The following is a 53,531-nucleotide window of genomic DNA, read 5'->3' as shown; positions in this document are numbered from 1 at the left end:
GGACGAGCCGGCGGCCGCGAACAGGGACAACAGAATGAGAAGCAAACGTCGCATCAAGTCCGCCGATTTCTGCCGGCCCGATCCGGCCGGCAGTCGCTCGCCCATCGCATCATCAGCTGTATGGGCTGAACGGCACCGGCTTCGGCGCATCCTTCGACTGCCACAGCACGTCGAAGCCCTGCTTCTCGTTGACCGAGCCGATGAACACGCCGCGCGAGGCGTAGTTGTTCTCGCCGGTCATCTGGATCTTGTAGCCGGATGGACAATCGAAGCTGAGCCCTGCGAACGCCTTTCGCACCTCCGGTACGTCGAACGAATTGGCCTTGGCGGCCGCCATCGCCCACAGATGCACGGCGTCGTAGGCCGAGACCATCGGGTCGATCGCAACGTCGGCCTTGAACGGCACGTTCTTCGCCTTGACGTAGTCCGCCCACTGCTTGAGGAACTTGGCGTTGGCGGCGCCCTTGGCGTTCTGCAGATAGGCCCAGCAGTTGAGATGGCCAACCAGCGGCTCGGTATTGAGGCCTTCGAGATCGGCTTCCACCATGTCGAGGCCAAGCACCGGCACGTCGGTCGCCTTGATGCCCTGATTGGCGAACTCGCGCAGAAAATCCGGGATCGACGAGCCGACCACCGTCAGCACCACGATCGGCTTGCCGCCGCCCTGATCGGCGAAAGCGCGGATCTGATTGACCAGCGTCTGGAAGTTGGAGAAGCCAAGCGGGACGTATTCCTCCTTCCACGCGCTCTCCGGGATACCCTTCGACTTCCAGTACCCCTTGAGCTGCTTGTTGATGGTTCGCGGCCAGACGTAGTCCGAGCCGAGCATGAAGAAGCGCTTGGCGCTGACACCGTCCTCGCTCATCAGGTAGTCGACCGCGGGCAGCACGGAGCTGGCTGGCGGCGAATTGACGTAGACGACGTTCTTGGAATTCTCGTCGCCCTCGAAGTGCAACGGATAGAACAGCAGGCCGTTGGCCTGTTCGACCACCGGCAGTACCGACTTGCGGGACACCGAAGTCCAACAGCCGAACAGCGCCGCGACCTTGTCCTGCTCCAGCATCTGTTTGCCGATCTGCGCATAGAGCGGCCAGTCCGAGGCGGGATCGGACACCGCAACTTCGATGGTGCGGCCGTTGACGCCGCCCTTGGCGTTGATCTCGTCGGCAGCCATGCGCACGACGTGATTGAGCCGACCTTCGATGTTCGCCATCGTGCCGGATGAGGAGAACAGACAACCAAGCTTCACGGTGCCGGCGGCCTGTGCGGAGCGGATGATCGAAGGCGCGCCGAGTGGCGACGTCAGCGCTGCCGCTGCAAGTCCGGTGGTCTGAAGAAACGAACGCCGCGTAAACCTGCTCATGTGCCAACCTCTGTGGTGGAAGTGGCGCGAGTGTTTGTCCGCGGGCGGCGAAGCGGCAACTCCAAATAACCTGCAATGCTGCTCAATCAGTCGGCAAAAATGCTTCTCCGACACGCTTGATGTCAATTTTGCCATTTTGGATCGCCGGCGTTTCGCTGTAGTCTTTTCGGCATCATCACGGCGTCGCAACTCGACACGGTCGGCGCCGCTAATGATAATCGCCGCGGGTGACTGCACGGGCGTGTTGCGCCGGGCGGGCGGTTTTCGTTCTGCAGCTACGCAACGATGAAAGCGTGAGCCCATGCGCCACTCGCAGCACACCGACACCGAGATCCTGTATCTGTTGCACGAGGCTGAAACCGGTATTTCGATACCGGAAATCTGCCGGACGGCCCACATTTCCGAACGAACGTTTTATAGATGGCGCAAGCGCTACGGCAGCCTGACGCCACCGGCGCTCTTGGCCATGAAGGAATTGCAGTCCGAGAACCGGCGGCTGCGTACGCTGCTGAGCAGGCTGTCGGAAAGCGCCGACACAACAGTCCGTACAACATCCGAAACTCCGCGGGCACCGGTCCGTCCCGACTGCGGGTTCGCGCCGCGGCCCGCTCCCTTCGACGTACCCGATCGGGCCCGCGGCGCAACGCTCGGCCGTTTCGCGTTCGTGCGCGGCACGCGCTGAGCCAGGAGGTCAGGTTGGCCGATGGCGTTCGGCGGCAATCGCCGACAGACGCGCGACATGCATGGCGTTCACTGGTGCGGCTGGAAGACGAGACGATCACCCGAGGATCCGAGCGCGACAAGCCCTGCGTCCGGCTGGACAGCAACAATTCGAGCAGATTTGTGCGCGCTGGCTGGAGCCGCCACTCGAGCAGCCGCTCCGCTTCGACCTGCGCCCATTCTCGGAAGACCTGGAGCAGGCGTGGCAGCGTTCACTTGCCTATCTGCACTCGATCGAAGGAGGCAGCCTGCCGCTCGCGCCCGCGGTAATAGGAAGGTTCTGAAGGCCGCGTTGAAGCCTGCATCATAACGGCGCGGCTTGGGAGCCGGTTCTCGCCGCCCTTGATCGGCGCTTGCAACACCTTGGCTCAATGTAAACCGGAGCAGAGCCAGCCCGGATTGGCGCGCGGAGCAGCGAGTTACAACGGCTACGCTAAGGATTCGAAAGCGGTCTGATCGCCATCGACAACGCCAAGGATTCGATTACGCGGATCGGCCGAATTGTGTTGGAGCGGGTGAAGGGAATCGAACCCTCGTATTCAGCTTGGAAGGGTTTTGGCGACTGAAGGCGATCAAGGCTCATTCGGACAAAACCGCCCTAAACGTCAGCATTGAACCATTTATGCTTTTTGCCGCTGTCCGAATGCGGAGGGCGGCATCATGAGTGCGCCCGGCCGCCTCGAACACCAGAGCGACGAACACCGCGCCGACCGCGGTCACCTGCACGTCGTCGAGCGCGATGATGGCGCCTATCAGGTTGGGCTGATCGATGAGCTGGCGACGGGGCCGTTTCCCTCGCGCCGGTGTGCCGAGGCTTTGGCTGCCACGGCAAGACCACGCGCTCCTCCCTGAAGAATAGAAACGCCGCCATCCCGGCGAAGGATGGCGGCTGATTTCTCAGGCGATGGTGCCGTTGACGAGACGGAACCGTTCAGTTGCAGCGACGAACACCGACCAAGGACATCCGTGATGCTTTCCCATCATATGCAGCCAAGTGGCCACGATGACAAGCCCCACGACCGAAATCTCGATCTGGTCGACCGAGGTCCAGGCTTCGATCCTGGCAGTCCGATCCCTACGAGACGTGCCGAAGTTCGGGCGGCCGTCATGAGCGGCGCCATCAAGGCTGAAGACCGCATGGTCGCCGAAGCCGTGCTGTCGCGGATGCAACCTGACCGGAACCGCAACTGGCACACCGTTCGCCCGTTCACGACCGGCGAGATAGCCGCCGCAACTCACCTAAAACCGCGACAGGTCGAACTCTCGATGGCGAGGCTCCGGAAGGCATTTTCATGGTGGCGCGGACGCCGGACCGAAGGCGGCAACGTTTACCGGATGGGGCCAGACGGGGTGATGGTTGGTAGTTCGCTACCACACTCCCGCGCGTTTACGCGTGACGCCAAGAAGGTAGCCAAGGAAGAGGCTATCAGTAAGGAACCAACCTCCAACAGTCTTAGTGAGGATAGAGGAACCGATGACGTTCCTCTCGCTGATCTGCTGAAGCGCTGGCGTGTGGCCCTGCCCGAGGAAATCGTGCTGTTCGGTCTAGGGCTGGGCCTACCAAGGCGTCTGGTCCTAGCGGCGGCGGATCGCTTCGTGGAGTACTACACCGCACATCCGGAGCGCATGCGAGGCGATCCGACGCAGATGTTCTGCTCGCAAATCTGGCTGCCGCGCGACGCGGCACGCTTCGTAGCGAAGCATGGCGTCATCGTCGATCAGGTCCACGTCAGAAGCGATCTTGCCGTGGTTTCCAATGACGACGAAAAGACCGCGCCTGGACCCTCAACAGTCCCGCTGCCGAGCGAAAAGCAGACGCGGGGCTTAATCGATCGCTTCACACAGGCGACGCCTCTGCGGAAGCCGTGGGAGTTTGTGGACACACGGCCGTCGGATGCAGGCTGGTTCGACCTGCGCGATCAAGGTGGGGAAGACCCCTTCGGGACATTCAACAACGGTGATGGCGGCTTCGGCGATGTCAGGAGCTTCGACTTCGGCGTCCCCGATGACGACGATCTAGGAGATCGCGGTCGTGGCTGGCAGCGATCCTGCACATGGGAAACAACCGTGGAGACTGCGTCGTGAAGCCGTCGGACGTGATGTCGTCGTCGCCAGCCTTTGCCGCATTGGGCGCGTCCGCGCGGTCGGCGCTTCGCGCGATTTTAGAAGAGGTCGACGTGCCCGGCGCGACGGTGGAGTTGAGCACGGCGTATTTCCTCGAAGCCGGATTGTCGTTGACCGCCGTACGGAGCGGTGTTGCCGACCTGGCAGCGCTGGAGTTCATCACGGTCACGGGCCGCGCGACCTCGGTCAGGAAGTTCGCTCTGTCCGACGGATGGCGCGGAATTTCCGATCGAGCTGAAGCTGAGCGTCGCCTTGCGGCGGCTAGAGCGGCCAAGGCGGCGCAGCGGCCGTCGCGGCGGCGTCCTGCAACAGTCGCGGCAAAACCATCCACCATTGATGCCGGCAATGGTCGTCTGCCGGAGGGCGTGCGGCGGTCGACGTGGCCGAACATGCCTTGGGAGAGCGCGCCATGATCGGAGCGCGCGAAAATGTGCAGCACGTCGAGCGCGGCAATAGACAGGCGCGACGGGCGCGACGATCGAGGGTTGCGAGATTTGGACGCGGTCGGAAGACGCTCCACACTGCGCTTCTGGATGTGGGCGAAATCGGCCTGCATCCGTACTCCGACGTCATGCGCAGTGCGGCGAACTTTTGGAGGGCGAGCGGTCCCTCGTCGACGACCTGCTTCCTTTGCGAGGCCGCATCACCGCACCCTGCGGCGTTCATGTTCGCCTGGTGCGGCGAGATACCGAAGCAGGCGGCAGTGAGCGGTTTGTGTCGCCGATGTTGGAACGACGCTGATGCAGTCGCGATCGATGAAGCGGCCACGCGTGTGCTTCAGCAGATTTCGGCCGGAGGACGTTTCCTTGATCCGCGATCGGTGCAGCCATGAAGACCGTGCGCGCGGTCGACGTCGCGGACGCCGAGCCGACCAGCCTTCGCGGACCTGGGCGGCGCACGCCGGACACGCGGGCGACGATCTTCATTAGAGATACGCTGCTGGTCGAGGCCGCGTTGTTGTTTCATCGCGGCGTGTCGAACAGTGCAGCCGCCGCCGCAATACACCGCCGGTTGGCGTTGTATCGCGCGGGTGGCTGGCGTCGGCATCGCGCCGACGAACAACTTCCGACGGCTTTGGTCGGAAAAATCGAGGAGTTACTTTGGCATCTGCTGAAGCAGCACGACGCTTTGCCTTCAGAGCGCGAGTGAGGGCGTCCCTGATTGTAGAAGGCCAGATACTTGGCAATTGACGCTCGCGCCTCGGACACGCTGTCGTAGGCGCGGAGATATACTTCTTCGTATTTGACCGTGCGCCAGAGCCGCTCGACAAACACGTTGTCGCGCCAGGCGCCCTTGCCGTCCATGCTGATGGCGATCTTCGCGTCCAGCAGCACATCGGTGAACTCGAGGCTGGTGAACTGGCTGCCCTGATCCGTGTTGAAAATCTCGGGCCTGCCGTGCTTCGCCAACGCCTCCTGGACCGCTTCGACGCAGAAGGCCGCCTCCATTGTGATCGAGACGCGATGGGCCAGGACCCGTCGGCTGAACACATCGACGACCGCCGCGAGATAGACGAAGCCACGCCGCATCGGAATGTAGGTGATGTCCATTGCCCACGCATGGTCGGGCCGCTCGATCTTCAATCCGCGCAACAGGTACGGGTAGATCTTGTGACCCGGAGCCGGCTTGCTCGTGTTCGGGCGACGATAGACCGCCTCGATCCCCATGCGCTTCATCAGCGTCGCGATGTGGCGGCGACCGGCGTATACGCCCTCCCGCCGCAGCAACGATCGCAGCATACGCGCTCCCGCGAAGGGATAATCGAGATGCAGCTCATCGAGCCGACGCATCAAGGCAAGGTCCTCGGCCGAAACTGGCCGAGGTTCATAGTAGACCGTGCTGCGAGCCAGCTTCAGGACCTTCGCCTGGCGCACGATAGAAAGATCATGATCGCGGTCGATCATCGCTTTGCGCTCAGCAGGCCCGCCTTGGTGAGCGCGCCGGACAAAAAATCGTTTTCCAACGCCAGCTCGCCGATCTTGGCATGTAACGCCTTCAAATCGACCGGCGTCTCGGCCGATGTCTTGTCATGCCCAAACACGCCGGCGGCGCCTTCCAGGAGCTGGTTTTTCCAGATCGTGATCTGGTTCGGATGAACATCAAACAGTTGCGCCAGCTCCGCCAGTGTCTTGTCGCCTTTGACCGCAGCCAAAGCAACCTTCGCCTTGAATGCCGGAGAATGCGTCCGGCGGCTCTTCTTCGTCATCTTCGCTCCTGATTCGCAGCAAGAATCCTCGCCGCTGTCAGGCAGAAAATCCACTCAAGCTACTGTCCGAATTTGCGAGCTATGGCTGATTTTGGGTGACGCGGCCTGATCAGGCGGCGTGGCTTTCAGTGTTCGGAATGACTTCGATTCCGTCGATGAACTTTACACCGGCGATGACTTTCGGCAACTGGTTCGTGCTCTTCAATCGCCGCCAGGTCTTCGATGCGGCGTCGATGAGCTTGAACACCATCAGCTTCGCAGTTTGTTGCGACAGCGATCCCTTGGTCCGCACCGTTCGGTGGCGCACCGTGGCGAAGACGCTCTCGATCGGGTTCGAGCTGCGTAGGTGGATCCAGTGCTCAGCAGGGAAGTCGAAGAAGGCGAGCAGCGCATGGCGATCCTTGATCAGGCACTCCACCGCACGTCCGTATTTGACGTGGTATTTCTCGACGAAGACGTCGATCGCGGTTTCAGCTTCGGCCCGGTGTGGGGCCAGATAGATGTTCCGCAGGTCGTTCTTCATGGGGCCCTGCACGGATTTGGCGACCTTGTCGAGTACGTTGCTCACTTTATGGCACCAGCATCGTTGGTGCCGCGTGCCGGGAAAGGCCTCGTCCAGTGCCTTCCAGAAGCCGAGGGCGCCGTCGCCGATGGCGAGTTGCGGGGCAATCCGTAACCCGCGTTGCCGCAGGTCGATCAGGAGTTCGCGCCAGCTCTGCGCGCTCTCGCGCACGCCGACCTGGAAGCCGATCAGCTCCTTCTTGCCTTCCGGCGTGGTGCCAATCAGCACCAGCATGCATTCGCTGTGATCTTCCATGCGGGCCTGCAGGTACACGCCATCGGCCCAGATGTAGACATAGCGACGCGCCGACAGATCGCGTCTCTGCCAGCGTTCGTACTCGACCTGCCAATCGGCCTTCAGGCCGGCGATCACCGAAGGCGACAGGTTCGGCGCATCCTTGCCGAGCAGCGCCGAGAGCGCCTCCTGGAAGTCGCCGGTCGAGATGCCGCGCAAATAGAGGACCGGGATCAAGGCATCCAGGCTCTTCGTCCGCCGCGCCCATAGCGGCAGGATTGCCGAACTGAAGCGGAGGCGGTCGCCTGGCCCGCTCGCTCCGCGGTCGCGGACCTTGGGACGAGCGACCTCCACCGGACCGATGCCGGTCGCAATCTCGCGCACCGGACCGTGCCCATGTCGGACCAGGCGCGCTCGACCGTCGGGCAGCGTCAGATTGGCCGTGCTGGCCAGAAACGCGCCAACCTCGATCTCGATCGCCCTGGCAAGCAGGTCCCGCGCGCCGGCACGAACGATATCGGTCAGTGGATCATCAACCGCGGACGGCTGACGGAAAGCAAGAACATTGGTAGTCTCGGTCATGGCGTATCGCTCTCCTCGAGAGGTTCTGGCAGGCTCGTCACCCGCCTCGATACGCCGCCTTCCTCACACCGTCATCACCCAGATTCCGCCATAGCTCCGAATTTGCGGGGCCAGCTCTGAGGAACCGTCGCTGGATGCCAAACGTGCAGCGCCCAAGCGGAAATTGAATGTCGCACGGTTCCTCAAGGATGCGCGAGAGGCTGGCGAGCGTGGTACAGTGAGCGTCGAAATCGTCTATGCCGAAGGCACACGGATCATCGTCACGGCATCGAACCAACATGAAGCGAGCGTCGAACCGGCGGAGACGTCTGCCCAGCTGTTGAAACTTATCCGATGACCAAGTTGCCACGCACCGCCCAGCCCTTGCCCCGATATGTCGAGCGGAAATCTACCAAGGCCGGATGGGGCTACTTTTGGCACCTGCCGACATGGGCCAAGAAGGCCGGTTGTCCCATTCATAACGAACCGCTTGGCCTCGACTACGATGTTGCCGTTAAGCGCGCCGAAACGATCCTATTACCCGGAATCAGAGCTGAGTGATACGGCGGCCTTTGAAACGGCGTTGACGGACCTTTTTCTTGGTCCAGACGAAGGGCTCGGCTCTGTCGTTGTATGCGTTGACGTAGGCATCGATGTGTTCCTGAAGCTGCTTGAGGCTCGTGAAGGAGGTGCCGCTGAGCGACTGCCCCTGCAAGATGGAAAACCATACTTCGACCTGATTGAGCCATGACGCACTTGTCGGCGTGAAATGAAATTGCACGTTGGGGTGGGCCTTGAGCCAGTCCTCGTTCTTTTTATGGGTGTTGAGGTTGTCGAGGATGACGTGAAGCTTGCGGTTCGGAAAAGTCGCGGTGACGCTGTTCATGAAATCGAGAAACTCGACGCGGCGCCGGCGTTTTGAATGGGTCGCGATGATCTTTCCGGTGGCGACTTCGAGCGCCGCAAACAATGTTGTGGTGCCATGCCGCTTGTAATCGTGGCTTTGGCCGGTTAAGGCGCGGCCATTGGGCAACTTCAGATAACCCTGCGCTCGCTCCAAAGCCTGGATCGAGGGCTTCTCGTCCACGCACAGCACAATGGCCTTCGCCGGCGGCGCGACATAGAGGCCGACAACATCGGCGGCTTTGGCCGTAAAGTTCGGGTCGTTGCTCTCGCACCAGGACTTGCGAGCCACCAGGTCAATCTTGTGGCTGCGCAGGAACCGCCAGACATATTGGACATCGACATCGCCCAGCGCCTCGGCCAGCAGGGGGCCGGTCCAGCGCGCAAACCCTTGCGGTGGCGGCTTATCCAGCAGCTTCAGAATCCGCTTGTCGGTCGTCTTCGTATAGATCGGCTGCTTGCCAGGCCGCGGCTTGTCTTGCAGCCCTTCAAGGCCATGGTCGGCATAGCGATGCCGCCAAAGGCTGACAATCCGCGGCTGGACCCCAACTTCCTTGGCGATCGACCGGGTGCTGCGCCCATCCGCCGCCAACAGAACTATCCGCGCCCGCTTCAAATCGCGCTGCAACGTCACCGGTGAGCGACAGCACGCCTCAAGCACCTTGCGATCTTTCCTCGAAAGGTGGACTTCTCTTGCTTCGGGTATCATCCCGACCTTGAATCACGACTCACGTTCCAAGAAAAGTGGGCACTATTGCCAGCCTTCGATGCGTGGCGCTCGGGTGACCGCGCCATTGTATCCACGCAGCTGCCCATCGTGGCGCAGATCGGATCGCTGGATTGGGTGTTCGCTGAATATCGCGCCGACCGCCGCTATACCAAACTGGACGGGAAGACGAAGCGCAACCACGAGCACGGCTTCAAGCTTGTCGGCGGCTACGTCCTCAAAGATGGCACGCGACTTGGCGCTCGCCGCGCTGCGCTGATCGACACAAGTGTCACCGACGCACTCTATGAGGCTCTGCTCATCGTGAAGGATGACGATGGCAAAGTAATCGGTGAGCGGCGCACGACGATCAACCATGCAATGAAGAGTTGTCGCCGAGCATGGAATGATTGCACACGGCGCAATCCCGGCAAGCTGCCGCTGGTCAATCCGTTCGCCCAGATGGGCCTTCGTTCGTCTGATCGCGAAACGCCGACCGCGACCTATGATCAGCTCCAAGTATTCCGCGCTAAGGCGAAAGAGCTTGGCCTGCCATCGCTGGCGACCGCCACACTGATCGCCTGGGAATGGTTACAGCGCGAGACGGACATCTTCGCCACGTTCGATGTCGGGCATTATCGACCTAAAGATCGCCCGGACATGGTGCGTGTGATCGATGAAAAGACCAAATCGGAAAGCTGGTTACCGCTGTTCGACGATGCGCGCACGCCGCTCTATCCCGAGCTGATGACGGAGCTAGCCCGTCCTATTCGTGAGAGTGCGGCTTTTGGGCCCGATTGATGCGGCCGCACATCTTGTCTGACGAGGCGCACAGGATTGCCTTCGGCTTTTCGCCGCCTGACGACCGGTACTTTGCAACGCGCTTGAGGGATGGGTTGGGCGAACGGGGGCGGACGCCCCGCCGGTCAAGGACCGAGCGGCAGCAGCGCGCCGGGCAAGCCGCAGATCAGGTCGGCTTCGGGACATGCCGCGGCAAACGCAAGGCGAATGCGGCTCGTGGTCTCGACGACACGGGCGGCGATTTTCAAGAGCCGAAGACGCAGCGTCGCGAACTCGGCAGCGGCCAATTCCCGGGCTTTGGGAATGGCGTCGCGCACGGTCAGCATCAGCCAATAAGCGGCCGTATGGAGCACGAGACGGACCTGGTTGGCGAGCGCCGAACGGCAGCTGGTGCGATCGGAGGCGAGCTGCGTCTTATGCAGCTTGATCAGATTCTCGGCTTGGCCGCGCGCGCAATACAGGCTGTCGTAGATCCACTCGGCCGAGCCGACATCGAGGCTGGTGACGACGAAGCGGATGTCGAGGCCGAGCATCGTCGCCTCAATACGGGCGACAGTGCGCCGTTCGCGATCCCAGGACTTTGCCTTGTGGCGCGTCTCGGTATAGCCACGCAGAACCGGCAGGTTCTCGATGGCGCGTCGCGTGCGGATGTCGTCGGCGACCTCGTCGACTTTTCTGGCGAGAGGCTTGGTGCCGGACAGACCGAAGATGTAGTCGATGCCGTTGGTCTCGCACCACGCCATGGCCTCCGGCCGGGCATAGTGCCCGTCGCCACGGAACGTAATTTGCGTGTTGTGCCATCGCGTCCGGATATGCCGTACCAGGCGGCGCAGATGGGCACGCACCTCGACGCCGCCCGGCGTCTTGCCGGGCCGCAGCACGACGGCCACGGGCCGGCTCTTCTCCGTGTCGTAGACGTGGATCGGCAGGAAGCAGCGTTCGTCATAATGAGCGTTGAACAGCGAGAGCTGCTGATGGCCGTGGACGACGTCGCAGGTATCATCGATGTCGAGCGTGACGGATGCCGGCTCGCGCGGGTAGCTATCCATCCATGCGTCGACCAAAGTGTAGGTCAGCCGGATCACGTCGCGCAGGCGCGGAGCATTCTCCAGCCGCGACAGCGTCGGCTGGGAACACAAATCCCGGCCCGTGTCCGGTAGGCGACCGCAGGCCAGCTTGAATGCCGGATCGGACCTCAGATGATCGAGGTCGTCGGCGTCCTCGTAGCCGCAGCAGATCGCGAACATGCGAGCGCGGAACATATCGACCAGGCTGTGCACGACCCGCGTCGGATCGCGCCGATCCGGGAACACCCGGGCCAGATTGTTGGCCAAACCGAGACGCCGCTCGGCCATCGCCAGAAGCATCACGCCCCCGTTCGAGGTTAGGCGCCCACCATCGAAGGCAGCTGTGACTTTCTTGGCGTGAACGGCTGGAAACGAGAAGGGCGGAATCGTATCGTCGGTCATGGCGGGCGTGGCGTTCGCGGTTGGAGGTGATGGGGTTGGCTTCGCAACCGAATCCTACGCCGCATCAGCGCTTTACCCCTCAGGCGCACTCTTACGAATAAGACGGGTTAAGTTGAAGAAAGATTGAGTGACTCCCGATCATTTCTGTGCCGAAACGTGGAGTCGCGGTCGTGCCGCGTCCAAAGAAACCGGCGCGAGCGGCCTATTAGACGCGGTAGGTGCTCAGCCTCCGAAACGAGACTATCAAGCATGAAGAGATCGAGCGCGAGGCAGAGGTTTTATTTGTGTTGAATTCTTGCTTCTCGATAGTGGTCTGAAATCGTATCATCGGTCATGGCGGGCGTGGCGTTCGCGGTTGAAGGTGATGGGGTGGCTTCGCAACCGAATCCTACGCCGCATCAGCGCTTTACACCACGCTCGCCAGCCTCTCAGGCGCCCTCTCGCGAATAAGACGGGCTAGATGCCATCAAGCGCGAGCGCATAGGCGGCTTGATGCTGCGGCGGGACTGGGGCGAGCGCGGACCATGGCCGACTTGGCCCAAGCCAGACATGCCGGACTTCACGCACATGAGCCGGAAGGTGAAGGAAGTGATTCGGGCCGCCGAGCTGCCGGACGAGTTATCGTTCGCATCATTCCGGCACGGAGGTCTTACCGAAACCGGCGATGCCGAACTGACTGATCGCGAGATATTGGCCCAGAGCAGGCACACCACGGTTAAAGTGTTGCCGAAGTACGTCAAGCGCACCACGAAACAGATCGTCGCCGGGACTAAGAAGCGTCGAGCCACCAGAACAAAGGACGGACACTTGTCCGAATGAGCGGCAGCCGCCTTGTCCGAACGGAAAACTGGAGATGTGCGAAGTGCTTGATTTTGTTGGAGCGGGTGAAGGGAATCGAACCCTCGTATTCAGCTTGGAAGGCTGCTGCTCTACCATTGAGCTACACCCGCGTCGGCCGATCCCCTAACACGGCCGGGCGGCGGTCTCAACTGCCGAGGAGGTCGCTTTCTCGGCTCTCACGGGCTTCGCGGACCGCCCCGGTTCCTCCGGACCCGCCGCCCTTAACAGCAGCGGCAAGGCTGTCTATATTGATGTTTCCCGAAACCAACGAAAGGAGGTGATCCAGTGTCTTATCTCAAGCGCTGTCACCTCGCTGGGATCGCCCGCTGAGCTTTGAGTAAAGGCTTGGCATCGGGGCGTTCTCAGCCCTGGACCAGCGAGCAAGAAATCGGGCGCGACGGGGCCTCCCCGCCGCGCCTTTTCCTTGCGATTTCCTTCAAACTGGAAGCCGGCCAGCCGGCGCGAAGCCGCTCGCGCGGCGCGACGGCGGCGATCAGCATGCCGAGGCACCGAGCCCACGACTTGCACGGTGCGGCTCGCCGCCATGCAGCACCGTGAAGAGGCTCGTCAGAAGGCACGGGACGGACAGCCTTGCCCGTCCGGCTCATCATTGCGAGCAGGAACGGCATCGCCGCGATCGACAATTGCAGGACGTTCATATGAACGACCGGTTCGCCGAAAGCCTTCAGAAGCCGCAGATGTTGAGCGCGCGCGGCCGTTTGCCGCGCCGGCTTTCCACGATCCGCTCGCCGCCGTTCTCGGCCGAGCTGCCGTAATAGCGGTGATGACCGGCCTGGTCGTGCAGATCGGCCGGCTCCGACTGTCCCGCCCGCCGCGCGTCGCAGATGATCTGTAAGCGACGGTCGCGTCCCACTCGCAAAGGTTTGGCGTGGGGATTGCAGTCTGTTGATCAACGTGTTTGCAAATCGTTGGCGGGGGGTATGGAGGCGGCAACGACGGAGAATTACGAGGTGCGGCCGAACGACCAGGGCAGGAGCTCGTCGATCCGGGACTGCGGGTGACCGGTTGCGATCGCTTTGAGCGTCGCTTTCATCCAGACGTAGGGCTCCACGCTGTTGATTTTGCAGGTGGCGATGAGCGAAGCTATGCGCGCCCATGAACGACCACCTTCGTCGTGACCAGCAAATAAACTATTTTTACGCGTCAGAGTCAGCGGCCTGATTTGATTTTCGACGGGATTGGTGTCCATCTCAACGCAACCATCGTCGAGAAACAAGGTGAGGCCATCCCAATGGTTCAGGAGATAGGCGATCGCCTTGCCCATCTCGCTGCCCGGCGACAGGCGAGCGGCTTGCTCGCGCAGAAACCTCTCGAGTTCAGCGACGAGCGGCCGTGATCGCTCGTTACGGGTCGTTTGCCGAGCCGGGGCGTCGGCGCCACGGATCTCCTTCTCGATCGCATAGAGTGCGGCGATGCGCGCGAGAACGGCTTCGGCGATGGGTGAGCCGGCTTTCGGAGTCGCTGCGATGATCTTGCGCCTTGAGTGGGACCAACATGCGGCCAGCCGCAGCGGCACGCCGCCTTTGCGCTTGGGCCGTGCGAGCCGATGATAGCCCTGGTATCCGTCGACCTGAAGGATGCCGTCGAAGCCCTCGAGGATGCGCTCAGCATGGTCACCACCGCGTCCTGGCGCGTAGTGGTAGACCACGATTGGTGGATCAGCGCCGCCGTGGCCGCGATCGTCGCGCAGGACAGCCCACAGATAGCCGGTCTTCGTTCGGCCCCGGCCCGGATCGAGCACAGGCGCCCTGGTCTCGTCTATGAACAAGCGGCCCGATTGCTTCATCACGACGCTCATGCGCTCGACCAGCGGCGCGAGGTGGAAGGCGACCGTTCCCATCCAGTCTGCCAGAACGGCGCGATCGATGAAGATGCCATGCCGAGCCAGAACCTGCGACTGACGATAGAGTGGCATGTGCTCGCTGAACTTGGCGACCGCCACCTGCGCCAGCAGCGCCTCGGTGGGGATGCCACCCTCCACGAGATGGGCGGGCGCCGGCGCCTGAGCAACACCGGTGCAGCCCTTTGCGCAGGCGTAGCGCGGTCGCACCGTCTCGATCACACGATACTGGGCGGCCATGACATCGAGACGGCGGGAGCGATCCTCGCCGATCTGGACCATCCGGCCGCAGCCGCAGGGACACTCGAGGTTCTCGGGTTCGATCACCTGCTCGATGCGCGGCAGGTGCGCGGGAAAGGCACGGGCAGCGCGCCTGGTCCGGCGGCTGGACGGCGCCGTGCCGGCGCGGCGCGCACGATCGTCCTGGCGTTCCTGGACTTCGGCGATGGCAATCTCGATGTCCTCGAGAACCAGTTGCATCTGATCGGGATTGAACTTCTCCGAGCGTTTACCGAAACGTGCGCGCTCGTACTCCTTCACGAGCAGTTCGAGGCGTTCGACGCTCTCTTTGGACGCAGCCAGTTCACTCTCGACATGAAGGCGCGCCGAGCATTCATCGTCTGCGCGACGACGCTCGGCTTCAATCATCGCTTCCTGCGCGCGGAAGAGCGCGCGCAAATCGGCGGGCAGCGCTGCAAGACGGGCGGGATCAATGGGGGACGGCGGCACATGAGGGTGTCAGTAACTCGGTGTAAGATGGTTTCTGTGAGTTTACCTTTGACAGGAGACTCACATGGCTACGGATTTTTCACCTGAGATTTTGGACCAGCTTCTTGCCGGGGGCAGCCTCAAGCCAGAAGACTTAGCCGGCGAAGACGGGCTTTTCAGACGACTGAAGAAGGCGCTTCTGGAGCGCGCACTGGGTGCGGAGCTGACCCACCACCTTGGCTATGAGAAGGGCGACCCGGCGGGCCGCGGGTCGGGCAACAGCCGCAACGGCACAAGCAGCAAAGCGCTGTTGACGGACGACGGCGAGATCGAGATCGAGGTGCCGCGCGACCGCGCCGGCACGTTCGAACCGGTGATCGTCGCGAAGGGCCAGACCCGCTTCGACGGCTTCGACGAGAAGATCATCAGTCTCTACGGGCGGGGCATGACGGTACGGGAGATCCAGGGCCATCTGGCCGAGCTCTACGGCACCGAGGTGTCCCCCGATCTGATCAGCAAGGTCACCGACGCGATTCTCGACGAGGTCCGCGAATGGCAGAGCCGGCCGCTGGAAGCGATCTATCCGGTGGTCTTCTTCGACGCGCTCAGGGTCAAGATTCGCGATGAGGGGATGGTCAAGAACAAGGCAGTCTACGTCGTGCTGGGCATCACTGCATCGGGCGAGAAAGACGTGCTCGGGCTTTGGATCGAGCAAACCGAAGGCGCCAAATTCTGGCTCAAGGTCATGAACGATCTGAGGAACCGCGGCGTCGCCGACATCCTGATCGCCGTCGTCGACGGTCTGAAGGGCTTTCCCGAGGCGATCAACAGCGTCTTTCCCAAGGCGATGGTCCAGACCTGCATCGTGCATTTGATCCGCAACAGCCTATCCTTCGTGTCCTGGAAGGATCGCAAGGCGATCCTTCCCTCGATCAAGGCGATCTATCATGCCGAGAATGCCGACGCCGCTCTGCTCAGGCTCGAGGACTTCGAAGCCGAGTGGGGCAAGCGCTATCCCGCGATCGGGGCGGCCTGGCGCCGGGCGTGGGAGCACGTCATTCCGTTCTTCGCCTTCGCGCCGGAGATACGCAAAATGATCTATACCACCAACGCGGTCGAGGCGCTGAACCGTTCGCTGCGCAAGATCATCAAAACACGCGGCAGCTTCCCCAACGACGAGGCGGCGATGAAGCTGCTTTACCTCGCCATCAGAAATGCCGGCATCCATTGGCGACGACCGGTTGCATGGACGGCCGCAATGGGCCAGTTTGCCATCCAGTTCGGCGAGCGCTTTGCAGGCTCAGCGGACTGACCCCATGGGGTCAGTCCGCTGACCCCGCAAACCCCTCACAGAGACGCTCTTACACAAAACTTCTGACACTCCCCGGCACATCCGCAAGCTATCATCCCAAAGCCCCGCGCGAAACAGGTTGTCGGGTCTGAGTCAGTTCGCCGCAGCTGGCGTCGCGACAATCCGTTCGCCCACTCGCTTTCGAACTGCACGCGCGTCAGATGCATGACGCCGTCGCTGATCTGCGGCCACTCGAAACGACCATCGCGGCCAAGGCGCTTGTAGACCAAAACGAGGCCCGTGCCGTCCCATAGCAAAATCTTCAGCCGGTCGGCGCGCTTCGAACGAAAAACCACGATCAGGCCCGAATGCGGATCGAGCCCAAGCGTGTTTTGCACAAGACCGGCCAGCGCGTCGTGCCCGCACCGGAAGTCAACAGGACGCACAGCAAGCACAATCCGCAGTCCCTGCGCCGGAATGATCATGCGCCGCGCTCGATCGCAGTCACGATCTCCGCGATCCGCACCGCCGACACGTCCGCATCCAGGCGGACCGAAACCTTGCCAATCGTAATCTCGACGGGCCCCTCGCTCTTGCCTGACGCCACTGGATCGCTCAGCTCGATCGACACGAAATCCGCCGCGTCGTCCGTGACCAATGCGAGCCGGCCAGCACGCGCCAATCTGCGCCACGTCGTCAACTGCTGGGCCTTCACACCATAACGCCGTGCGACATCACATACCCGGGCGTCGGGCTTCATGCTCTCGAAAACAGCGCGCCCCTTGATCTCCGCAGACCATAACCGGCCTCCAGAACGCGTCCGGCGCGTAAGCTTCCCCACAAAGCCATCAGCTTCGGCTTCCTCCCCCGATTGTTCCATCGCCTTCAGTCTCCTCTCGGCTCTCTGACAAGCCAAGGATCGCAGAGCGAAAGCCGAAGCGAAACCAGTCAATCAAATGGGAGAAAAGCTCCGCTTACGATGATCTTGATGGTATGACCCGACATTGCGGCCTCCAGCAAAAGCCTGTTGTTTATGGTCCATCAGTCGCGACCCGCTCCGGCGGCGTTCACATGGCAGGTCCGCAATCGGGTTTCAGAACCGTTTCGCCGCTCGCCGGGCACGCAATATTCGTCTCGGGATTGTCGGGACGGGCTGCTGTGCTACGTCCTTGGGACCTGTGCAAAAAAAAGAGGTGAAGATGCTCTACGCGATCCTGGCCTACCACGTGGAAGACGAGATCTTGTCCTGGACGCCGGAGCAGGACGCCGCAGTCGTAGCCAAAGTCATCGAGGTTCAGGCGCCCCTCCGGGCAAGCGGACAGTTTGGACCGGCGGCCCGCCTGGATGAGACCCGAAAGGCCCGCACCTTGCGCGGCCCCGGCGCGGGAATAGTGCTGGACGGGCCGTTTGCCGAGACCAAGGAACAGCTTCTGGGCTTCCACCTGATGCAATGCGCCACCGAGGATGAGGCAATCGCGGCGGCGCGGAAGCTGCGTGCGGTCAATCCGACGGCGGTCTACGAAATCCGGCCGGTCAAGCTTTACGTGCCGGCCGATGGGTTCGGGGCGACAGAGGGGTGAGCTAGTACCCACTTTTCTTGGAACGTGAGTCGTGATTCAAGGTCGGGATGATACCCGAAGCAAGAGAAGTCCACCTTTCGAGGAAAGATCGCAAGGTGCTTGAGGCGTGCTGTCGCTCACCGGTGACGTTGCAGCGCGATTTGAAGCGGGCGCGGATAGTTCTGTTGGCGGCGGATGGGCGCAGCACCCGGTCGATCGCCAAGGAAGTTGGGGTCCAGCCGCGGATTGTCAGCCTTTGGCGGCATCGCTATGCCGACCATGGCCTTGAAGGGCTGCAAGACAAGCCGCGGCCTGGCAAGCAGCCGATCTATACGAAGACGACCGACAAGCGGATTCTGAAGCTGCTGGATAAGCCGCCACCGCAAGGGTTTGCGCGCTGGACCGGCCCCCTGCTGGCCGAGGCGCTGGGCGATGTCGATGTCCAATATGTCTGGCGGTTCCTGCGCAGCCACAAGATTGACCTGGTGGCTCGCAAGTCCTGGTGCGAGAGCAACGACCCGAACTTTACGGCCAAAGCCGCCGATGTTGTCGGCCTCTATGTCGCGCCGCCGGCGAAGGCCATTGTGCTGTGCGTGGACGAGAAGCCCTCGATCCAGGCTTTGGAGCGAGCGCAGGGTTATCTGAAGTTGCCCAATGGCCGCGCCTTGACCGGCCAAAGCCACGATTACAAGCGGCATGGCACCACAACATTGTTTGCGGCGCTCGAAGTCGCCACCGGAAAGATCATCGCGACCCATTCAAAACGCCGGCGCCGCGTCGAGTTTCTCGATTTCATGAACAGCGTCACCGCGGCTTTTCCGAACCGCAAGCTTCACGTCATCCTCGACAACCTCAACACCCATAAAAAGAACGAGGACTGGCTCAAGGCCCACCCCAACGTGCAATTTCATTTCACGCCGACAAGTGCGTCATGGCTCAATCAGGTCGAAGTATGGTTTTCCATCTTGCAGGGGCAGTCGCTCAGCGGCACCTCCTTCACGAGCCTCAAGCAGCTTCAGGAACACATCGATGCCTACGTCAACGCATACAACGACAGAGCCGAGCCCTTCGTCTGGACCAAGAAAAAGGTCCGTCAACGCCGTTTCAAAGGCCGCCGTATCACTCAGCTCTGATTCCGGGTACTAGGCGCCCGGCCCGGTCCGCGCATTGTAGAAACGCTGGATCACGATTCCGCCGAAGGCGATGAACCACAAGAAGGGCGCGACGTGCGGCGCGAACGCCGCAACGATCGTGCCCGGGATGAACACCAGCAGCGGAAACAGCGCGGCCATGATTTCCTGGCGCCAGCCGCCCAGGATCCTCCACCACAGCCAGGCGTTGAGGCCCGCGATCGCGGTCAAATGCAAGCCGTAGAGCACGGCGACGGCGCTGCTCCTGCCATAATTGGTGTAGAGCCCGTTGGTGACCGGCAGCAGCACGATCGAGAGCAGAAAGAACAGGTTGAGGATCACGTCGCCGCGGCTGCCGACCGGCTGGCGCGCCAGCCGCCGGTGATGGCTGATCCAGAACACGCCGGCGATGATGAAGCTGAGCGCAAAGCCTATCAGCTTGCCCGAATAGACCCGGGCGAGGTCGTTCCAGTCCGGCGCGCTGGTGAACACGGCGGCCTTGGGCAGATCATAGGCGAGAAGCGTCATGCCGACACCGAAAATGGTGTTGCTGAGCGATTCCAGCCGTCGCATCTCGAACTGGTCGGGCTTGAGCTCGGTCATCTCGGGCATGGGGTACGCTGGAACTGGGGGCCGTCTTCCCCCTAAATCCTAATTCCGGTTCCGTCCAGCCGCATTGCGATTCGCGCCGGGATCGCCGACTCTCATCCTTTCACCGGGGCGATTCGTGGCGACATATCTGGACACGCTCAATGCGGAGCAGCGCCGCGCCGTCGAGCATGGCGTGGCCGAGGGCTCGACCGTGGGCGCTCCCCTGCTCGTCATCGCTGGCGCGGGCTCCGGCAAGACCAACACGCTGGCCCACCGCGTCGCGCATCTGATCGTCGCAGGCAGCGATCCCCGCCGCATCCTGCTGATGACGTTTTCGCGCCGTGCGGCGGCGGAAATGGCCGGCCGCGTCGAGCGCATCTCCCGAAAGGTGCTCGGCGAGAGCAACGCCGCGATCATGCGCGATGCGCTCACCTGGGCCGGCACCTTCCACGGCATCGGCGCGCGGCTCTTGCGCGAATATGCCGAGCGGATCGGCCTCGATTCCGCCTTCACCATCCACGACCGCGAGGACTCTGCCGATCTGATGAACCTGGTCCGGCACGAGCGCGGACTGTCGAAGACCGCGAGCCGCTTTCCCGCCAAGGGCACCTGCCTCTCGATCTACTCCCGCTGCGTCAACGCCGAGATGGAGATCGAGAAGGTGCTGGGGGTGCACTATCCCTGGTGCAGCGGCTGGGCAGCCGAGCTGAAGGGCCTGTTCGCCGCTTACGTCGAGGCCAAGCAGGCCCAGCACGTGCTCGATTACGACGATCTGCTGCTCTACTGGTCGCAGATGATGAGCGATGCGCTGATCGCGGAAGAGATCGGCGGCCGCTTCGATCACGTGCTGGTCGACGAATATCAGGACACCAACCGTCTGCAATCCTCGATCCTGCTGGCGCTCAAGCCTGACGGGCGCGGCCTCACCGTGGTCGGCGATGACGCGCAGTCGATCTATTCGTTCCGCGCCGCCACCGTGAGCAACATCCTGGACTTTCCGCAAAGCTTCTCGCCCCGCGCCGAGATGATCACGCTCGACCGCAATTACCGTTCGACGCAGGCGGTGCTGGCGGCGGCGAACGGCGTCATCGGCCTCGCCCGCGAGCGCTTCACGAAAAATCTCTGGACCGAGCGCGCCTCCGGACAGAAGCCGCAGCTCGTCACCGTGCACGACGAGGCCGACCAGGCGCGCTACATCGTCGAGGCGGTGCTGGCGAACCGGGAGCAAGGCGCGTTGCTCAAGCACCAGGCGGTGATGTTCCGCACCTCCTCGCATTCGGGTCCGCTGGAGATCGAGCTCACGCGCCGCAACATCCCCTTCGTCAAGTTCGGCGGGCTGAAATTCCTCGACGCCGCGCATGTCAAGGACGTGCTGGCGCTGTTGCGCTTTGCCGAAAATCCGCGCGACCGCGTCGCCGGCTTTCGCATCCTGCATCTGTTGCCGGGCATCGGCCCCGCGACCGCACAACGCGTGCTCGACCAGATCGCGGAGAGCACCGATCCACTTGCCGCGCTCGGCCGGCTCCCGGTGCCGGCGCGCACCGGCGACGACTGGACCGACTTCGTCCGCACGGTCGAAAATCTGCGCTATTCGGAATGGCCTGTTGATCTCGAGCGCGTGCGGCTCTGGTACGAGCCGCATCTCGATCGCATCCACGAGGATTCCGAGACGCGCCGCGCCGATCTGATGCAGCTCGAGCAGATCGCGAGCGGCTATCCCTCGCGCGAGAAATTCCTGACCGAGCTCACGCTCGATCCGCCGGATGCGACCAGCGACAAATCCGGACCGCCGCTGCGCGACGAAGACTACCTGATCCTCTCCACCATCCACTCCGCCAAGGGCCAGGAGTGGAAATCGGTGTTCGTGCTCAACGTCGTCGACGGCTGCATGCCGTCCGATCTCGGCGCCGGCACCAGCGCCGAGATCGAGGAAGAGCGCCGCCTGCTCTATGTCGCGATGACCCGCGCCAAGGACGATCTGCACCTCGTCGTTCCCCAGCGCTTCTTCACCCACGGTCAGGCCGCCAAGGGCGATCGCCACGTCTACGCCTCGCGCACCCGCTTCATCCCGGAAACCCTGGTCTACCTGTTCGAGCGCACCGCCTGGCCGAAGGCCGCCGCAGGTGCGGCCCGCAGCTCTGCGCATGGGCCGAAAATCGACATCGGGGCGAAGATGCGGGGGATGTGGCGATAGACGCCAGCGGCCGACGGCGACCCCTGTCAGGATAGCTGGAACAACAGAGGTCCGACATGAAAGCCGTCGTCGTCGAGCAATACGCGCCCATCGATCAGATCGAGCTGAAGGACGTCCCGCCCCCGCCCATGGAGCCCGGACAGTTGCGGATCCGGGTCGAGGCCGCAGGGATCGGCTTTGTCGATGGCCTGAAAATCCAGGGCCTCTATCAGACCAAGGATCCCCTGCCCTTCATTCCCGGGACCGAGTTCGCAGGGATCGTGGACGAAGCTCCCGGCAGGCCGGGTGGCTATCAGCCCGGCACGCGCGTGATGGGCATGACGCGCTCGGGCGCGCTGGCCGAAGAGATCGTCGTCAGGCCCGAAGCGCTGTATCCCTTGCCGGACGGCGTTGCGGCCGAAGTCGCGGCCTCCTTTCGTGCCAATTACCTGACCGCGCTTTATGCGCTCAGTGCACGCGCCTCGCTCTGCGCTGGCGAGCAGCTTCTGGTGCTGGGCGCAGCCGGCGGCACGGGAATCGCTGCAGTCCAGATTGGCAAGCTGCTCGGCGCGCGCGTGATCGCAGCGGCCTCGACACCGGACAAGCGCGCGTTCGCGCAGGCACACGGCGCCGACGCCGCGATCGACTACACGCAGGCCGGCTGGCGCGACACGCTGAAGGAGTTGACTGGAGGGCACGGCGCCGACGTGATCTTCGACCCGGTCGGCGGCGACATCTCGGTGCAGGCCTTCCGCTCCATCGCCTGGCGCGGGCGCCATCTCGTGGTCGGGTTTGCCGCCGGCGCGATCCCCGCGCTGCCCTTCAATCTGCCACTGTTGAAAGGTGGCGCCCTGCTCGGTGTGGACCTTGCGCAGATTCCAACACGCGAGCCCGAGACACAGAAGCGCCTGATGTCGGACCTGACGGGCTGGCTGGCCGAGGGCAAGCTGAAGCCCGTGGTCGGCCAGGTCTTCGCGCTGGACGATTTCCGGGAAGCGTTCAGGACCATGCAGACGCGCGGAGCTCTCGGCAAGATGGTCGTGCGCATCTCGAAATAGGACCGAAGATCGACATCAGTGTGCAGATGCCCGTGATGCGGTGGGTAACTACGCGTCGAGCCGGTCGAACTGGACCTTGCCTGCCTTCATCACCAGCGGAATGTGCTCGCCCTGGCCGAGCAGGCAGCCGACGTCGCGCAGCGGGTTGCCGTCGACCACCAGCAGGTCCGCGATCGCTTCCGGCGCGATGCGGCCGAGCCTGCCGTCCATGCCGAGCACCTCGGCGCCGATCACTGTCGCGCTGGCGATGACCGCGCGGGGCCCCAGGATTTCGGCGCGGATGCGGAATTCGTCGCTCTGGAGGCGCTGCGACGGACCGAGCAGATCGCTGCCGAACCCCATCTTCACGCCGGCGTCGCGATAGATCGCAAGCGAGCGCAGGCCCGCGTCGCGGACGTCGGCGATCTTGGCGACGCTCTCCGCCGGCAGGCCAAATTGCGCGCCCTCATTGGCCAATGCCTCATAGGTGACCAGCGTCGGCACCACATAGGCGCCCTCCTCGGCCATCAGGCGCGCGGTCGGCGCATCGACGAGATTGCCGTGCTCGATGGTGCGCACGCCGCAGCGAACCGCGCGCTCGATCGCGGCCGCGGTGTAGGCGTGGGCAAGCACGTAGGTCTGGCGGCCGCGCGCCTCCTCGACGATGGCGCGGATCTCGTCCTCGGAGTAGCCAAAGGCGCCGACCGGATCGGTCGGCGAGGCGACACCGCCGGAGGCCATGATCTTGATCTGGTCAGCACCCATCTGGAGCTCTTCGCGTGCGGCCTTGCGCACGCCGTCGACGCCGTCGGCGACGCGCGCCAGCGCACCGACACGCACGCAGCACGGACATGGCGCGTCGCTGGCGAGGTAATCCGAGCGCGCCCGCATGTCGCCGTGGCCGCCGGTCTGGCTGAGCGCGCGGCCGGAGACGAACAGTCGCGGACCGTCGGTCAGGCCGGTCTCGATCGCCTGCTTCAACGCATGGTCGGCGCCGCCGGCATCGCGCACCGTGGTGAAGCCCCGCCGCAGCATGCCGCGCAGCAGCAGCGTCGAGCGCAGCGTCACCAGCACGTTGGGCATGTGCACCTGCTGCGCCAGGTTGAGCTCCACGGCGATCGCATGCACGTGCAGGTCGATCAGGCCGGGCATCAGCGTCTTGCCCTTGAGATCGACGGTGCGATCGGCGCTGGCCTTGATCGGACGGTCCGAGACCTCCTTGATCAGGCCGTCTTCGACCAGTACGTCATGACCTGCCAGCAACTCGACCTGGAGCGGATCGAGCAGCGCGGCGTTCTTGAAGAGGATGCTGGGCATCGCGATGTCCTGTCAGAGAGAGGCCGGCGCAAGCAGCGCCGGCAATGTGAGCTGGGCAAAGGGAAGGCATGCGGCGATATCGTCCTCGCCGTACCAGCCTGCCTCGTGAAGCAGGTTGAGCGTGCCGAGCGTCCGCCCGCGCCAGCGCACGGGCATGTTGAGCACGCTCTCGCAACCGAGCGAGGCGATCAGCGCGTGGTCGGAGAAGACGTCGCGCAGATCGTCCAGCGTGCGGCCGATATAGGCCTCGCCGCGGTCGAGAACGGCCTCGGTCCAGGGGCCCGGCGCAAGGCGCTTGCGTCCGCCGGCCGGATACGGGCCGGGAAGATTGGAATAGACCCGCGCAGCTTCGCCGCTGTCGCCGTCGTAGGCCAGGATCGTGAACAGCTTGTGCCCGATCGCCGACTTGACGGCTTCGTCCAGCGCCGCGAACATCGCGTCTGCCGACCCGCCAGAAGCGCCGCGAAATTGGCAAGCAGCGTTCCGGTCGTGCCGGCCGGCGCCGTGGCTTCGACGACCGGCTGCGGCAGGACATGGCCCGCGCGCGCAAAGCCCGCCTCGATCCTGTCGAGGACGGCTTCGGCTTCCTTCTCCCGGCCCCGGCTTTCGAGCCAACGCGGCGATTCCGGCAGCGACTTGCGCCACCACAGCAGCATGACGACCGGCACCGCCGTGATGACCAGCACGATGCGCCAGCCGTTGTCATAGGCGGGGACGATGAAGTAGCCGAGCAAGGCCGCGGCGACGAAGCCGAAGGAGAAGAAGCCGGCCAACGCGCCGGTGAAGCTGCCGCGGTAGCGACGCGCGACGAATTCCGCGAGATAAGGCGCGATGATCGCGCTCTCCGCGCCGGTGCCCATGCCGGCGACGACGCGGGCGGCGAAGAAGGACGGCCAGGTGTCCACCGCCGCGCTGACGATGGATGCGATACAGTAGAGCGCCAGTGCCGACATCATCACGGCACGGCGGCCGATCAGGTCGCCCAGCGTGCCGGCGAACAAGGCGCCGAACAGAAAGCCGATATAGGTGCTGCTGCCGAGCACGCCGATCTGCACGCTCGACAGATTCCACGCCGTGCGCAGCACCGGCAGGATGAAGGCCAGCACCGCCGCGTCCATCGCGTCGAACATGTAGCCGAGCCCGCCCATCAGCAGCAGATGCTTGTGGAAGCGTGCGAACGGAAGGCGCTCGATGCGCGCCGATATCATCGACATGAAAAGTCCCCTCTGATGTCACGGGCCCGGCGCGCCGCTCAGGAAGGAACCATAGACAAAGTGACATTATCGTCATAATTTATAATCATGATCTACTATATCACCGTAGTGAATGTTCGTGTCGTTTCGCGCGCTTGATCTCAACCTCCTGAAAGTCTTCGAGGCGCTGATGACCGAGGGCAGCGTCACGCGCGCCGCGAGCGCGCTGCGGATGACCCAACCCGCGGTCAGCAACGCGCTGGCGCGGCTGCGCGACGCGCTGGGCGATCCCCTCTTCGTGCGCGCCGGCACGGGAATCCGTCCTACCCAGCGCGCAGCCGCGCTGTGGGAGCCGATCGGCGAAGCGCTGGAAACCGTGCGCGGCGCGCTCGACGAGCAGGTGTTCGATCCCGCCCGCGCGCAGACCGAGTTTAGCCTGTCGATGTCGGACTACGTCGCCTCGCTGGTGATGCCGAACCTTCTCACCCATCTCGGCGCGATCGCGCCGAAGGCGCGCGTCCACACTATCCCCAACACCGTCATCGAGATCGCCGACCAGCTCGAGGACAACAGGGTCGACTGCGTGCTCAGCGTCTATGTCAACGAGGCGCAGCAGCCCGCCGCCATCCGCTCGCGCTCGCTGTGGACCGTCGACTACGCCTGCTTCATGCGGCGCGGGCATCCCCTCGCCGCCCGAAAGCGGCTGAGCACCCGGACATTCCTGAATGCGGGACATGTCGACGTGAGCCTCGCGGGCAAGACGATGCCGTCCTACGATCTCTTTCTCGCCTCGCGCGGGCTGTCGCGCAATCTGGTGGCGACCGTCAATCACTACAGCGCCGCCTACGAGGTCGTGCGCCAGTCCGACCTGATCGCGGTGCTGCCGAGCGATCTGCGCTCGCAATCAAGGCATGCACCATTGCTGCACGCCATGCCGTTGCCACTCAAGGCGCCGCCGCGCATCGTCAGCCTGTTCTGGCACCAGCGCAACGACACCGTGCCGGCGCAGCGCTGGCTGCGCGAGACCCTGGTCGCGATGTTCGCCAGATCCGATTGAGCGGGCGTGGTGAAAAAACCGGAAACCCAGCCTTTCCCGGAGCGGCCTTGTTGAGCCGGCGGCCACGACCTAGCTCCACATCGAAACCACCCCGTCCTGGCGGCTGACGCCGCTCCCCACAGAGACCTGATCGATGACCGCACCGCTTGAATTCGGACTGGATACCTTTGGCGACGTCACGAGAGATGCGTCCGGCGCCATGCTCCCGCATGCGCAGGTGATCCGCAACGTCGTCGACGAAGCGGTGCTGGCCGACGAGCTCGGGCTTGACTTCATCGGGCTCGGCGAGCACCACCGCACCGATTTCGCGATCTCCTCGCCGGAGACCGTACTGGCCGCGATCGCATCGCGTACCAAACGCATCCATCTAGGCTCTGCCGTAACGGTGCTGTCTTCGGACGATCCCATTCGCGTGTTCCAGCGCTTTGCCACGCTGGATGCGCTCTCGAACGGGCGCGCCGAGGTGATCCTCGGCCGCGGTTCGTTCACCGAGTCCTTTCCGCTGTTCGGCTTCGACCTGCGCAAATATGAAGAGCTGTTCGAGGAGAAGCTCGATTTGTTCGCCGCGCTCTTGTCGCAGCAGCCGGTGACTTGGGAAGGCAAGCTCCGTCCACCGCTGCGGGACCAGCTGGTCTACCCGCCGGTCGAGAACGGCACGCTCAAGACCTGGATCGGCGTCGGCGGCAGCCCGCAATCGGTGGTGCGGGCCGCGCATTACGATCTGCCCCTGATGCTCGCGATCATCGGCGGCGATCCTGCGCGCTTTGCGCCTTACGTCGATCTCTATCACCGCGCCTTCAGGGAGTTCGGCCGCCCGTCGAAGCCGATCGGCGTGCATTCGCCGGGCTACGTCGCCGAGACCGATGCGCAGGCGCGCGAGGAGCTGTGGCCCGACTACAAGGCCATGCGCGACCGCATCGGCAAGGAGCGCGGCTGGCCGCCGATGGGCCGCGACGAGTTCGTCAGCGAGGCCGAGCATGGTTCGCTCTATGTCGGCTCGCCGGAAACGGTGGCGCGGAAGATCGCGAAGACCGCGAAGGCGCTCGGCATTTCACGGTTTCAGTTGAAGTACTCGGCAGGACCTTTGCCGCACGAGAAGCTGATGCGGAGCATCGAGCTTTATGGGCGGAAAGTGGTGCCGATGGTGCGGGAGATGATGGGGTAGCGACTTGAGGCGGCTTCAGTCCGTCTTCGCCCTACGGGCTTCGCCGGACACCACGCTTTGCCCTTCGGACCTCACGTGGCTGCGCCACGCGGAGCCCGAAGGGCGAAGCGTGGTGGGGGAGGCAGGACTCGAACCTGCGAAGCCATGAGGCGGCTGATTTACAGTCAGCTCCCTTTGCCACTCGGGACACTCCCCCGCTCGATGGCAGCACAATCGGGCCGGACCTTGCCGGCGACCGAAGTCGGCCATGGAACGTGAAGGCCGCGACAACCCGGATCGGGGCGCGACCGGGCGCGTTTATGGGCGATGCGGTGGGGCAAAGTCAACCGAGGCGGACGGCTAAAATCGCCCTCGCCGCCACCGAAATTGCCATATTCCGGAACCCATGACAGAAGCGAGCCCATGAAGGATCGAAAATTCGGCCCCAAGGGGGCTCGCGGCGGGGCTAAGCCCTTCAACCGGCCCGGAAAAACGGCCGGCCGGTCGGCGTGGCGCGACCGTGATTCGCAAGGCGACGGCCCCGTCATCCTCTATGGCTGGCACACCGTCACCATGGCGCTGGCCAACCCCCAGCGCCGGATCCGCAAACTGACGCTGACCGAGAACGCCGCAAGGCGCCTTGCGGACGAGAACATCGAGACCCGCGTAGCGCCGGAGATCGTGCGGCCCCAGGAGATCGACCGGCTGCTGTCGCCCGACGCCGTGCACCAGGGCCTCTTGGCCGAGGCCGATCCCCTGCCCTCGCCGGATATCGAGACCCTGACGCAGGAAGGCATGGTGCTGGTGCTCGACCAGATCACCGACCCCCACAATGTCGGCGCCATCCTGCGCTCGGCCGCAGCGTTCGCGGTGAAGGCGATCGTGACCACCGCGCGGCACAGTCCGGAAGCGACCGGCGTGCTGGCCAAGGCCGCCTCCGGCGCGCTCGAGCTGGTCCCGATGGTCACGGTACAGAACCTCTCCCGCGCGCTGACGGCGCTGAACGAGCACGGCTTCCAGACCGTCGGCCTCGACAGCGAAGGCAGCGAGGATATCAGCGATGTCGCGCTACGCGAGCCGCTCGCACTCGTGCTCGGCGCCGAAGGCAAGGGCCTCAGGCAATTGACCCGCGAGACCTGCAGCGTCGTGGCGCGGCTCGACATGCCCGGCGAGATCAAGAGCCTCAACGTCTCGAACGCCGCCGTGCTCGCGCTCTATGTGGGCGCGAGCCGGCTCGGCCTCATGAAGCGCTAAAGCATGATCCGGAAAAGTGCGCAGCGGTTTTCCGGAAAGATCATGCTTAAACAACAATCTAAAGCGCGATGACGATTCATCCGAATCGCATCGCGCTTTGGCACAACAAAACGCCCGCCCGCATCGCGCGGACGGGCGTCTCGTTGGGCTTTAGCCGATCAGAGATCAGTGATAGCGGCGCGTCGCGCGGTGACCGCCATAGTAATGCGGCGCGTGGCGATGAGCGTAGCCATAGCGCGGACCGTGGCCGTAGTGCACACGCGGCAGATATCCGTAGCGGGGGCCGTAGCCATAACGATACGGACGGTAGTACGGGCGGCGATAGGGGTAAGCGGCCGGCGGCGCGACCGCAGCGGCACGATAGCCGTAGCCATAGCCGTAATTGGCGGGCGCAACGACCGCGTCCTCACGGTAGGTCGGATACGGCGCGAACGCGCCCGGACCGGTATAGGTCGGGCCCTGGTTCACGTAGTAATACTGCGTGGTCGGCTCGACGAGACGCTCATAGGCGCCATAACCGTAGCCGTACCCATAGCCGCCGCAGCCGGTGTTGCAGCCGGAATAGACCGGCGCAACCGGCGCGCACGTGGTGAAGCCGCAGGCGGCGGCGGGCGCGGTGGCGGCGAACGTCACGGCTGCTGCCGCGACCAGTCCCGAAATCATCTGACGCATTACTCTCTCCTGTTGATTCCGTTTTTTTGGATTGTCACGTTTCTCAACCCGGCGGCCTGCCGGGTAGCTCTGTACGCGGCCGCGGCCGAGGGGGCCGAGGACGATCGTTGATCTCGGGCGCGTAGATCACCGCCGGCGGATCGACCGGCGGGTCCATCTGCGCCGGCAGCGGCGCGGACGAGGCGCCCCAGCTCTCGTGGTAGCTCTCGGCGGGCTTGGGTAATTTGCGGTTGGCAGGCGGCTCGACCTCGAGCCGGCCGTAGCCCGGCCGCAGGCCCAGCGTCGGATAATAGTGGCCGAGATGGTCGGGTTGACGCTCGGCGATATAGCGTCCGCCATAGATCGTGGGCTGCACCTGCTGGTTCTTGCCGAGGCCCCAGGTGCCTTCGACCACGGCATAGGAGGCGTCGATGTTGTTGATGATGATCGGCACCCCAGGGCGGCCGGGAACGACGATATCGAAGCCCTCGCCGGCAAACGCCGTCGCAGGCAGTCCGATCAGAAAGGCGGCGAGCGCCACGGCGCGCATGAGGAGACCCCGATTATCCGGCGACAACCTAACCGATCGCCACGCAGAGAGAGTTAAGGCCTGCTCACCAATTTCCGGTAAGCCTAATGTGTAAGGGTTGCGCGCCGCTCAAATGCTGCAAAGCAAGCTAGCGAAGTGTTAACGCGCAGGGCTCCGCCGCCGGAACAGCGCCGCCGTGCTCACATCCGTTTGACTGTTCAGCTGCGAAAATCCACGGTTGCATCGGAACGTCCTGCGCCGTCGGCGTTTAGCCCCCATCAACGAAATGGGAGTGAACAGCCATGAACATCAAGCTTCTCGGGGCGACAGCGATTGCAGCGACCATGCTGGCAGGCTCCGCCATGGCGCAGGCGGTCGTCACCAATCCCGGCCGCTGCGCGGCGCAATTCCCCAACGCCAACTGCCAGAACCTCGGCCCGGGAAACCCGTACACCGATAGCGGCTATCGTCAGCGCCGCGCGTCCTATCGTCAGACCAATAGCGGCGACTGGAATAACGACTGGAACAGGAGCCGCACTGGCTTCTGGCCTACCGACGTCGCAGCGGGCGTCGCCGGCGCCGCGATCGGCACCGCTGGCGCGATCGCCACCGCCCCATTCCGCGCCTGGGACAATTCCTACGCCTATGACAATTCGTGGGACCGCGGCTGGAACAATCGTGGATGGGACACCCGCACCTACGCCCAGCGCAACGGCTTCGTCTGTACGCCCGGTACCTGGTTCAAGGGCGAAGACGGCCGCCCGCACATCTGCCAGTAGGTCAACGAGCGTGAGCGCGATGGATCAGGCGGCCTTCGGGCCGCCTGTTTCGTGCCTGCACCAATCATCGCGGGTTCTGGCACTTTCCAACCAAGTCTGATATTGCGACGCCCGGGCGGACAACCGGCACAGATGCCGGGCCCCGCTCTGCATTCAAGCGTCGCCGGCTTAGCTCAGCGGTAGAGCAGCGGTTTTGTAAACCGAAGGTCGGGGGTTCAATCCCCTCAGCCGGCACCAGCTCTCGACGCAGTTTCAGTCCGCCAGCGCGCTGCTATTCGAGCCGCTATCGGGCTTCGCATTCGGCAATTGATCCAGCCGCCAGAGCCCGAGGCTCTTGTCGCGCCAGCCACCACCGCCCTCCTCGCAACGCTCGTTGATCAGCGCGTCCGGCGCGGGCCAGTCGAACGGCGCCTTCTCCATGTTGAGCGCCCGCCAGTCGCCGTCCTCGCAATCGCGGTTGCCGTCCCATTCGGGAAAGGTGGTGACCAGCAGCAAGCGCGCCCCGCTGATCCGGAATTGCGCGAGGGCGCGATCGATGTTCGCAAAGCTCAGATGCACCAGGCAGTCCCGGCAGAGAATCAGATCCGCAAGCGGCAATGCATCGCGCGTGATGTCGGCGACGAGAAACCGGCCCGGCGAGGCACCGCCTGCGACACGCCGGCGGTTGGCCTCGATCAGCGACGGCACGATGTCGATGCCGGTGTAATCGACATCGAGCTCGAGCCGGCCAATCCACCCGGCATCGCCGCAGGGCGCATCCAGCAGCGAGCGCACGCGGAGCCGTTGCAGCAGTGCAGGAAGCGCCTCGCAGACCGCGCTGGTCGCGGGATCCTCCGAGCCGAGGCCGGATACCGAAGTGGCCGCGCCCCAAAGGTTGGTGCGCTCAATGCGCTCGAACCGCGCGGCGAGATCGAGACCCGCGAAATTCTCACGGTCGGCGAGGAAACGTTGGTGGGCGAGCACGGGAGGACGATTGGGGATCATCGGACGAGCCTCGAGCCAAGTCGTGAGCCAGTGTACAGGCGATGCGTCGCCGCCGAAATCGCCTGCCTTACCCTCAGGCCGGCTTCTGCCACTCCATGACGTGGAAGAAGGGCACGCGGCGATGACGGGCGACCTGCTCGGGACTGCCGCCTGTCGGCTGCGGCTCGACGAAGAGACGCAACTGCAGACCGTGATCGAGCAACAGAGTCATGTAGGTGCTGAGCGGACGGTGCCAGTTCTGGACGGATGCCGTGCCAGGCGGCCCAGATCGGACGCTCGTCCATGTAGTGATCGATGGCGAAGCGCATCTCGCCCTCGCTGTCGCGTGTCCAGCCGTCCGGCTGGCCGGCGGTGTTAAAGCTCGTCAGGTTGGCAATCAGCAGCGTACCGCCCGGACGCAGCGCCGCCACCATCCTTGCGATCGCAGTATCGAGATCGGGCATGTCGATCAGGCTGAGATAGCTGACGACCAGATCGAAGCTCGCATCGACCTCCATCATCTCGGCGCGGCCGAGCCGATAGTCGCCGTCCGGGTCCAGCTCGCGGGCGCGCGCGAGCAACGCCTCGGTCGGATCGATACCGGTGGTGCGGATGCCGGCCCGCTGCATGATGCGGCAGAAGCGCCCTTCCCCGCAGCCGACGTCGAGCGCATTGCGGAAGCCGCGCCCTTCGATGCGCTCCTTCATCGGCGCGTCCAACACGAAACGGCGACCATAGTCGCCATCTTGCCCCTGCTCGACGATCCAGGCGGCCGCGGACGCGGCCCAGCCGTCGCTGACATCCTCGTTCATAGGCAGACCTTCAGGAGTGGATGTTGGCCGCGCGCATCGCAGGCGCCGCTACTGACCATAATCTGGATCAGAGTTCAACATGAGGTAGCGTGCGTGTACGATGCGCTCCACCACGGTCAAAGAGAAAGCCAGGATCGCCGCGGTGCGGTTACGGCTGTCGTCATGACGGCCGTGCTGTTCGCGATCGCAACGGGTTTTCTGCTGGCACGACAGGTCGATGAAATGCCGGACCGGAACCAAAGACGTGCGTCACTCGTTCTTGACCCATGCGGATCAGGGAAGAAAACCGAAACATCATTCTGCTGGTGACAGTGATGCTGTGCTGTGGCGCCGTGGCCGGCACATTGATACTGTTCGAACCGGAGCTGGTGCCGGCCCCTGAAAAGCGCGTCGCCGAGAGAGCCGTGATCGACGTCGCCCGGACATCGATCCAGGCTCCAGTCCGGGTGGTCGGTGCGCCGTTCGAGCCCAACGTCAATCCCCGCGAGCGGTAGCGCTCACCGCGGCGATGCCTCCCTGCCCTCCGCGGACAGGGCGTGGGCACGCGCCAATTCTTCCGCAAATGCGATCACCTCCGCCCGCTTGTCGGGCGGCAGCGACAGGAACGCGCGGATGAGCCTCAGCCCCTCCGCTTCGTCCGACCGTTCTTCTCCCGCGACCATTCTTTCAATGTCGGGCGATCGGGAAAAATATGCAATCCCTTTCGAACCTTCTTGATTCGATGCAGCCGCTTTGCTGGAATGATCGTGGCTGAGGTGGATCATGAAATGGATCAGGGAGCGCGACGCACTGATCGCGCAGACACTGGCCTTCGTCCAATCGGTGACCGGCAGGAAGGATGACCTCCTGCAGCCGGATGCGTCCGCGGTTGGCTCGCCCGTCGCGGTCGAGATCGTCGCCATGGAGGCGGTGGCCGTCGAGGTCGAGCCGCCGCAAGTTCCGCTTCCGCCCCGGCCCGCACCTCTCATGGCGCGGGCAAGCGGCGATTTCCGCACCGAGATGCAGGCTCGCCTTGCCAATTTCCGGAAGCATCAGGAGCGCTTCGAGCGCGAGCGTGAGGAATACTGTACGGCGACCCTGACCAGATTGCGTGCCGCCATCCGCGACGCCGGCCCTCCAGCAAAAAAATAGCGCCCGGTCAAAGGCCTACAGCCAGGACCAGACCAGCCAGAGATTGGCCGCGCAGGCGCCGAGCAGCGCCAGCGTGAGCGTCAGGAGCATGTGCCCGCAGGATGTCTTCAGGTCGCTCGTCATGGCGGAAAACATCCGCTGATTCCGGCCGACGAGTCCCAGGGATTCTTTTTTCCGGGATTCAGGACTCGTTAAGGACTCAAGGGCCGGCGGTGGCCGATCACGATCTGGCGGCGGGCGGAACCTGACCGGGCAAGCTCGTTAACCCGGTTTCTTGGAGCGGGAAAAATGCCCTACGCCCTGTTCTGCAACGATGCCCAGATCAGCAAGGCCTATCCCAGCGAGTCCGACGTCTGGAAGCTCGCGCAGCGAAGCGGTCTCGTCGTGGACGTGGTTGCGGACGACGAGCGGCCGGGACCGCGCCGGGTGCTTGACAACGGCTACGAGATCGCCTCGTGCCAGGCAGCACACGGCGAGGACCCCGCCAAGAACAAGGCTGAGGCCGACCAGCAGACGAGGATGGAGCTTGAGCTGAATTCCTGAGTTCCGGCACGAAACCGGAGCGGAGGCTCAGGGCGTCGCGGCCGCCAGCGAAGCCTGCTCGCCGGGCATGGCCACGCAGGCCTTGCGGCGATGCAGCCCACGGATGGCGCCGGTAACCTTCATTACCTTGCCCGACGGACAGGAAGCGTCCTTGACGAAGGCCACCTCATAAGGTGCCAGCATCAGAGGCTCGGATTTGAGGATTGTCTGTGCAGAGCACGGCAGGAGGGAGAAGCATGAGAGCACCACTGCCGACACCAAGATACGCATGTCCGTCGTCCCACCAGCCCGATAAATGTCATATAACGCGTTCCGGAGCGCGAGTTCCGTAGATCGCAAAAATTATTTTTGCTTTACCCCTGGCCCCATCGGCGTGAGAAGGCGCGCCAGCCACCATTTGCAAGCAAATGACGCGCCAGATAGTTCATGAAAAGCAAACAATCGGCTGACAAACCGGCAAATCAAAGGCCGGCGGAGCCGGCCTTTGTCGGGTCTTCAATCGCCACTGGCAGTCAGTAGCGGGAGCCTGCCGGACCGCCCCAGCCGAAGCGGTAGTTCACCCCGACCTTGACGGTATGCTCGTCCTCCCGGCCGCGAGCACCGACGATGTCGGCCGGGCCGGAGGTAAAGGTGGTGCTGCCGAAATTGTAGTACTGGTACTCGGCCTTGGCCGACCAGCTCGGCGCGAACATGTATTCGAGGCCGGCGCCGACAGTATAGCCGTCCTTGTTGTTGCCGGTGGTGGTGAAGGCCTGCGGCACCCCGGCGATGTTCACGCCAAGGCCGTTATTACGCCAGGCATAACCACCCTTGGCGTATAGCAGCGTCGGTCCCCAGGTGTAGCCGATGCGACCGGTCACCGACCCGATCTGGTCGGTGTTGGAGGTCACCTGCGTGCCCAGCGGGAAGGTGGCACCGTTGTTGTTGGTCGGCAGCCAGGAATACTGCGCTTCGATACCCACCACCCAGTTGGGCGCGAACTGGTAGTCGAAGCCGCCCTGCACGCCGCCCATGAAGCGAGCGTCGCTGGATTGGAAGCTGCTGTCGCCGGCAAACGCGCCGCCGACATGGCCGCCGATGTAGAAACCGGTCCAGTTGTAAATGATCTGCGGCGGCGTATAGGCCGGAGCCTTCGTGTAGGTGCGCGGCTGAATGTCCGCGGCGGCGGCCGGCGCGGCCAGTGCAAGCACCGCGGCTGCACCCAGCAAAATCGATTTCATGATCATCCCCGTTCTTTCATAACGACACTCAGGAAACAACGTGGCGTGAATTGGGTTGCTTCGCGACGATGCCGGAACGTTGATCGTTCGTCACTGTGACGGGGTGGCAACAACGCGATTTTGTTCCGTCACACCACCCTGAGTTAACTGTTTTTGTCGCGTGCACAAGGCCCGGCGCAACGATTTGTCTCAAGAGGAAATCACCCCGTTCAAAGCTCGCCGAAATGTGATCCAGCGGCTCCGGCTGCGTCTGTCTAACATCAGGCAATGAAGGCGGGCTTTGCGCTACCGCGTCATCTTTTCCAGTTCCGGAAAGGGTGCGTAAACCGCACCGGCGCAGAGATCGCTGGTCCTGTCGACCACGCGGTCCGCCCGGCCGTTGACGAAGATCACGGCCCGTTCGCGCATGGCCTTGTAGCTGCCATCGGTCTCGCGCGGGGTGAAGTGCAGGCAGCTCACATAGAACTGCCGGCCGCCGACCTCGCGCTGCACCGGTTCGGCCATGCTGGCGTCGCGCACGCCGACCGGATTGTTCAGATAGGTCCGCATCAGAGCCAGCGTGTCGCTCCGGAAATTGTCGGGAAACGGCTGCGGCCCGCCGGCCTGGGTCCCGCCCATCAGCGTTGGACGGTCACCGTCGCTGCCGAAACAGGCCGCAAGCGCCAAGGGCAATGCCAATATCACCGCACATCTCGCCAACCGCCCCACAGGCCCCGCTCTCCGCTCGATCAGATCAGGAGACGTTCTAGCTCCAAGCCTGCACGAAGGGAATTCGCTTGCCGCGGCGCAAGCAGCGCACCGGCCCGCCGGCGGCACCTCGGGCTTTCGCACGAGAACACCGCGAACGGACCGGGCCTGAAGTCCGCGCGCGGCGGCGGGGCAATGCCAGGGATGCCGCCGCGCGGGATCAGCCGTCAGTTGCGCTGGTCTGATGCCGCCGGCTTGGTCACGTCCGGCTGCGCCTTCTGCGACTCCTTGGCCGTGACCTGCTTGTGACCATGGCGATCCTTGCGCACGGTCTTGTGCTCGCCGGTGGTGACCGCGGCGTTCGCGTTCATCGCCTTCGACTTGGGATCCACCTTGGCGTCGGTGGCCTTGACGTCCGCCGGCTTGAGATCAGCCTTGGTGTCGGCCTTGGCGTCGGCCTTGACGCCGGCGTCCGATTTCGCGGCGGTGGTCGGCGCCTTGGTCTGGCTCTGGTCCGCCTTGATCACCGGGGCAGTCGTGGCGGTCTTTCCGGCCTCGGCAGCGAAGGCCGGGGCTGCGATCACGGACGCTGCGAGCAAGGCTGCGGAGATGGTCTTCAACATGGTGGTCTCCTCTTGGAAGGATCTCGAGGCGGCGCCCTCTCGCCCACCCTTCGATCGTAGGTGGCAGCCTAGGCGGGGCACATTGAACCCAGTCTGAAGCCCCCTGCAGGCTTCCGTTCATCTCGATGACAAGTTTGTCATCAGCGACCGGGCGAATAGGAATAGATCGTGCGAAGCGGGAATGTTTTTGCGCGACGGGTGTTCGGTCTTTGGGCAATCGTGTAGGATCGCCACGTTCCATACGGGAGAATTTAGATGCGCAAACTCTCAATGCTTGTTGTGCCGGGCCTCGTCGCCATGACGCTGGCGGCGGCGCCGGTACTGTCGAGCGCCTATGCCGCGGGCAGCGACGAGCCGTCCTCGCCGCCGAAGTCGGATAGCTCGTCCAAAAAGGGCAAGAAGAAGAGCTCTTCCGTCAGCGATCCCAAGTTCCTTGCGGCCTATCGCACCGCCTACGCCGCGATCTACGACAATCACGACTACACGGGCGCGATCGGCCAGTTGAAGTCGCTCAAGCGCGACGACGTCGCCGACGTCGCCAATCTGATCGGCTACTCCTATCGCAAGCTCGGCGACTACCAGTCGTCGAAGGTCTATTACGAGCTCGCGCTGAAGGACGATCCGAACCATGTCCGCACCTGGCAGTATTACGGCCTCTGGCAGCTCGAACAGGGCAACCGCGAACAGGCGCAGTATCATCTGAACAAGATCGCCTCGCTTGCCGGCACCGACAGCTCGGAGTATCGCTCGCTTGCCGCAGCGCTCGACAAGCCGACCGGCGCGACGCTGGTCTACTGAGACATCGCAAGCTTGAACGAAGTCGACGGGCACAACCTTTCGGGTTGTGCCCGCTCCGCTTTCTCGGCTAGCCTCCGCCACCAATCTTCCCTGCAGATTGGTGTGCAATGGACACGTGGCTGCGATCCGCGATCGACTACATCGGCTCCTGGATCGAATTCCAACTGACGACAATCCAGCAGCCCGGCGTCATCGTCGCATTCGCCCATCGCGGCGAGGTCGTCGCCGAGCATGCGTTCGGCCTTGCCAATCTCGATACCGGCGAGAAGCTCACCCCACGCCACCGCTTCCGCATCGCCTCGCACTCCAAGAGCTTCACCTCGGCCGGAATCATGAAGCTGCGCGAGCAGCGCAAGATCCGGCTCGACGATCCCGTGGGCGATTATGTCGGCGGCCTGCATCCGCGCGTCGCCGAGACGACGATCGCGCAAGTGCTGTCGCACAGCGCGGGATTGACGCGCGACGGCGCCGACTCCGGCCAGTTCATCGACAGCCGCCCCTATCTCGGCACGAAAGAATTGCTCGCGGAATTGAAGCTGCCGACCGCAATCGAACCCGGCACCCGCTTCAAATACTCCAATCACGGCTTTGGGCTGATCGGCCTCGTGATCGAAGCGGTGACCAGGGAGCCCTACCCGGTCTGGATCAAGCGCGAGATCATCGAACCTGCGGGCTTGCGCGAAACCGAGCCGAATGCACCGCTTGCCAAGGGCACGCCGTTCGCGTGCGGTCATACGCGCATCGTCCCGCTGGGCGAACGCTGCGTGATCCCCGGCGACAATCCCGCACATGCGATGGCATCCGCCGCAGGCTTCGTCGCCACCGCCGCCGACACCGCCCGCTTCTTCGCGCAGCTCGCACCCAACGCGAGGAAGAGCGTGCTGTCGGTCGCGAGCCGCCGCGAGATGACGCGGCACCATTGGCGCATCCCGCAGAGCTTCGAGACCTACTACGGCTTGGGCGTCAATGCCGGCAAGACCGACGGCTGGGACTGGTTCGGCCATGGCGGCGGATTCCAGGGCTACATCTCCCGAACCTGCTCCATTCCCGCTTGTGAGCTTTCGATCAGCATCCTCAGCAACTCCATCGACGGCGCGGCCCCGTTCTGGATGGATGGCGCGATGCAGATCCTGCGCACCTTCAAGACCCGCGGCGCACCCGACCGCCGCGTGCGCGACTGGACCGGTCGATGGTGGACGATCTGGGGCGCGACCGATCTCGTCCCCGCGGGCAACCGCGTGCTCGTCGCCAATCCGCAGTTCAGCAATCCCTTCATGGATGCCGCCGAGATCGAAGTCACCGGCCGCGACACCGGCAGGCTCGCCTGGGCGGCCGGCTATTCCAGCCATGGCGAGCCGGTGCGCCGGATCCGTGACAAGCGCGGCAAGATCAGCGACATCTGGATCGCCGGCGCGAACGTGAAGCCGGCCAAAGTCGTCGCGCGAGAGATCGCGCGCAGATACAAGCCGCGCCGACGCCGGCCTCTAGTTAGAGCATGACCCAATTGGAAAGCCGCCACACGTTTTTGCGGATCCTGCTCTATTCCCTGATCATCGCCTCGACCTCGCTGCGGAACGCCTGCCGCGATCCGTCGCGCGAGTAGAACATGTGGCCGCCGGGATAGACGACGAACTTCACGCGTTGCGTCACGAAGGCCGGCAGCTGGTCGAGCACCCGCTTCGTTCCGAAATAGGGCGTGGCGAGGTCGAACAGCCCGTGCCCGACCAGGACGTTCAGCTTCGCATCTGTGGCGAGGATCTGGCGCAGCTCGGACACCGATTGCGGCGGGTTGATGCCACGGCCGAAGTCCCAGTTGCCTTCCACGGCGCCGTTCAGGACTTCGTAGGAGCCGTCGGGCCGCCAGTTGAGCTTGCGCGTCAGCACGTCGACCGCTGCGCTCGTCAGCGGCGCCTGCAGCGAATCGCCGGAGGGATCGCCGAAGCGTGAGCTGCTGGAATCCGGATAGGGATCGAAGCCACGCACGGAGGCGTCGTAGCGCCCCGTCACCTTGCCGTTCTTGCGGTCGAACTCGCGACGGAATTCACCGACATCGAAGCGGCCGGCGAGCCTGCGGCTCACCGCCTGGTCGATGCCGGTGAGCTCGGCGACCTTGTAGGCGAGGCGATTGGTGGCTTCCTTGTCCGCCTCGCCCTTGACGAGGTCGGTCAGGAATTCGCCGCGCGCGTAAGCCTCGACGTCGGCGAGGTCGGCGCGCTTGACCGGTCCCTTGGCCTCGCGCGCCACCGCGACATAGCTCGGCAGTGTCGCGACATATTGCAGGAGGCTGGTGCCGGTGAACTCGCGGAAATCCAGCAACGGCGACACCATGATCAGTCCTCTGACGCCGACACCGTGCTGAAGCTGCAACTGGCGCACGACCTTCGGGCCGCGAATGCCGCCATAGCTTTCGCCGGCGACGTATTTCGGCGAGGTCAGCCGATCATGTTTCTCCAGCCAGCGGCGGATCACGAGTGCGATCGAATTGGCGTCACCGTCGACGGAGTAGAAGGATTTTCGGGCGTCCTCGCTGCTGGCGACAAATCGGCTGTAGCCGGTGCTGACGGGATCGATGAAGACGAGATCGGTGAAGTCGAGCCAGGTCTCCGCGTTCGGCTTCACCTCGGGCGAGGCCGAGGGCGACAATGCTTCGCCATCGAGCGGCAGACGCCAGGGACCGGCCGCGCCGAACTGAAGCCACGCCGAGGACGCGCCGGGGCCGCCATTGAACAGGAACGTCACGGGGCGCGTGGCGCGGTCGGCACCATCCAGTTCGTAGGACGTGTAGGCGATGTCGGCCAGCGGCTCGCCCTTGCCGTCGAACACGCGGATAGAGCCGGCGGTCGCGGCGAAATTGAGGGTTCGGCCGGGCAGATCGAGCGTCTGCTTCGTGGTCGAATCCGGCGGGAGACGGTGCAGCTCGGCCGCCGACGGCGACGCCTGCGACGCGTTCTGCGGACCGCCGCGACTACCTTTCTGCCCGGACGGAGCAGCTGTCTCCGGGCGCGGCTTCGGCGGATCGTCGGCGCGCGCAAATCCAGCAAGCGCGAAAGCCGAGACCGCCAGCACCAGGACCGTTCGACGGAGCACCGGCAAATTCGTGACCATGATCGTTCTCCCTGCCCGGCTGTGACAGCCGGTGAGGACAGAAAGGTTAGCCCGGAATTGCGACGCTTTGGGGAATCCTTGGTCTGGCGGGGGCCTGAACAGGTTCGCAGAGGGTCAAATCACCTGGAGCGACAGTCTCCGTCAGCTTTGGAGGGCGGTCCTCCTCGACAATGCAGGCCCACCTCGTATAGACGAGCCCGGCGGAACTTACTCGAGCCAGCGGCACCTGCCCGGGAAGCCATGACAAAGCCCTCGCGATACGACCGGATCGCCTTCGTCGCCAGCCCAAGCAGCGAGGCGCAGGCCGCCTTCGGCCAGCTCACCAGGGATTATGGCAATTGCGACCCGAAGGATGCCGACATCGTCGTCGCGCTCGGCGGCGACGGGTTGATGCTCCAGACGCTGCACCAGAACATGCACACGGGAAAACCGATCTACGGCATGCACCGCGGCACGGTCGGCTTCCTGATGAACGAGTACTCGACGCACGATCTGCGGGCGCGGCTCGAGGCCGCGCATGAATCCGAGATCAACCCGCTCCTGATGCGCGCGACCGACATGCATGACCGGGTGCATCTGCACCACGCCATCAACGAGGTCGCCCTGTTCCGGCAGACCTACCAGGCGGCGCGCCTGAGGATACTGATCGACGAGCGCGAACGCATGTCCGAGCTGATCGCCGACGGCATCATGGTGGCGACGCCGGCGGGCTCCACCGCCTACAATCTCTCCGCCCAGGGACCGATCCTGCCGATCAACGCCGCGCTGCTGGCACTGACACCGATCAGCGCCTTCCGTCCGCGCCGCTGGCGCGGCGCGCTGCTGCCCAACACGGCCTATGTCGTGATCGAGGTGCTGGAGGGCGAGAAGCGTCCCGTCGCGGCGGTCGCCGACCACGACGAGGTCCGCGACGTCCGCCGCGTCGAGGTGCTCTCCGACAGGACGATCTCGATGCGGATGCTGTTCGATCCCGGCCACAGCCTCGAAGAGCGTATCCTGCGCGAGCAGTTCGGCTACTGAGCCCCGGTCGCAACGCTTCGTTAACTCCCGGCGCGATATGGTTAACGAAGGTTGACCGCTTTGGCCCGGGCGTCATGTTTCGCATCGACTTCAACAAGCTGCGCTTCCTCGTCTGCGACGACAATCCGCACATGCGCCGCATCCTGCGGACGCTGCTGCATTCCTTCGGCGCGCGCGAGGTCTATGAAGCCGAGGACGGCGCCACGGCCCTCGAAATGTACAGCCATTACGTGCCCGACATCGTCATCACCGACTGGGCCATGCCGATCTTCGACGGGCTCGAGCTTGCGCAGATGATCCGGCAGCCCGAATCGAAGGGCAACCCCTACGCGCCGATCATCATGCTGACCGGCCACTCCGAGAAGCGTCGCGTCACGGTCGCGCGCGATGCCGGCGTCACCGAATTCCTGGCCAAGCCGATCTCGGCCAAGGGCCTCTATCAGCGCATCCTCAACGTGGTCGCCAATCCCCGCCCCTTCATCAAGACCAAGACCTATTTCGGGCCGGACCGGCGCCGCAACACCAACTCCGCCTATATGGGACCCGAACGCCGCGTCGGCGAAAAGCACGAGGTGCTGCAGCAGCCCTCGCTGCTCGACAAGGCCCGCTCCTCCATCTAGTACCCACTTTTCTTGGAACGTGAGTCGTGATTCAAGGTCGGGATGATACCCGAAGCAAGAGAAGTCCACCTTTCGAGGAAAGATCGCAAGGTGCTTGAGGCGTGCTGTCGCTCACCGGTGACGTTGCAGCGCGATTTGAAGCGGGCGCGGATAGTTCTGTTGGCGGCGGATGGGCGCAGCACCCGGTCGATCGCCAAGGAAGTTGGGGTCCAGCCGCGGATTGTCAGCCTTTGGCGGCATCGCTATGCCGACCATGGCCTTGAAGGGCTGCAAGACAAGCCGCGGCCTGGCAAGCAGCCGATCTATACGAAGACGACCGACAAGCGGATTCTGAAGCTGCTGGATAAGCCGCCACCGCAAGGGTTTGCGCGCTGGACCGGCCCCCTGCTGGCCGAGGCGCTGGGCGATGTCGATGTCCAATATGTCTGGCGGTTCCTGCGCAGCCACAAGATTGACCTGGTGGCTCGCAAGTCCTGGTGCGAGAGCAACGACCCGAACTTTACGGCCAAAGCCGCCGAGAGGGTGTCAGTAACTCGGTGTAAGATGGTTTCTGTGAGTTTACCTTTGACAGGAGACTCACATGGCTACGGATTTTTCACCTGAGATTTTGGACCAGCTTCTTGCCGGGGGCAGCCTCAAGCCAGAAGACTTAGCCGGCGAAGACGGGCTTTTCAGACGACTGAAGAAGGCGCTTCTGGAGCGCGCACTGGGTGCGGAGCTGACCCACCACCTTGGCTATGAGAAGGGCGACCCGGCGGGCCGCGGGTCGGGCAACAGCCGCAACGGCACAAGCAGCAAAGCGCTGTTGACGGACGACGGCGAGATCGAGATCGAGGTGCCGCGCGACCGCGCCGGCACGTTCGAACCGGTGATCGTCGCGAAGGGCCAGACCCGCTTCGACGGCTTCGACGAGAAGATCATCAGTCTCTACGGGCGGGGCATGACGGTACGGGAGATCCAGGGCCATCTGGCCGAGCTCTACGGCACCGAGGTGTCCCCCGATCTGATCAGCAAGGTCACCGACGCGATTCTCGACGAGGTCCGCGAATGGCAGAGCCGGCCGCTGGAAGCGATCTATCCGGTGGTCTTCTTCGACGCGCTCAGGGTCAAGATTCGCGATGAGGGGATGGTCAAGAACAAGGCAGTCTACGTCGTGCTGGGCATCACTGCATCGGGCGAGAAAGACGTGCTCGGGCTTTGGATCGAGCAAACCGAAGGCGCCAAATTCTGGCTCAAGGTCATGAACGATCTGAGGAACCGCGGCGTCGCCGACATCCTGATCGCCGTCGTCGACGGTCTGAAGGGCTTTCCCGAGGCGATCAACAGCGTCTTTCCCAAGGCGATGGTCCAGACCTGCATCGTGCATTTGATCCGCAACAGCCTATCCTTCGTGTCCTGGAAGGATCGCAAGGCGATCCTTCCCTCGATCAAGGCGATCTATCATGCCGAGAATGCCGACGCCGCTCTGCTCAGGCTCGAGGACTTCGAAGCCGAGTGGGGCAAGCGCTATCCCGCGATCGGGGCGGCCTGGCGCCGGGCGTGGGAGCACGTCATTCCGTTCTTCGCCTTCGCGCCGGAGATACGCAAAATGATCTATACCACCAACGCGGTCGAGGCGCTGAACCGTTCGCTGCGCAAGATCATCAAAACACGCGGCAGCTTCCCCAACGACGAGGCGGCGATGAAGCTGCTTTACCTCGCCATCAGAAATGCCGGCATCCATTGGCGACGACCGGTTGCATGGACGGCCGCAATGGGCCAGTTTGCCATCCAGTTCGGCGAGCGCTTTGCAGGCTCAGCGGACTGACCCCATGGGGTCAGTCCGCTGACCCCGCAAACCCCTCACAGAGACGCTCTTACACAAAACTTCTGACACTCCCGCCGCCGATGTTGTCGGCCTCTATGTCGCGCCGCCGGCGAAGGCCATTGTGCTGTGCGTGGACGAGAAGCCCTCGATCCAGGCTTTGGAGCGAGCGCAGGGTTATCTGAAGTTGCCCAATGGCCGCGCCTTAACCGGCCAAAGCCACGATTACAAGCGGCATGGCACCACAACATTGTTTGCGGCGCTCGAAGTCGCCACCGGAAAGATCATCGCGACCCATTCAAAACGCCGGCGCCGCGTCGAGTTTCTCGATTTCATGAACAGCGTCACCGCGACTTTTCCGAACCGCAAGCTTCACGTCATCCTCGACAACCTCAACACCCATAAAAAGAACGAGGACTGGCTCAAGGCCCACCCCAACGTGCAATTTCATTTCACGCCGACAAGTGCGTCATGGCTCAATCAGGTCGAAGTATGGTTTTCCATCTTGCAGGGGCAGTCGCTCAGCGGCACCTCCTTCACGAGCCTCAAGCAGCTTCAGGAACACATCGATGCCTACGTCAACGCATACAACGACAGAGCCGAGCCCTTCGTCTGGACCAAGAAAAAGGTCCGTCAACGCCGTTTCAAAGGCCGCCGTATCACTCAGCTCTGATTCCGGGTACTAGCGCAACGTCTTCAGACGAGGCAGGTATCATGGCGAAGAACAGCGCAAAGGACATCGAGGTCAAGGCCTTCGCCACGCACCACGTCATCACTCAGCCCAACCCGCTCCGCAAGGTCCTGCGCCGCGTCGAAGAAAAGGACATGGACGATCCGGTCGGCCGCGCCGAACAAGCGCTCGCGAGCCTCTCCGGTGAGTTCAAGGACTGGATGGCGATCGAGGTCCAGAGACTGTCCACCGCCTGGACCGCCGTGCAGAAGGATGGCTTCACGAAGAAGCTGCGCGACGAGCTGTTCCACGCCGCGCACGACATCAAGGGCGATGCGGCGACGTTCGGCTTTCCTTCGGCAGCGGGAATCGCCGAGAGCCTGTGCCGCGTCATCGAGCACGCGCCAGATCTGGAAAAGGTGCCGGCCGAGCTGTTCACGCACCACATCAATGCCATTCTCGCCATCGTGCACGAGAACACCAGGCTCGACAGCCTCAGCGTCTCCGCCGAGCTCAGCCGCCGCCTGCGCAAGGTCGCCGACGACTATCTCGCCAACGTCAACCGCGACCGCCCCGAGCATCTCGAGGTCATCCTCGCCCCGAGCATCGCGCCGGTGGAATGAGGGCCGAACTCTCCACTCTCGTCATTGCGAGCGCAGCGAAGATCCAGACTGCCTCCGCGGCGGAATTCTGAATTCCTGAGCTTGTGGATCCGGCTACGCCGCGATCAGATCGTCATAGAGCGGATCGACCGCATCATCCGCAACGAGCCCGTCGCAGAACAGCCGTGCCTCCTCGCGCGCGGATTCGGTGGCAAAGCGGCGCAGCAGGACCATCAGCGGCTCAGTGGCGCCCCGGTCGGTCTCGCAGTGGGTGAGCACGCGCTCGACCATGCGCCGGCGCAGCCGCGCCGCGCCGTCGTCGCTATCGACGAAGCCTTGCTCGTGGCAGGCATCGAGCGCGACCTGGAACGCCGCAAACGTCGCCTCCGGAAGCCCGGCGCGACGGAGCAGCGCGTGCAGACTGTTGCCGCCGCGATCGTGCAGCAGCGCGGAGACACGCGCCAGCGGCAGATCGGCGAGTTCGGCGAGGGCCGCGTCGAACAAATCGAGATTGCCCGAGAGCAGTGCACGCAGGATCAGCCCCGCGGTCAGCTGGCCGGTGATGCGCAAATGCCTGACCAGGCCTTGCATGTCCTCGCCGCGCGAGCGCGCCGCGATGTTCATGGTGGAGCGATCACGTGCCTCGATCGTGATGCGGTCAGCACGGTCGGCGGTGAGCCAGTTCCGCGCCACGACGAATTGCGCCAGCGTCTCCGAGAGCTTTGCCACCAGCGCCGCGCGCGTTGAGGACGGCAGATCCTCCAGCACCAGCATCGCCTCGCGGATCGCGGCGAGATGGCCGTGGCGCTCGACGATGCGGTCCCAGGAGAACGGGGCGAGTTCGGCGTGGGGATTCTCGATCAGCTCAAGTGCGGCAGCTGCGCAGCCGACTTCGGCGATCGCGGCGCACACCGACACCGGCAACGCGTTGCGGCGGGCCACCGCGCATTGCACCTCCTCGTTGCCGGTCGCGACGATGTCGACGAGGTCGGCGTCGATCAGCAGCGGGGAATGTTCGAGCACCGGCAGCGCGACGGTCGGCTGATCCGTCGACAGCGCCTGCACGATCGCGGCCGGCGCCTCGCCGCTGCGGGCAAAAGCCTCGGCCATCGCCTGCCGCACCAGGGGCGAGGGATCGTCGAGCAGCATCAGAAGCGCGCCTTCGGCGGCGATGCGGTCGTCTGCAGAAAGGTCTGAGATCAGCCAGGCCCGCGCCAGCGCCCGTGTCGCCTCGGCCCGCTCGCCTGCGGGCGCCGTCCTGATCCAATTAATGAACTGCCGAACAATCATCCTGCTTCCGGCTTACACAAACAAACGAAAAGAGTGACGGCTCGTCACCTGCAACACAAAATAAACCATGACGCTCAACAAAGCGTTCACCATAACTGACTGGTTTTATTGACGTTTTGTTAATGGAACAAAAGCGCTACCCACACGTGCGCCGACAGCAACGCACGCCTTCGGCGAATGCGCTGCTGAGCCGGGGGCCCAGAATTTCGAGAGGAGTTCGCAGCACTGGTCCCGGCTCAGCGTAGCAGCGTTTCACGCTGCAGCGCGTCCGGGACACGAGACGGCGACTAGCTCGAGAACGTGCCGCTACGATCGCTGAAGAGATCGAGCGGCTGCGGCGGCCGCACGTCCGGCGTCGCCGACGCCACCGAGGTCAGCGAGGCATTGTTGCCCCATAGTTTCTGCACCGTGGTCGAGACCGGCTGCGTGGCATCGCCGGGCTGATAGATCGAACGAAACACCGGCGTGCCCGGCGCATTGTCCGCGAGCGTCGCCGGCGAGGTCGCACTGACGGGCGTCGCGGCGCGTGTGTTCGGGAAAGTCTGAAGATAGACGGCATTGTCGATCACCGGCGCCGTCGGCTGCACGCCGATCGCACTCGCGACCTCGGTGGTCGACGGCGTGTCGCCGTACATCGCCATCGCGCTGCGCGTCACTTTCGAATTGGCGGCACTGGCGTAGCGTGCGTCGAGCACCGAATAGACTTCGGAGACACTGCGGGCGCGGCCGTCTTTGGCGTAGAAGATCGAGCGATTGGCGGACGCCGCGTTGGGAAACAGCCGCGCACCGACCGCCTGCGGATTGTCCTCGGCATTGGCGATCAGCCTGGCCGCGCCGCCGACACCCATGAAATGCGCCATATAGAGCTCGCTGTCGGACGGCCTGCGGCCGAGCAGGCCGGTGAGCTTGAAGTTGTTCGACTGAGTCAATGCAGCCGCCATGCTGGAGGCGGCTTCGGGGTCGTCACGCAGCTTCATGATCGACCGCTTCATCACGGGATCATCGACGGTGTAGGTGCCGGCCGAGGTTCTGGTGATGGCGTCGGCGTAGCTGCCATAGCCGAGCTGGGTGCCGGCTTCCTTCACCGTGCCAAGCCAGGTCTGGTCGATGAACTGGTAGAGTCCGTGCGCGGACGAGGTGGTGGCCCCCGCCGTCGGATCGAAATCCGATTCCATCTTGGCGGTGGTCAGCATGTACTGGAAGCTGACGCCGGAGATGTTCGAGGCCTGCTTGATCGCACCGGCGACACGCGCGCGCGACGGATCGAGTCCGACCGTCTGCGTGGCACTGGAATTGTCGATCGACATGATGAAGTGCCCGCCCCGCGCGGCATTGAGCGACGCCGGCAATTCGGCGCCCGTCGTCTCACCGTGGGACAGGCATGGTTAATGCGGGGTTAATTCAGCCCTCACTGTCATTCCGGGGCGCGCGCAGCGCGAGCCCGGAATCCATCGCAAGGCATTACGCGCGGCCGAATGGATTCCGGGCTCGCACCTGCGGTGCGCCCCGGAATGACAGCGAGTTATTTCTTGTAGACCGCGTCCGGATCGAACAGCCGCTCGGCGTCGGCGAACACCAGCTTCGCTTCCCCGTCAGCTCCCTCGACCTTGCGATAGAAGCAGGACCGGCGCCCGGTATGGCAGGCCGCGCCGACCTGCTCGACGCGGATCCAGACCGCGTCCTGGTCGCAATCGGTGCGCATCTCGACCACGCGCTGGGTCTGACCTGAGGTCTCACCTTTTCGCCACAAGGCATTGCGCGAGCGGCTGAAGTACCAGGCATCGCCGGTCGCGATCGTCTTGCGCAGCGCCTCCTCGTTCATGTGCGCGACCATGAGCACGTCGCCGGTGGCGACGTCGGTCGCGACGCATGTCACGAGGCCGCTGGCATCGAACCTGGGCAGGAAGGCGAGACCTTCTTCGATCTCATGGGAGTGAGCGGACACAGGAGCCTCGCGAGTCTACTTGCGAGGTCAGCGCGTGCCTCGCACCAGGGACAGGAAACGGGCCTGCTCCGCGGGGTTGTCGCGGAACATGCCGGTGAAGCGGCTAGTGAACGTGGAAGCGCCATGCTTGGCGACGCCGCGCACCGACATGCAGGTATGCTCGGCCTCGATCAGCACGGCAACGCCGCGAGGCTTGAGAACCTCGTCGATGGCCGCTGCGATCTGCGCCGTCAGGTGCTCCTGGGTCTGGAGCCTGCGGGCGAAGATGTCGGTCAGGCGCGCAAGCTTGGACAGGCCGACGACACGCTCCACCGGCGTATAGGCGATGTGCGCCTTGCCGTAGAACGGCATCATGTGATGCTCGCACTGCGAGGTGAATTCGATGTCGCGCACCAGGACGAAGTCGTCATAGCCGGCGGTCTCGCCAAAGGTGCGGTCGAGCACCTCGGCCGGGCATTGGTGATAGCCCTGATAGAGTTCGTCGAAAGCTTCGACGACACGGCGCGGCGTGTCGAGCAGGCCCTCGCGCTCGGTGTTCTCGCCGATATAGGCGAGCAACGTCTTCACCGCGGCTTCCGCCTCGGCGCGTGCCGGGCGCGGCTGGTCAGCGCGAACGGCGGCAGCAAGGAATTCTGCAGGATCAAGCTCGGCCGGGCGGCTCTCGGGCGGCCGGTCGGAGGGCTTGTTGGGGCGGATGGATTTGATTGCAGCGTCCATATCGACTCCGTTCGACGGCCTTGCGGCCGGAGTGTCACCGGCAGACGGGGCGGCCAAGCCGCCGGACGCCTGAACAGAATAAATTTCGGCGGAAGGTCCTGAGGCGATAACGCCGGCAGCGCATATCTGATCACCGCCACCGCACCGCTGGACTGTTTTTCCACCAGTTCCGTCTCTATATAGGACCGTGGGCGGCGCCCGCCAAGGCCGATCCGGCCCGGAAGTGGCTGTGGACGTGTTGGACTCCATCACATGCTGAACGACATCTACAACAAGCGGATCATCGAACTGGCCGGGAATATTCCGCGCCTCGGGCGGCTGTCGGACCCCGACGCCTCCGCCACTGCCCACTCCAAACTGTGCGGATCGACCGTGAAGGTCGACCTCAAGATGAATGGCGATACTGTCACCGACTTCGCGCATGACGTGAAGGCGTGTGCCTTGGGTCAGGCCTCTTCATCTATCATGGCAAGTCACGTGGTCGGCTCGACTGCGAGCGAACTCCGTGAGTTACGCGAAACCGTTCGCAAGATGCTGAAGGAGAACGGCGCGCCTCCTGAAGGCAAATGGGAAGAAATCAAGTTCCTCGAGCCGGTCCGCGACTACAAGGCGCGCCATGCCTCGACGCTTCTGACCTTCGATGCCGTGGTCGATGCCATCGGCCAGATCGAAGCCAAGGCCAAGCAGCCGGCCGCTGCGCAGGGCTGATCCCAAGCCGATGTCATTCCGGATCGCCCAAAGGCGAGCCCGGAAATCATGCGCTCCAACATCTGGATTCACGGTTCGTCGCTTCGCTACGCCTCGGAATGACCGTGCGGGGAGCCTACTTCGGCGTCGCCGCAGCCGGCGCGGCCACGCCACCCGTCGGCACCAGGGCTTCCGCCGTCTTGGTCGATTTGGCAGGCTGCGCTTGCTCCGGTTCCGCGCCGAACCTGGCCTGCGTCTTCGGTACCAGCTCCGCCATTGCCGGCGCTGAAATATCCACATGCGGGAGCACATCAGCCACGAGATCGGTCGTGACCAGATTGGTGAGCTTGAGCTCGCCGGCGTCGAGTTCGTGCAGGTCTTCCCAGGGCGGAACACTGAGCGCAAGCGACAGCAAGTCGCCTGCGCCGCCCATGTCGAATGTGTATTTGGCGAGCCGGCCGATGTCGCGCTCCACGATCATCAGATCCTGCGCGCTGTAGCTCGCCACCTTGGCATCGTCGGCCCGGTCGCCCATCCAGATCTGGTGGACCCGGACATGGGCGGCTTCCGGCACGTAGCGCTTCTTGCCGGCGAGCAGCAGGAACACGCACATGGATTCGCAATAGGCCTCCGGCGCCACCGCGGGGCGGGTCGACGGCCCGCCGCGGAGGCTGATGCCGACCGTGGTCAAAAGCCCGAGATTGCGAAAGCGCCGGCCGAGCGTGATCGCGTCATTGACGGACCCGCCGCTCGAATCCAGCACGACGGTCGCGCCCCCGAGCTGGCGTCCGCGCGAAAACTCTTCGAATTCCCTTGGCGTGTCGGCGGTGATGATGCCGACCGCGCTGACCCAGCCGCGGCAGTTCGGCTCGCAGGCGACCCAGCTGAACTTCATCGGCAGCTTGCGCTCTTCGAGGGTGTTGCCCGCCCGGGCCGACGACCCGAAAGTCGCGACGGCGCCAGCCAGCGCGATTCCACAGACGGCGGTTCCCACCAGCAACCAGCCGCGAAGATTGAGCGACGTCAGACGTTTCAAACTGGTCCCTTCCCCAAGCCCCAAGGCGATTCAGGCAAGCCCCGTTTTGCGCGTTCAATGAGTCTACACATGAACGTCACAAAAATGGTATCCGGGGGAATACAGATCGTCCAGAGATACTTGCTGCACTGCTCCCAAAAAGCACGCAAAATAGGGCGCGCAAACAACAGCTTACGGTTCCCTGCGCCGGAACCGGGCAAGTCCTGGCTTAAGGTCGCAGCAAAGCGCACATGAAGCATTCAGCCTGCGAGCATTGTTCCAGCTCCGTCGACGGTGTGCTCCGGCTGCCGCGCAGATTCGGCCGCGCGCTGATCTGGCTGTATCGGCATACATTGTCGCCCCTAGTCGGTTACAATTGCCGGCACTTGCCGACATGCTCCGTCTACGGCGATGAGGCGATCGAACGGTTCGGGCTCTGGGCCGGCGGCTGGTTGACGCTCGCGCGCCTGCTCCGCTGCCATCCCTTCGGCACGTCCGGCATCGACAACGTGCCCCTCGCCGCGCCGCAAGGCGCACGCTGGTATCTGCCCTGGCGCTACGGCCGCTGGCGCGGGGTCAATGCACCCTGATGGAGGCTGCGGTGCTGGTGCATCGCCGCCCCTGACCGGAACCGGCACTTTCCGCTCGCGTTGTTTCGATTCTCCCACGGGAGGAAACAACAATGCGCTGGAAAATCAGCCCTCATTTTCACTTCCGGCCTGGTCCGAATTTCGGTCACAGGGGACACGATCCCAGAACCATCGACCTGCTCGCCGTCATCGCGCTGCTCGCACTCGTCCTCGGCTCAGGCTGGTATCTGGCGAGGAGCTTCGCGACACAGCCAAGCACGACGACGTTCATCGTGCCGAGCCAGAGCGTGCATTGGTAGCTCAGAGATCCAGCACCAGCCGCTCGGCATCCGAGCCCGCCACGCAAACCATGAGATAGCGTTCGCGTTCATAGGGCGACAGGATGCGGTCGCGGTGAACCGGCTTGCCTTCGATCCATCCGACCTTGCAAGCGCCGCAGATGCCGCCGCAGCAGGAGGCCGCGATGTCGATGCCTCCCTCCTGCAATGCGGCCAGCATGGTCTGGCCGGCCCGCACCTCGATCTCGGCGCCCGAGCGCGCCAGTGACAGTGTGAACGGCTTGGCGTCGGGATCGACGACCGGTGGCGGTGCGACGAACCGCTCGATATGGACACTCGCCGCGGGCCACGCTGCGGTCACCCGCTCGAAATCGTCGATCATGCTTTCCGGGCCGCAGCAGGCGACCATCGTCTCAGATCCACCCTCTCCGACAAGCGCTGCGAGATCGGGACGCCCGTTCCGGGACGTCCGATGCACGATGATGCGCCCCCCTTCAATCAGCGAGCCGAGATGCGTGGCGAGCGGCACCTCCTCTCGCACGATCAGATGCAGCGTGAAGTCGGCTTGCTTCGTTCGTTCGAGATGCCGCACCATGGACAGGAACGGCGTCACGCCGATGCCGCCAGCCAGGAACACGTAGCGCGCGATGCGAGCTTGGGGCTCAAGTCCGCCGCGTGGCAACGACACGCCGATGACATCGCCGACGCCGATTTCGTCGTGCAGCGCCCGCGAACCGCCGCGTCCATCCGCTTCGCGCTTGACCGCGATGACATAGCGCGTGTTGTCCGCGGGCTCGTTGCACAGCGAATAGGTACGGACCAGCGCGTTCGGCAGATGCAGATCGATATGCGCGCCGGCTTTGAACGGCGGCAGTTCCCACCGGTCGGGATCGGCGAGCGTGAACAGTTTGATGCCTGCCCCCGCCTCCTCGATGCCGGTGACGACCGTCTTGACCGTCGTGATCGGTCGCGCGCTCATGCCGCATTCCGCACGGTATCGCCGACCCTGACGATGCCGCCTTGCAGGATCTTGCAGTTGAGGCCGGAACGATTGATCAGGGGATCGAAGATCGCCTTGCCCGTAATCTCCTCGATATGCCGGCACGGCACCGACAGCCGCGTTGCTTCCAGCAGGGTCTCGCCCAGCCAGAAGCGGCGGCCGACGAGATGATTCAGCGGCACGCCCTCCACCGTGACGTTACGCCGATGCTCTTCCGGGCCCAGTTCGATCCCGGCGTCGCGCTTCAGCGCAACCAGCGTCTCGAGTTCGAACAGGGTGACCTGCCGGCCCTCTTCCGGCTTGTGCGAGTAAAACCCCTCTTCCTTGCCGATCATGTAGCGGTCGCCCTCGATTCCTTTTCCGGCGACGAGGGTGATGGTCTCGGCTGCGCGCATCGGCAGGAACGCGCGCGGGGTAAGATGAAGGAAGCGCACCATGCCGGTCCACCCGAGCTGTGCTGCGCCCTGCGCCGCACCGGCGCTGATCGTATCAAGCATGACAAATCCTTTTGAGAAGCCGTGGCGCCGCCGGCAGCGGCGCCGCGGGATCAGGTCAGTTCCTTGTTCGCCATCTCCGGCGCGAACGTGGTCGCGATCGCGGTGATGGCGGCGCAGGCGACGAGCAGCAGCGAGACCGGCCAGGTTGCGC

At 63.8% G+C, this 53,531-nt stretch carries 56 protein-coding genes, 3 tRNA genes and 6 pseudogenes (2 of these 65 running past the window's edge); 30 read left to right on the top strand and 35 right to left on the bottom strand.

Annotated features, from left to right (window positions below; translation table 11 throughout):
- Both ABIF91_RS33325 and ABIF91_RS33320 read right to left on the bottom strand, forming a co-directional pair.
- A protein-coding gene (locus ABIF91_RS33325; RefSeq protein ID WP_424579621.1) for a hypothetical protein crosses the window boundary here: on the bottom strand, positions 1-105 show its 5' portion. Its footprint begins 102 nt before the window's first position; only the first 105 of its 207 coding nucleotides appear in the window; the start codon lies at positions 103-105; the stop codon falls past the left edge of the window.
- Positions 106-112: 7 nt separating this feature from the next.
- Positions 113-1,363, bottom strand: coding sequence for an urea ABC transporter substrate-binding protein (locus ABIF91_RS33320; RefSeq protein WP_050994920.1), 1,251 nt, complete (start codon positions 1,361-1,363; stop codon positions 113-115).
- 301 nt (positions 1,364-1,664) lie between these two features.
- Between ABIF91_RS33320 and ABIF91_RS33315 the strand changes: the two genes are divergently transcribed.
- The 4 genes from ABIF91_RS33315 to ABIF91_RS33300 all read left to right on the top strand — a co-directional run bounded on the left by ABIF91_RS33315 (position 1,665) and on the right by ABIF91_RS33300 (position 4,620).
- Positions 1,665-2,045, top strand: a complete 381-nt coding sequence (locus ABIF91_RS33315) for a transposase (RefSeq protein WP_035680187.1) — start codon at positions 1,665-1,667, stop codon at positions 2,043-2,045.
- Between the two features lie 698 nt (positions 2,046-2,743).
- Positions 2,744-2,935 carry a hypothetical protein gene (locus tag ABIF91_RS33310; protein WP_157783662.1) on the top strand — a complete coding sequence of 64 codons (192 nt, stop codon included), beginning with the start codon at positions 2,744-2,746 and terminating at the stop codon, positions 2,933-2,935.
- A gap of 255 nt (positions 2,936-3,190) precedes the next feature.
- Positions 3,191-4,168 (top strand): hypothetical protein, encoded by a 978-nt coding sequence (locus ABIF91_RS33305; protein ID WP_035681425.1) that lies wholly within the window; start codon positions 3,191-3,193, stop codon positions 4,166-4,168.
- Positions 4,165-4,620 carry a hypothetical protein gene (locus tag ABIF91_RS33300; protein ID WP_035681428.1) on the top strand — a complete coding sequence of 152 codons (456 nt, stop codon included), beginning with the start codon at positions 4,165-4,167 and terminating at the stop codon, positions 4,618-4,620. The genes ABIF91_RS33305 and ABIF91_RS33300 overlap by 4 nt, the downstream gene beginning before the upstream one ends.
- A gap of 717 nt (positions 4,621-5,337) precedes the next feature.
- On the opposite strand, the pseudogene ABIF91_RS33295 reads toward ABIF91_RS33300, so the two are convergent.
- The 3 genes and pseudogenes from ABIF91_RS33295 to ABIF91_RS33285 all read right to left on the bottom strand — a co-directional run.
- A pseudogene (locus ABIF91_RS33295) lies at positions 5,338-6,413 on the bottom strand (IS3-like element ISRj2 family transposase); the annotation flags it as partial.
- 109 nt (positions 6,414-6,522) lie between these two features.
- On the bottom strand, positions 6,523-7,791 hold the full coding sequence (locus ABIF91_RS33290; RefSeq protein WP_038952271.1) for an IS256 family transposase: 1,269 nt from the start codon (positions 7,789-7,791) through the stop codon (positions 6,523-6,525).
- A 526-nt stretch (positions 7,792-8,317) separates the two neighbouring features.
- Positions 8,318-9,382 carry an IS630-like element ISRj1 family transposase gene (locus ABIF91_RS33285; RefSeq protein ID WP_011084514.1) on the bottom strand — a complete coding sequence of 355 codons (1,065 nt, stop codon included), beginning with the start codon at positions 9,380-9,382 and terminating at the stop codon, positions 8,318-8,320.
- Between the two features lie 45 nt (positions 9,383-9,427).
- On the opposite strand from ABIF91_RS33285, the gene ABIF91_RS33280 reads away from it, so the two are divergent.
- Positions 9,428-10,180: a hypothetical protein gene (locus ABIF91_RS33280; protein WP_424579620.1), complete on the top strand. Its 753-nt coding sequence runs from the start codon at positions 9,428-9,430 to the stop codon at positions 10,178-10,180.
- A gap of 125 nt (positions 10,181-10,305) precedes the next feature.
- Here the strand turns inward: ABIF91_RS33280 and ABIF91_RS33275 are convergent, their stop codons facing one another.
- A complete protein-coding gene (locus ABIF91_RS33275; RefSeq protein WP_208086440.1) occupies positions 10,306-11,649 on the bottom strand; it encodes an IS1380-like element ISBdi2 family transposase in 1,344 nt (447 codons plus the stop codon).
- Between the two features lie 549 nt (positions 11,650-12,198).
- Here ABIF91_RS33275 and ABIF91_RS33270 point away from each other — a divergent pair.
- On the top strand, positions 12,199-12,468 hold the full coding sequence (locus ABIF91_RS33270; protein WP_028182439.1) for a hypothetical protein: 270 nt from the start codon (positions 12,199-12,201) through the stop codon (positions 12,466-12,468).
- Between the two features lie 57 nt (positions 12,469-12,525).
- Here the strand turns inward: ABIF91_RS33270 and ABIF91_RS33265 are convergent.
- From ABIF91_RS33265 to tnpC, 4 genes are all read right to left on the bottom strand, one after another.
- Positions 12,526-12,599 (bottom strand) — tRNA-Gly (locus ABIF91_RS33265).
- A 252-nt stretch (positions 12,600-12,851) separates the two neighbouring features.
- Positions 12,852-13,148: a hypothetical protein gene (locus ABIF91_RS33260; protein ID WP_347335881.1), complete on the bottom strand. Its 297-nt coding sequence runs from the start codon at positions 13,146-13,148 to the stop codon at positions 12,852-12,854.
- Positions 13,149-13,174: 26 nt separating this feature from the next.
- A complete protein-coding gene (locus ABIF91_RS33255) occupies positions 13,175-13,363 on the bottom strand; it encodes a hypothetical protein (RefSeq protein ID WP_424579619.1) in 189 nt (62 codons plus the stop codon).
- Positions 13,364-13,453: 90 nt separating this feature from the next.
- On the bottom strand, positions 13,454-14,998 hold the full coding sequence (gene tnpC, locus ABIF91_RS33250) for an IS66 family transposase (protein ID WP_224517700.1): 1,545 nt from the start codon (positions 14,996-14,998) through the stop codon (positions 13,454-13,456).
- Positions 14,999-15,143: 145 nt separating this feature from the next.
- On the opposite strand from tnpC, the gene ABIF91_RS33245 reads away from it, so the two are divergent.
- The gene (locus ABIF91_RS33245) at positions 15,144-16,370 is read left to right on the top strand and encodes an IS256 family transposase (protein ID WP_038960272.1); all 1,227 of its coding nucleotides are present in this window, start codon (positions 15,144-15,146) and stop codon (positions 16,368-16,370) included.
- A gap of 35 nt (positions 16,371-16,405) precedes the next feature.
- On the opposite strand, the gene tnpB is transcribed toward ABIF91_RS33245, so the two are convergent.
- On the bottom strand, positions 16,406-16,834 hold the full coding sequence (gene tnpB, locus ABIF91_RS33240) for an IS66 family insertion sequence element accessory protein TnpB (protein ID WP_424579618.1): 429 nt from the start codon (positions 16,832-16,834) through the stop codon (positions 16,406-16,408).
- On the bottom strand, positions 16,831-17,229 hold the full coding sequence (locus tag ABIF91_RS33235; RefSeq protein WP_026192391.1) for a transposase: 399 nt from the start codon (positions 17,227-17,229) through the stop codon (positions 16,831-16,833). Before ABIF91_RS33235 ends, tnpB begins: the two co-directional genes overlap by 4 nt.
- A 319-nt stretch (positions 17,230-17,548) precedes the next feature.
- Between ABIF91_RS33235 and ABIF91_RS33230 the strand changes: the two genes are divergently transcribed.
- Both ABIF91_RS33230 and ABIF91_RS33225 read left to right on the top strand, forming a co-directional pair.
- Positions 17,549-17,929: a YciI family protein gene (locus tag ABIF91_RS33230; RefSeq protein ID WP_028181711.1), complete on the top strand. Its 381-nt coding sequence runs from the start codon at positions 17,549-17,551 to the stop codon at positions 17,927-17,929.
- Positions 17,930-17,976: 47 nt separating this feature from the next.
- Positions 17,977-19,041 (top strand): IS630-like element ISRj1 family transposase, encoded by a 1,065-nt coding sequence (locus ABIF91_RS33225; protein ID WP_026192128.1) that lies wholly within the window; start codon positions 17,977-17,979, stop codon positions 19,039-19,041.
- Positions 19,042-19,050: 9 nt separating this feature from the next.
- On the opposite strand, the gene ABIF91_RS33220 is transcribed toward ABIF91_RS33225, so the two are convergent.
- Complete coding sequence (locus tag ABIF91_RS33220; protein WP_028181710.1) at positions 19,051-19,641, bottom strand: TMEM175 family protein; 591 nt, start codon at positions 19,639-19,641, stop codon at positions 19,051-19,053.
- A gap of 124 nt (positions 19,642-19,765) precedes the next feature.
- Between ABIF91_RS33220 and ABIF91_RS33215 the strand changes: the two genes are divergently transcribed.
- A complete protein-coding gene (locus tag ABIF91_RS33215; protein ID WP_424579617.1) occupies positions 19,766-21,823 on the top strand; it encodes an ATP-dependent helicase in 2,058 nt (685 codons plus the stop codon).
- 56 nt (positions 21,824-21,879) lie between these two features.
- Positions 21,880-22,860, top strand: a complete 981-nt coding sequence (locus tag ABIF91_RS33210; RefSeq protein WP_028181708.1) for an NADPH:quinone oxidoreductase family protein — start codon at positions 21,880-21,882, stop codon at positions 22,858-22,860.
- A gap of 48 nt (positions 22,861-22,908) precedes the next feature.
- On the opposite strand, the gene ABIF91_RS33205 is transcribed toward ABIF91_RS33210, so the two are convergent.
- The 3 genes and pseudogenes from ABIF91_RS33205 to ABIF91_RS33195 all read right to left on the bottom strand — a co-directional run.
- Positions 22,909-24,156, bottom strand: a complete 1,248-nt coding sequence (locus ABIF91_RS33205; RefSeq protein ID WP_424579616.1) for an amidohydrolase family protein — start codon at positions 24,154-24,156, stop codon at positions 22,909-22,911.
- Between the two features lie 12 nt (positions 24,157-24,168).
- On the bottom strand, positions 24,169-24,591 hold the full coding sequence (locus ABIF91_RS33200; protein ID WP_244429938.1) for a GAF domain-containing protein: 423 nt from the start codon (positions 24,589-24,591) through the stop codon (positions 24,169-24,171).
- 71 nt (positions 24,592-24,662) lie between these two features.
- Positions 24,663-25,286, bottom strand: a pseudogene (locus tag ABIF91_RS33195) (MFS transporter); the annotation flags it as partial.
- Between the two features lie 196 nt (positions 25,287-25,482).
- Here ABIF91_RS33195 and ABIF91_RS33190 point away from each other — a divergent pair.
- Together ABIF91_RS33190 and ABIF91_RS33185 are read left to right on the top strand one after the other, a co-directional pair.
- The gene (locus ABIF91_RS33190; protein ID WP_028181706.1) at positions 25,483-26,406 is read left to right on the top strand and encodes a LysR family transcriptional regulator; all 924 of its coding nucleotides are present in this window, start codon (positions 25,483-25,485) and stop codon (positions 26,404-26,406) included.
- Between the two features lie 133 nt (positions 26,407-26,539).
- A complete protein-coding gene (locus tag ABIF91_RS33185) occupies positions 26,540-27,571 on the top strand; it encodes an LLM class flavin-dependent oxidoreductase (RefSeq protein ID WP_028182343.1) in 1,032 nt (343 codons plus the stop codon).
- 110 nt (positions 27,572-27,681) lie between these two features.
- Here ABIF91_RS33185 and ABIF91_RS33180 read toward each other — a convergent pair.
- Positions 27,682-27,767: transfer RNA gene (locus tag ABIF91_RS33180), tRNA-Tyr, on the bottom strand.
- Between the two features lie 206 nt (positions 27,768-27,973).
- Between ABIF91_RS33180 and rlmB the strand changes: the two genes are divergently transcribed.
- A complete protein-coding gene (gene rlmB, locus ABIF91_RS33175; protein ID WP_028182342.1) occupies positions 27,974-28,804 on the top strand; it encodes a 23S rRNA (guanosine(2251)-2'-O)-methyltransferase RlmB in 831 nt (276 codons plus the stop codon).
- 165 nt (positions 28,805-28,969) lie between these two features.
- Here the strand turns inward: rlmB and ABIF91_RS33170 are convergent, their stop codons facing one another.
- Together ABIF91_RS33170 and ABIF91_RS33165 are read right to left on the bottom strand one after the other, a co-directional pair.
- Positions 28,970-29,476 (bottom strand): hypothetical protein, encoded by a 507-nt coding sequence (locus tag ABIF91_RS33170; RefSeq protein ID WP_028182415.1) that lies wholly within the window; start codon positions 29,474-29,476, stop codon positions 28,970-28,972.
- A 43-nt stretch (positions 29,477-29,519) separates the two neighbouring features.
- Positions 29,520-30,005, bottom strand: a complete 486-nt coding sequence (locus ABIF91_RS33165) for a hypothetical protein (RefSeq protein ID WP_028182416.1) — start codon at positions 30,003-30,005, stop codon at positions 29,520-29,522.
- Between the two features lie 281 nt (positions 30,006-30,286).
- On the opposite strand from ABIF91_RS33165, the gene ABIF91_RS33160 reads away from it, so the two are divergent.
- Together ABIF91_RS33160 and ABIF91_RS33155 are read left to right on the top strand one after the other, a co-directional pair.
- Positions 30,287-30,763 (top strand): hypothetical protein, encoded by a 477-nt coding sequence (locus ABIF91_RS33160; protein WP_035676846.1) that lies wholly within the window; start codon positions 30,287-30,289, stop codon positions 30,761-30,763.
- A gap of 162 nt (positions 30,764-30,925) precedes the next feature.
- Positions 30,926-31,000, top strand: a tRNA-Thr gene (locus tag ABIF91_RS33155).
- A gap of 15 nt (positions 31,001-31,015) precedes the next feature.
- Here ABIF91_RS33155 and ABIF91_RS33150 read toward each other — a convergent pair.
- Positions 31,016-31,747, bottom strand: coding sequence for a class I SAM-dependent methyltransferase (locus ABIF91_RS33150; RefSeq protein WP_028180036.1), 732 nt, complete (start codon positions 31,745-31,747; stop codon positions 31,016-31,018).
- A gap of 73 nt (positions 31,748-31,820) precedes the next feature.
- Positions 31,821-32,538, bottom strand: a pseudogene (locus ABIF91_RS33145) (class I SAM-dependent methyltransferase).
- Positions 32,539-32,804: 266 nt separating this feature from the next.
- Here ABIF91_RS33145 and ABIF91_RS33140 point away from each other — a divergent pair.
- Positions 32,805-33,032 (top strand): hypothetical protein, encoded by a 228-nt coding sequence (locus tag ABIF91_RS33140; RefSeq protein WP_035676840.1) that lies wholly within the window; start codon positions 32,805-32,807, stop codon positions 33,030-33,032.
- Positions 33,033-33,035: 3 nt separating this feature from the next.
- On the opposite strand, the gene ABIF91_RS33135 is transcribed toward ABIF91_RS33140, so the two are convergent.
- Positions 33,036-33,440, bottom strand: coding sequence for a hypothetical protein (locus ABIF91_RS33135; protein ID WP_424579615.1), 405 nt, complete (start codon positions 33,438-33,440; stop codon positions 33,036-33,038).
- Here ABIF91_RS33135 and ABIF91_RS33130 point away from each other — a divergent pair.
- Together ABIF91_RS33130 and ABIF91_RS33125 are read left to right on the top strand one after the other, a co-directional pair.
- Positions 33,439-33,669 carry a hypothetical protein gene (locus ABIF91_RS33130; RefSeq protein WP_424579614.1) on the top strand — a complete coding sequence of 77 codons (231 nt, stop codon included), beginning with the start codon at positions 33,439-33,441 and terminating at the stop codon, positions 33,667-33,669. The genes ABIF91_RS33135 and ABIF91_RS33130 overlap by 2 nt on opposite strands.
- Positions 33,670-33,957: 288 nt before the next feature.
- Positions 33,958-34,212, top strand: a complete 255-nt coding sequence (locus ABIF91_RS33125) for a hypothetical protein (RefSeq protein ID WP_028180039.1) — start codon at positions 33,958-33,960, stop codon at positions 34,210-34,212.
- Positions 34,213-34,239: 27 nt separating this feature from the next.
- Here ABIF91_RS33125 and ABIF91_RS33120 read toward each other — a convergent pair whose 3' ends face one another.
- From ABIF91_RS33120 to ABIF91_RS33105, 4 genes are all read right to left on the bottom strand, one after another.
- Positions 34,240-34,482 carry a DUF6719 family protein gene (locus ABIF91_RS33120; RefSeq protein WP_028180040.1) on the bottom strand — a complete coding sequence of 81 codons (243 nt, stop codon included), beginning with the start codon at positions 34,480-34,482 and terminating at the stop codon, positions 34,240-34,242.
- A 242-nt stretch (positions 34,483-34,724) separates the two neighbouring features.
- Positions 34,725-35,432 (bottom strand): outer membrane protein, encoded by a 708-nt coding sequence (locus tag ABIF91_RS33115; protein ID WP_028180041.1) that lies wholly within the window; start codon positions 35,430-35,432, stop codon positions 34,725-34,727.
- A 285-nt stretch (positions 35,433-35,717) separates the two neighbouring features.
- Positions 35,718-36,113, bottom strand: coding sequence for a hypothetical protein (locus tag ABIF91_RS33110; RefSeq protein ID WP_035676852.1), 396 nt, complete (start codon positions 36,111-36,113; stop codon positions 35,718-35,720).
- Positions 36,114-36,346: 233 nt separating this feature from the next.
- Positions 36,347-36,742 carry a His-rich protein BRANT gene (locus ABIF91_RS33105; protein ID WP_035674929.1) on the bottom strand — a complete coding sequence of 132 codons (396 nt, stop codon included), beginning with the start codon at positions 36,740-36,742 and terminating at the stop codon, positions 36,347-36,349.
- Positions 36,743-36,997: 255 nt separating this feature from the next.
- On the opposite strand from ABIF91_RS33105, the gene ABIF91_RS33100 reads away from it, so the two are divergent.
- Both ABIF91_RS33100 and ABIF91_RS33095 read left to right on the top strand, forming a co-directional pair.
- A complete protein-coding gene (locus ABIF91_RS33100) occupies positions 36,998-37,540 on the top strand; it encodes a tetratricopeptide repeat protein (protein ID WP_028180044.1) in 543 nt (180 codons plus the stop codon).
- 107 nt (positions 37,541-37,647) lie between these two features.
- Positions 37,648-39,039: a serine hydrolase domain-containing protein gene (locus tag ABIF91_RS33095; protein ID WP_028180045.1), complete on the top strand. Its 1,392-nt coding sequence runs from the start codon at positions 37,648-37,650 to the stop codon at positions 39,037-39,039.
- 40 nt (positions 39,040-39,079) lie between these two features.
- Here the strand turns inward: ABIF91_RS33095 and ABIF91_RS33090 are convergent, their stop codons facing one another.
- The gene (locus ABIF91_RS33090) at positions 39,080-40,645 is read right to left on the bottom strand and encodes a S10 family peptidase (RefSeq protein ID WP_028180046.1); all 1,566 of its coding nucleotides are present in this window, start codon (positions 40,643-40,645) and stop codon (positions 39,080-39,082) included.
- 240 nt (positions 40,646-40,885) lie between these two features.
- Here ABIF91_RS33090 and ABIF91_RS33085 point away from each other — a divergent pair, with 240 nt between their 5' ends.
- The 6 genes and pseudogenes from ABIF91_RS33085 to ABIF91_RS33060 all read left to right on the top strand — a co-directional run bounded on the left by ABIF91_RS33085 (position 40,886) and on the right by ABIF91_RS33060 (position 45,382).
- Positions 40,886-41,665 carry an NAD kinase gene (locus ABIF91_RS33085; protein WP_028180047.1) on the top strand — a complete coding sequence of 260 codons (780 nt, stop codon included), beginning with the start codon at positions 40,886-40,888 and terminating at the stop codon, positions 41,663-41,665.
- 74 nt (positions 41,666-41,739) lie between these two features.
- Entirely contained in the window at positions 41,740-42,285 is a 546-nt protein-coding gene (locus ABIF91_RS33080; RefSeq protein WP_008549760.1) for a response regulator, read from the top strand.
- A gap of 42 nt (positions 42,286-42,327) precedes the next feature.
- A pseudogene (locus tag ABIF91_RS33075) lies at positions 42,328-42,816 on the top strand (IS630 family transposase); the annotation flags it as partial.
- Positions 42,817-42,865: 49 nt separating this feature from the next.
- A complete protein-coding gene (locus ABIF91_RS33070; protein ID WP_038960272.1) occupies positions 42,866-44,092 on the top strand; it encodes an IS256 family transposase in 1,227 nt (408 codons plus the stop codon).
- A 73-nt stretch (positions 44,093-44,165) separates the two neighbouring features.
- Positions 44,166-44,762: pseudogene (locus tag ABIF91_RS33065) on the top strand (IS630 family transposase); the annotation flags it as partial.
- 41 nt (positions 44,763-44,803) lie between these two features.
- Positions 44,804-45,382: an Hpt domain-containing protein gene (locus tag ABIF91_RS33060; protein WP_028180048.1), complete on the top strand. Its 579-nt coding sequence runs from the start codon at positions 44,804-44,806 to the stop codon at positions 45,380-45,382.
- Between the two features lie 93 nt (positions 45,383-45,475).
- Here the strand turns inward: ABIF91_RS33060 and ABIF91_RS33055 are convergent, their stop codons facing one another.
- From ABIF91_RS33055 to folE, 4 genes are all read right to left on the bottom strand, one after another.
- On the bottom strand, positions 45,476-46,651 hold the full coding sequence (locus tag ABIF91_RS33055; protein ID WP_028180049.1) for a DUF2336 domain-containing protein: 1,176 nt from the start codon (positions 46,649-46,651) through the stop codon (positions 45,476-45,478).
- 287 nt (positions 46,652-46,938) lie between these two features.
- Complete coding sequence (locus ABIF91_RS33050) at positions 46,939-47,958, bottom strand: lytic transglycosylase domain-containing protein (RefSeq protein ID WP_424579613.1); 1,020 nt, start codon at positions 47,956-47,958, stop codon at positions 46,939-46,941.
- A gap of 215 nt (positions 47,959-48,173) precedes the next feature.
- On the bottom strand, positions 48,174-48,596 hold the full coding sequence (gene hisI / locus ABIF91_RS33045) for a phosphoribosyl-AMP cyclohydrolase (protein ID WP_028180051.1): 423 nt from the start codon (positions 48,594-48,596) through the stop codon (positions 48,174-48,176).
- A 27-nt stretch (positions 48,597-48,623) separates the two neighbouring features.
- Positions 48,624-49,313, bottom strand: a complete 690-nt coding sequence (gene folE / locus ABIF91_RS33040) for a GTP cyclohydrolase I FolE (RefSeq protein WP_028180052.1) — start codon at positions 49,311-49,313, stop codon at positions 48,624-48,626.
- A 252-nt stretch (positions 49,314-49,565) separates the two neighbouring features.
- On the opposite strand from folE, the gene ABIF91_RS33035 reads away from it, so the two are divergent.
- Complete coding sequence (locus ABIF91_RS33035; RefSeq protein ID WP_024340718.1) at positions 49,566-50,021, top strand: iron-sulfur cluster assembly scaffold protein; 456 nt, start codon at positions 49,566-49,568, stop codon at positions 50,019-50,021.
- Positions 50,022-50,136: 115 nt separating this feature from the next.
- Here ABIF91_RS33035 and ABIF91_RS33030 read toward each other — a convergent pair whose 3' ends face one another.
- A complete protein-coding gene (locus ABIF91_RS33030; RefSeq protein WP_028180053.1) occupies positions 50,137-51,036 on the bottom strand; it encodes a hypothetical protein in 900 nt (299 codons plus the stop codon).
- 230 nt (positions 51,037-51,266) lie between these two features.
- Between ABIF91_RS33030 and yidD the strand changes: the two genes are divergently transcribed.
- Both yidD and ABIF91_RS33020 read left to right on the top strand, forming a co-directional pair.
- Complete coding sequence (yidD, locus tag ABIF91_RS33025) at positions 51,267-51,605, top strand: membrane protein insertion efficiency factor YidD (protein ID WP_424579612.1); 339 nt, start codon at positions 51,267-51,269, stop codon at positions 51,603-51,605.
- A 92-nt stretch (positions 51,606-51,697) separates the two neighbouring features.
- A complete protein-coding gene (locus ABIF91_RS33020; RefSeq protein WP_028180055.1) occupies positions 51,698-51,904 on the top strand; it encodes a hypothetical protein in 207 nt (68 codons plus the stop codon).
- Position 51,905: 1 nt separating this feature from the next.
- On the opposite strand, the gene ABIF91_RS33015 is transcribed toward ABIF91_RS33020, so the two are convergent.
- The 3 genes and pseudogenes from ABIF91_RS33015 to ABIF91_RS33005 all read right to left on the bottom strand — a co-directional run.
- A complete protein-coding gene (locus tag ABIF91_RS33015; protein WP_028180056.1) occupies positions 51,906-52,862 on the bottom strand; it encodes a PDR/VanB family oxidoreductase in 957 nt (318 codons plus the stop codon).
- Complete coding sequence (locus tag ABIF91_RS33010) at positions 52,859-53,380, bottom strand: MOSC domain-containing protein (RefSeq protein WP_028180057.1); 522 nt, start codon at positions 53,378-53,380, stop codon at positions 52,859-52,861. Before ABIF91_RS33010 ends, ABIF91_RS33015 begins: the two co-directional genes overlap by 4 nt.
- A gap of 50 nt (positions 53,381-53,430) precedes the next feature.
- A pseudogene (locus ABIF91_RS33005) lies at positions 53,431-53,531 on the bottom strand (MFS transporter) (its annotated part continues 385 nt past the right edge of the window); the annotation flags it as partial.

The organism is Bradyrhizobium sp. USDA 241, from assembly GCF_049739505.1.
GTDB classification, from domain to species: Bacteria; Pseudomonadota; Alphaproteobacteria; order Rhizobiales; family Xanthobacteraceae; genus Bradyrhizobium; species Bradyrhizobium liaoningense.
Note: the sequence above shows the minus strand (reverse complement) of the source record. Positions and strands in the feature narration are given on the sequence as shown.

Bases quoted from the DNA above. Each gene is read 5' to 3' on its own strand.
- ABIF91_RS33320 (WP_050994920.1), bottom strand. From the start codon at position 1,363: ATGAGCAGGTTTACGCGGCGTTCGTTTCTTCAGACCACCGGACTTGCA.
- ABIF91_RS33315 (WP_035680187.1), top strand. From the start codon at position 1,665: ATGCGCCACTCGCAGCACACCGACACCGAGATCCTGTATCTGTTGCAC.
- ABIF91_RS33310 (WP_157783662.1), top strand. From the start codon at position 2,744: ATGAGTGCGCCCGGCCGCCTCGAACACCAGAGCGACGAACACCGCGCC.
- ABIF91_RS33305 (WP_035681425.1), top strand. From the start codon at position 3,191: ATGAGCGGCGCCATCAAGGCTGAAGACCGCATGGTCGCCGAAGCCGTG.
- ABIF91_RS33290 (WP_038952271.1), bottom strand. From the start codon at position 7,791: ATGACCGAGACTACCAATGTTCTTGCTTTCCGTCAGCCGTCCGCGGTT.
- ABIF91_RS33285 (WP_011084514.1), bottom strand. From the start codon at position 9,382: ATGATACCCGAAGCAAGAGAAGTCCACCTTTCGAGGAAAGATCGCAAG.
- ABIF91_RS33275 (WP_208086440.1), bottom strand. From the start codon at position 11,649: ATGACCGACGATACGATTCCGCCCTTCTCGTTTCCAGCCGTTCACGCC.
- ABIF91_RS33270 (WP_028182439.1), top strand. From the start codon at position 12,199: ATGCCGGACTTCACGCACATGAGCCGGAAGGTGAAGGAAGTGATTCGG.
- ABIF91_RS33260 (WP_347335881.1), bottom strand. From the start codon at position 13,148: ATGAACGTCCTGCAATTGTCGATCGCGGCGATGCCGTTCCTGCTCGCA.
- tnpC (WP_224517700.1), bottom strand. From the start codon at position 14,998: ATGATTGAAGCCGAGCGTCGTCGCGCAGACGATGAATGCTCGGCGCGC.
- ABIF91_RS33245 (WP_038960272.1), top strand. From the start codon at position 15,144: ATGGCTACGGATTTTTCACCTGAGATTTTGGACCAGCTTCTTGCCGGG.
- tnpB (WP_424579618.1), bottom strand. From the start codon at position 16,834: ATGATCATTCCGGCGCAGGGACTGCGGATTGTGCTTGCTGTGCGTCCT.
- ABIF91_RS33235 (WP_026192391.1), bottom strand. From the start codon at position 17,229: ATGGAACAATCGGGGGAGGAAGCCGAAGCTGATGGCTTTGTGGGGAAG.
- ABIF91_RS33230 (WP_028181711.1), top strand. From the start codon at position 17,549: ATGCTCTACGCGATCCTGGCCTACCACGTGGAAGACGAGATCTTGTCC.
- ABIF91_RS33225 (WP_026192128.1), top strand. From the start codon at position 17,977: ATGATACCCGAAGCAAGAGAAGTCCACCTTTCGAGGAAAGATCGCAAG.
- ABIF91_RS33220 (WP_028181710.1), bottom strand. From the start codon at position 19,641: ATGACCGAGCTCAAGCCCGACCAGTTCGAGATGCGACGGCTGGAATCG.
- ABIF91_RS33210 (WP_028181708.1), top strand. From the start codon at position 21,880: ATGAAAGCCGTCGTCGTCGAGCAATACGCGCCCATCGATCAGATCGAG.
- ABIF91_RS33205 (WP_424579616.1), bottom strand. From the start codon at position 24,156: ATGCCCAGCATCCTCTTCAAGAACGCCGCGCTGCTCGATCCGCTCCAG.
- ABIF91_RS33200 (WP_244429938.1), bottom strand. From the start codon at position 24,591: ATGTTCGCGGCGCTGGACGAAGCCGTCAAGTCGGCGATCGGGCACAAG.
- ABIF91_RS33190 (WP_028181706.1), top strand. From the start codon at position 25,483: ATGTTCGTGTCGTTTCGCGCGCTTGATCTCAACCTCCTGAAAGTCTTC.
- ABIF91_RS33185 (WP_028182343.1), top strand. From the start codon at position 26,540: ATGACCGCACCGCTTGAATTCGGACTGGATACCTTTGGCGACGTCACG.
- rlmB (WP_028182342.1), top strand. From the start codon at position 27,974: ATGAAGGATCGAAAATTCGGCCCCAAGGGGGCTCGCGGCGGGGCTAAG.
- ABIF91_RS33170 (WP_028182415.1), bottom strand. From the start codon at position 29,476: ATGCGTCAGATGATTTCGGGACTGGTCGCGGCAGCAGCCGTGACGTTC.
- ABIF91_RS33165 (WP_028182416.1), bottom strand. From the start codon at position 30,005: ATGCGCGCCGTGGCGCTCGCCGCCTTTCTGATCGGACTGCCTGCGACG.
- ABIF91_RS33160 (WP_035676846.1), top strand. From the start codon at position 30,287: ATGAACATCAAGCTTCTCGGGGCGACAGCGATTGCAGCGACCATGCTG.
- ABIF91_RS33150 (WP_028180036.1), bottom strand. From the start codon at position 31,747: ATGATCCCCAATCGTCCTCCCGTGCTCGCCCACCAACGTTTCCTCGCC.
- ABIF91_RS33140 (WP_035676840.1), top strand. From the start codon at position 32,805: ATGCGGATCAGGGAAGAAAACCGAAACATCATTCTGCTGGTGACAGTG.
- ABIF91_RS33130 (WP_424579614.1), top strand. From the start codon at position 33,439: ATGGAGGCGGTGGCCGTCGAGGTCGAGCCGCCGCAAGTTCCGCTTCCG.
- ABIF91_RS33135 (WP_424579615.1), bottom strand. From the start codon at position 33,440: ATGGCGACGATCTCGACCGCGACGGGCGAGCCAACCGCGGACGCATCC.
- ABIF91_RS33125 (WP_028180039.1), top strand. From the start codon at position 33,958: ATGCCCTACGCCCTGTTCTGCAACGATGCCCAGATCAGCAAGGCCTAT.
- ABIF91_RS33120 (WP_028180040.1), bottom strand. From the start codon at position 34,482: ATGCGTATCTTGGTGTCGGCAGTGGTGCTCTCATGCTTCTCCCTCCTG.
- ABIF91_RS33115 (WP_028180041.1), bottom strand. From the start codon at position 35,432: ATGAAATCGATTTTGCTGGGTGCAGCCGCGGTGCTTGCACTGGCCGCG.
- ABIF91_RS33105 (WP_035674929.1), bottom strand. From the start codon at position 36,742: ATGTTGAAGACCATCTCCGCAGCCTTGCTCGCAGCGTCCGTGATCGCA.
- ABIF91_RS33100 (WP_028180044.1), top strand. From the start codon at position 36,998: ATGCGCAAACTCTCAATGCTTGTTGTGCCGGGCCTCGTCGCCATGACG.
- ABIF91_RS33095 (WP_028180045.1), top strand. From the start codon at position 37,648: ATGGACACGTGGCTGCGATCCGCGATCGACTACATCGGCTCCTGGATC.
- ABIF91_RS33090 (WP_028180046.1), bottom strand. From the start codon at position 40,645: ATGGTCACGAATTTGCCGGTGCTCCGTCGAACGGTCCTGGTGCTGGCG.
- ABIF91_RS33085 (WP_028180047.1), top strand. From the start codon at position 40,886: ATGACAAAGCCCTCGCGATACGACCGGATCGCCTTCGTCGCCAGCCCA.
- ABIF91_RS33080 (WP_008549760.1), top strand. From the start codon at position 41,740: ATGTTTCGCATCGACTTCAACAAGCTGCGCTTCCTCGTCTGCGACGAC.
- ABIF91_RS33070 (WP_038960272.1), top strand. From the start codon at position 42,866: ATGGCTACGGATTTTTCACCTGAGATTTTGGACCAGCTTCTTGCCGGG.
- ABIF91_RS33060 (WP_028180048.1), top strand. From the start codon at position 44,804: ATGGCGAAGAACAGCGCAAAGGACATCGAGGTCAAGGCCTTCGCCACG.
- ABIF91_RS33055 (WP_028180049.1), bottom strand. From the start codon at position 46,651: ATGATTGTTCGGCAGTTCATTAATTGGATCAGGACGGCGCCCGCAGGC.
- ABIF91_RS33050 (WP_424579613.1), bottom strand. From the start codon at position 47,958: ATGTCGATCGACAATTCCAGTGCCACGCAGACGGTCGGACTCGATCCG.
- folE (WP_028180052.1), bottom strand. From the start codon at position 49,313: ATGGACGCTGCAATCAAATCCATCCGCCCCAACAAGCCCTCCGACCGG.
- ABIF91_RS33035 (WP_024340718.1), top strand. From the start codon at position 49,566: ATGCTGAACGACATCTACAACAAGCGGATCATCGAACTGGCCGGGAAT.
- yidD (WP_424579612.1), top strand. From the start codon at position 51,267: ATGAAGCATTCAGCCTGCGAGCATTGTTCCAGCTCCGTCGACGGTGTG.
- ABIF91_RS33020 (WP_028180055.1), top strand. From the start codon at position 51,698: ATGCGCTGGAAAATCAGCCCTCATTTTCACTTCCGGCCTGGTCCGAAT.
- ABIF91_RS33015 (WP_028180056.1), bottom strand. From the start codon at position 52,862: ATGAGCGCGCGACCGATCACGACGGTCAAGACGGTCGTCACCGGCATC.
- ABIF91_RS33010 (WP_028180057.1), bottom strand. From the start codon at position 53,380: ATGCTTGATACGATCAGCGCCGGTGCGGCGCAGGGCGCAGCACAGCTC.